General features: G+C 64.1%; 51 protein-coding genes (2 of these 51 only partly in view). 34 read left to right on the top strand and 17 right to left on the bottom strand.

What is annotated here, in order from left to right:
• Both ACFQX9_RS12375 and ACFQX9_RS12370 read right to left on the bottom strand, forming a co-directional pair.
• Positions 1 to 692: the beginning of a glycine betaine ABC transporter substrate-binding protein gene (locus ACFQX9_RS12375; protein ID WP_377788710.1), read on the bottom strand. It extends 868 nt beyond the left edge of the window; only the first 692 of its 1,560 coding nucleotides appear in the window; the start codon lies at positions 690 to 692; its stop codon lies off the left edge, out of view.
• Positions 689 to 1,471, bottom strand: coding sequence for an ATP-binding cassette domain-containing protein (locus tag ACFQX9_RS12370; protein WP_377788708.1), 783 nt, complete (start codon positions 1,469 to 1,471; stop codon positions 689 to 691). The genes ACFQX9_RS12375 and ACFQX9_RS12370 overlap by 4 nt, the downstream gene beginning before the upstream one ends.
• A 134-nt stretch (positions 1,472 to 1,605) precedes the next feature.
• Between ACFQX9_RS12370 and ACFQX9_RS12365 the strand changes: the two genes are divergently transcribed.
• Positions 1,606 to 2,424, top strand: coding sequence for an ABC transporter ATP-binding protein (locus tag ACFQX9_RS12365; RefSeq protein ID WP_085395022.1), 819 nt, complete (start codon positions 1,606 to 1,608; stop codon positions 2,422 to 2,424).
• On the top strand, positions 2,424 to 3,209 hold the full coding sequence (locus tag ACFQX9_RS12360; RefSeq protein WP_018454351.1) for an ABC transporter permease: 786 nt from the start codon (positions 2,424 to 2,426) through the stop codon (positions 3,207 to 3,209). Before ACFQX9_RS12365 ends, ACFQX9_RS12360 begins: the two co-directional genes overlap by 1 nt.
• Before the next feature lie 45 nt (positions 3,210 to 3,254).
• Here ACFQX9_RS12360 and ACFQX9_RS12355 read toward each other — a convergent pair whose 3' ends face one another.
• Positions 3,255 to 3,704, bottom strand: coding sequence for a cupin domain-containing protein (locus ACFQX9_RS12355; RefSeq protein ID WP_085350257.1), 450 nt, complete (start codon positions 3,702 to 3,704; stop codon positions 3,255 to 3,257).
• Between the two features lie 138 nt (positions 3,705 to 3,842).
• On the opposite strand from ACFQX9_RS12355, the gene ACFQX9_RS12350 reads away from it, so the two are divergent.
• From ACFQX9_RS12350 to ACFQX9_RS12310, 9 genes are all read left to right on the top strand, one after another.
• Positions 3,843 to 4,868, top strand: a complete 1,026-nt coding sequence (locus ACFQX9_RS12350; protein WP_204512029.1) for an ABC transporter substrate-binding protein — start codon at positions 3,843 to 3,845, stop codon at positions 4,866 to 4,868.
• 29 nt (positions 4,869 to 4,897) lie between these two features.
• A complete protein-coding gene (locus tag ACFQX9_RS12345) occupies positions 4,898 to 5,602 on the top strand; it encodes a hypothetical protein (protein ID WP_018454354.1) in 705 nt (234 codons plus the stop codon).
• Positions 5,603 to 5,697: 95 nt separating this feature from the next.
• Positions 5,698 to 7,020, top strand: a complete 1,323-nt coding sequence (locus tag ACFQX9_RS12340; protein ID WP_247475467.1) for an ABC transporter substrate-binding protein — start codon at positions 5,698 to 5,700, stop codon at positions 7,018 to 7,020.
• A 31-nt stretch (positions 7,021 to 7,051) separates the two neighbouring features.
• Entirely contained in the window at positions 7,052 to 7,822 is a 771-nt protein-coding gene (locus tag ACFQX9_RS12335) for an ABC transporter ATP-binding protein (RefSeq protein WP_377788704.1), read from the top strand.
• The gene (locus ACFQX9_RS12330; protein WP_085350252.1) at positions 7,822 to 8,526 is read left to right on the top strand and encodes an ABC transporter ATP-binding protein; all 705 of its coding nucleotides are present in this window, start codon (positions 7,822 to 7,824) and stop codon (positions 8,524 to 8,526) included. The genes ACFQX9_RS12335 and ACFQX9_RS12330 overlap by 1 nt, the downstream gene beginning before the upstream one ends.
• A gap of 13 nt (positions 8,527 to 8,539) precedes the next feature.
• Positions 8,540 to 9,421: a branched-chain amino acid ABC transporter permease gene (locus tag ACFQX9_RS12325; protein WP_018454358.1), complete on the top strand. Its 882-nt coding sequence runs from the start codon at positions 8,540 to 8,542 to the stop codon at positions 9,419 to 9,421.
• Positions 9,418 to 10,437 (top strand): branched-chain amino acid ABC transporter permease, encoded by a 1,020-nt coding sequence (locus ACFQX9_RS12320; RefSeq protein WP_085350250.1) that lies wholly within the window; start codon positions 9,418 to 9,420, stop codon positions 10,435 to 10,437. Before ACFQX9_RS12325 ends, ACFQX9_RS12320 begins: the two co-directional genes overlap by 4 nt.
• Positions 10,397 to 11,347 carry a polyphosphate kinase 2 family protein gene (locus tag ACFQX9_RS12315; protein ID WP_085385132.1) on the top strand — a complete coding sequence of 317 codons (951 nt, stop codon included), beginning with the start codon at positions 10,397 to 10,399 and terminating at the stop codon, positions 11,345 to 11,347. Before ACFQX9_RS12320 ends, ACFQX9_RS12315 begins: the two co-directional genes overlap by 41 nt.
• Positions 11,348 to 12,397: 1,050 nt before the next feature.
• Positions 12,398 to 14,719, top strand: coding sequence for a mechanosensitive ion channel domain-containing protein (locus ACFQX9_RS12310; RefSeq protein WP_247475465.1), 2,322 nt, complete (start codon positions 12,398 to 12,400; stop codon positions 14,717 to 14,719).
• Positions 14,720 to 15,053: 334 nt separating this feature from the next.
• Here the strand turns inward: ACFQX9_RS12310 and ACFQX9_RS12305 are convergent, their stop codons facing one another.
• Positions 15,054 to 15,773, bottom strand: coding sequence for a hypothetical protein (locus ACFQX9_RS12305; protein WP_018454362.1), 720 nt, complete (start codon positions 15,771 to 15,773; stop codon positions 15,054 to 15,056).
• Positions 15,774 to 15,879: 106 nt separating this feature from the next.
• A complete protein-coding gene (locus tag ACFQX9_RS12300; RefSeq protein ID WP_018454363.1) occupies positions 15,880 to 16,854 on the bottom strand; it encodes a zinc-dependent alcohol dehydrogenase family protein in 975 nt (324 codons plus the stop codon).
• Positions 16,855 to 16,980: 126 nt separating this feature from the next.
• On the opposite strand from ACFQX9_RS12300, the gene ACFQX9_RS12295 reads away from it, so the two are divergent.
• The 10 genes from ACFQX9_RS12295 (at position 16,981) to ACFQX9_RS12250 (ending at position 27,971) form a co-directional block, all read left to right on the top strand.
• Positions 16,981 to 17,454 carry a helix-turn-helix domain-containing protein gene (locus tag ACFQX9_RS12295; RefSeq protein WP_018454364.1) on the top strand — a complete coding sequence of 158 codons (474 nt, stop codon included), beginning with the start codon at positions 16,981 to 16,983 and terminating at the stop codon, positions 17,452 to 17,454.
• 385 nt (positions 17,455 to 17,839) lie between these two features.
• A complete protein-coding gene (locus ACFQX9_RS12290) occupies positions 17,840 to 18,835 on the top strand; it encodes a tripartite tricarboxylate transporter substrate-binding protein (RefSeq protein WP_085350245.1) in 996 nt (331 codons plus the stop codon).
• A gap of 312 nt (positions 18,836 to 19,147) precedes the next feature.
• On the top strand, positions 19,148 to 20,800 hold the full coding sequence (locus ACFQX9_RS12285) for an NAD-dependent malic enzyme (RefSeq protein ID WP_085350244.1): 1,653 nt from the start codon (positions 19,148 to 19,150) through the stop codon (positions 20,798 to 20,800).
• 263 nt (positions 20,801 to 21,063) lie between these two features.
• Entirely contained in the window at positions 21,064 to 21,456 is a 393-nt protein-coding gene (locus ACFQX9_RS12280) for a BlaI/MecI/CopY family transcriptional regulator (protein ID WP_018457458.1), read from the top strand.
• Positions 21,453 to 23,966 carry a M56 family metallopeptidase gene (locus ACFQX9_RS12275; RefSeq protein ID WP_085350243.1) on the top strand — a complete coding sequence of 838 codons (2,514 nt, stop codon included), beginning with the start codon at positions 21,453 to 21,455 and terminating at the stop codon, positions 23,964 to 23,966. Before ACFQX9_RS12280 ends, ACFQX9_RS12275 begins: the two co-directional genes overlap by 4 nt.
• Before the next feature lie 171 nt (positions 23,967 to 24,137).
• Positions 24,138 to 25,589 carry a DUF1800 family protein gene (locus tag ACFQX9_RS12270; protein ID WP_377788697.1) on the top strand — a complete coding sequence of 484 codons (1,452 nt, stop codon included), beginning with the start codon at positions 24,138 to 24,140 and terminating at the stop codon, positions 25,587 to 25,589.
• A 2-nt stretch (positions 25,590 to 25,591) separates the two neighbouring features.
• Positions 25,592 to 26,842 (top strand): DUF1501 domain-containing protein, encoded by a 1,251-nt coding sequence (locus tag ACFQX9_RS12265; protein ID WP_085360697.1) that lies wholly within the window; start codon positions 25,592 to 25,594, stop codon positions 26,840 to 26,842.
• Positions 26,843 to 26,872: 30 nt separating this feature from the next.
• Positions 26,873 to 27,094: a hypothetical protein gene (locus tag ACFQX9_RS12260; RefSeq protein ID WP_026233375.1), complete on the top strand. Its 222-nt coding sequence runs from the start codon at positions 26,873 to 26,875 to the stop codon at positions 27,092 to 27,094.
• A gap of 93 nt (positions 27,095 to 27,187) precedes the next feature.
• Entirely contained in the window at positions 27,188 to 27,703 is a 516-nt protein-coding gene (locus ACFQX9_RS12255) for a septal ring lytic transglycosylase RlpA family protein (RefSeq protein ID WP_085385139.1), read from the top strand.
• A 112-nt stretch (positions 27,704 to 27,815) separates the two neighbouring features.
• Positions 27,816 to 27,971, top strand: a complete 156-nt coding sequence (locus ACFQX9_RS12250) for a hypothetical protein (RefSeq protein WP_018457464.1) — start codon at positions 27,816 to 27,818, stop codon at positions 27,969 to 27,971.
• A gap of 19 nt (positions 27,972 to 27,990) precedes the next feature.
• On the opposite strand, the gene ACFQX9_RS12245 is transcribed toward ACFQX9_RS12250, so the two are convergent.
• The 3 genes from ACFQX9_RS12245 to ACFQX9_RS12235 all read right to left on the bottom strand — a co-directional run bounded on the left by ACFQX9_RS12245 (position 27,991) and on the right by ACFQX9_RS12235 (position 31,476).
• Positions 27,991 to 28,296, bottom strand: a complete 306-nt coding sequence (locus ACFQX9_RS12245; RefSeq protein ID WP_018457465.1) for a hypothetical protein — start codon at positions 28,294 to 28,296, stop codon at positions 27,991 to 27,993.
• A gap of 88 nt (positions 28,297 to 28,384) precedes the next feature.
• Positions 28,385 to 28,657: a hypothetical protein gene (locus ACFQX9_RS12240; protein ID WP_018457466.1), complete on the bottom strand. Its 273-nt coding sequence runs from the start codon at positions 28,655 to 28,657 to the stop codon at positions 28,385 to 28,387.
• A 128-nt stretch (positions 28,658 to 28,785) separates the two neighbouring features.
• Positions 28,786 to 31,476, bottom strand: coding sequence for an alpha/beta hydrolase fold domain-containing protein (locus ACFQX9_RS12235; RefSeq protein WP_026233376.1), 2,691 nt, complete (start codon positions 31,474 to 31,476; stop codon positions 28,786 to 28,788).
• Positions 31,477 to 31,667: 191 nt separating this feature from the next.
• Here ACFQX9_RS12235 and ACFQX9_RS12230 point away from each other — a divergent pair, with 191 nt between their 5' ends.
• Complete coding sequence (locus ACFQX9_RS12230; protein ID WP_018457468.1) at positions 31,668 to 31,913, top strand: hypothetical protein; 246 nt, start codon at positions 31,668 to 31,670, stop codon at positions 31,911 to 31,913.
• A gap of 81 nt (positions 31,914 to 31,994) precedes the next feature.
• The gene (locus ACFQX9_RS12225) at positions 31,995 to 33,455 is read left to right on the top strand and encodes a carboxylesterase/lipase family protein (protein WP_377788694.1); all 1,461 of its coding nucleotides are present in this window, start codon (positions 31,995 to 31,997) and stop codon (positions 33,453 to 33,455) included.
• Between the two features lie 16 nt (positions 33,456 to 33,471).
• Here the strand turns inward: ACFQX9_RS12225 and ACFQX9_RS12220 are convergent, their stop codons facing one another.
• On the bottom strand, positions 33,472 to 33,651 hold the full coding sequence (locus ACFQX9_RS12220; RefSeq protein WP_007601069.1) for a hypothetical protein: 180 nt from the start codon (positions 33,649 to 33,651) through the stop codon (positions 33,472 to 33,474).
• 158 nt (positions 33,652 to 33,809) lie between these two features.
• Between ACFQX9_RS12220 and ACFQX9_RS12215 the strand changes: the two genes are divergently transcribed.
• On the top strand, positions 33,810 to 34,607 hold the full coding sequence (locus ACFQX9_RS12215) for a DODA-type extradiol aromatic ring-opening family dioxygenase (protein WP_377788691.1): 798 nt from the start codon (positions 33,810 to 33,812) through the stop codon (positions 34,605 to 34,607).
• Positions 34,608 to 34,651: 44 nt separating this feature from the next.
• Here ACFQX9_RS12215 and ACFQX9_RS12210 read toward each other — a convergent pair whose 3' ends face one another.
• From ACFQX9_RS12210 to glgC, 3 genes are read right to left on the bottom strand one after another with little or no spacing between them, the layout of a single operon-like run.
• Positions 34,652 to 34,912 (bottom strand): SemiSWEET transporter, encoded by a 261-nt coding sequence (locus tag ACFQX9_RS12210; RefSeq protein ID WP_018457471.1) that lies wholly within the window; start codon positions 34,910 to 34,912, stop codon positions 34,652 to 34,654.
• Positions 34,913 to 34,949: 37 nt separating this feature from the next.
• Positions 34,950 to 36,404 (bottom strand): glycogen synthase GlgA, encoded by a 1,455-nt coding sequence (gene glgA, locus ACFQX9_RS12205; protein WP_377788689.1) that lies wholly within the window; start codon positions 36,402 to 36,404, stop codon positions 34,950 to 34,952.
• A complete protein-coding gene (gene glgC, locus ACFQX9_RS12200; RefSeq protein ID WP_007613273.1) occupies positions 36,401 to 37,663 on the bottom strand; it encodes a glucose-1-phosphate adenylyltransferase in 1,263 nt (420 codons plus the stop codon). Before glgC ends, glgA begins: the two co-directional genes overlap by 4 nt.
• 334 nt (positions 37,664 to 37,997) lie before the next feature.
• On the opposite strand from glgC, the gene ACFQX9_RS12195 reads away from it, so the two are divergent.
• Positions 37,998 to 38,429: a hypothetical protein gene (locus tag ACFQX9_RS12195; RefSeq protein WP_085350233.1), complete on the top strand. Its 432-nt coding sequence runs from the start codon at positions 37,998 to 38,000 to the stop codon at positions 38,427 to 38,429.
• 204 nt (positions 38,430 to 38,633) lie between these two features.
• Here ACFQX9_RS12195 and ACFQX9_RS12190 read toward each other — a convergent pair whose 3' ends face one another.
• A complete protein-coding gene (locus ACFQX9_RS12190; protein WP_018457475.1) occupies positions 38,634 to 38,813 on the bottom strand; it encodes a hypothetical protein in 180 nt (59 codons plus the stop codon).
• Positions 38,814 to 39,015: 202 nt separating this feature from the next.
• Here ACFQX9_RS12190 and ACFQX9_RS12185 point away from each other — a divergent pair, with 202 nt between their 5' ends.
• On the top strand, positions 39,016 to 42,087 hold the full coding sequence (locus ACFQX9_RS12185; RefSeq protein ID WP_377788686.1) for an ATP-binding protein: 3,072 nt from the start codon (positions 39,016 to 39,018) through the stop codon (positions 42,085 to 42,087).
• A gap of 5 nt (positions 42,088 to 42,092) precedes the next feature.
• On the opposite strand, the gene ACFQX9_RS12180 is transcribed toward ACFQX9_RS12185, so the two are convergent.
• A complete protein-coding gene (locus ACFQX9_RS12180) occupies positions 42,093 to 43,187 on the bottom strand; it encodes a catalase family protein (RefSeq protein ID WP_377788684.1) in 1,095 nt (364 codons plus the stop codon).
• Between the two features lie 381 nt (positions 43,188 to 43,568).
• Positions 43,569 to 44,549 (bottom strand): ABC transporter substrate-binding protein, encoded by a 981-nt coding sequence (locus ACFQX9_RS12175; protein WP_085350306.1) that lies wholly within the window; start codon positions 44,547 to 44,549, stop codon positions 43,569 to 43,571.
• Positions 44,550 to 45,024: 475 nt separating this feature from the next.
• On the opposite strand from ACFQX9_RS12175, the gene ACFQX9_RS12170 reads away from it, so the two are divergent.
• From ACFQX9_RS12170 to ACFQX9_RS12135, 8 genes are all read left to right on the top strand, one after another.
• Positions 45,025 to 46,128 carry an ABC transporter substrate-binding protein gene (locus ACFQX9_RS12170; RefSeq protein WP_377788682.1) on the top strand — a complete coding sequence of 368 codons (1,104 nt, stop codon included), beginning with the start codon at positions 45,025 to 45,027 and terminating at the stop codon, positions 46,126 to 46,128.
• Entirely contained in the window at positions 46,106 to 47,128 is a 1,023-nt protein-coding gene (locus ACFQX9_RS12165; RefSeq protein ID WP_085385146.1) for an ABC transporter permease, read from the top strand. Before ACFQX9_RS12170 ends, ACFQX9_RS12165 begins: the two co-directional genes overlap by 23 nt.
• Positions 47,122 to 47,922 carry an ABC transporter ATP-binding protein gene (locus tag ACFQX9_RS12160; RefSeq protein WP_018457482.1) on the top strand — a complete coding sequence of 267 codons (801 nt, stop codon included), beginning with the start codon at positions 47,122 to 47,124 and terminating at the stop codon, positions 47,920 to 47,922. The genes ACFQX9_RS12165 and ACFQX9_RS12160 overlap by 7 nt, the downstream gene beginning before the upstream one ends.
• Positions 47,916 to 49,088 carry an acyl-CoA dehydrogenase family protein gene (locus ACFQX9_RS12155; RefSeq protein WP_377788680.1) on the top strand — a complete coding sequence of 391 codons (1,173 nt, stop codon included), beginning with the start codon at positions 47,916 to 47,918 and terminating at the stop codon, positions 49,086 to 49,088. The genes ACFQX9_RS12160 and ACFQX9_RS12155 overlap by 7 nt, the downstream gene beginning before the upstream one ends.
• Before the next feature lie 29 nt (positions 49,089 to 49,117).
• Positions 49,118 to 50,218, top strand: coding sequence for an LLM class flavin-dependent oxidoreductase (locus ACFQX9_RS12150; protein ID WP_085360719.1), 1,101 nt, complete (start codon positions 49,118 to 49,120; stop codon positions 50,216 to 50,218).
• A gap of 405 nt (positions 50,219 to 50,623) precedes the next feature.
• A complete protein-coding gene (locus ACFQX9_RS12145; protein WP_377788677.1) occupies positions 50,624 to 51,469 on the top strand; it encodes a CmcJ/NvfI family oxidoreductase in 846 nt (281 codons plus the stop codon).
• Between the two features lie 102 nt (positions 51,470 to 51,571).
• Positions 51,572 to 51,883: a septal ring lytic transglycosylase RlpA family protein gene (locus tag ACFQX9_RS12140; protein WP_026233379.1), complete on the top strand. Its 312-nt coding sequence runs from the start codon at positions 51,572 to 51,574 to the stop codon at positions 51,881 to 51,883.
• A gap of 42 nt (positions 51,884 to 51,925) precedes the next feature.
• Positions 51,926 to 53,095 carry a Gfo/Idh/MocA family protein gene (locus tag ACFQX9_RS12135; RefSeq protein WP_377788675.1) on the top strand — a complete coding sequence of 390 codons (1,170 nt, stop codon included), beginning with the start codon at positions 51,926 to 51,928 and terminating at the stop codon, positions 53,093 to 53,095.
• A gap of 271 nt (positions 53,096 to 53,366) precedes the next feature.
• Here ACFQX9_RS12135 and ACFQX9_RS12130 read toward each other — a convergent pair whose 3' ends face one another.
• Positions 53,367 to 54,677 carry an ABC transporter substrate-binding protein gene (locus tag ACFQX9_RS12130; protein ID WP_018457488.1) on the bottom strand — a complete coding sequence of 437 codons (1,311 nt, stop codon included), beginning with the start codon at positions 54,675 to 54,677 and terminating at the stop codon, positions 53,367 to 53,369.
• 153 nt (positions 54,678 to 54,830) lie between these two features.
• Positions 54,831 to 56,563 carry the 3' portion of an excinuclease ABC subunit UvrA gene (gene uvrA, locus ACFQX9_RS12125; protein ID WP_377788673.1) on the bottom strand. It continues 781 nt past the right edge of the window, so the window shows 1,733 of its 2,514 coding nt (coding positions 782-2,514); the start codon falls outside the window, past its right edge; it ends in the stop codon at positions 54,831 to 54,833.

The raw sequence follows: 56,563 nt of genomic DNA, 5'->3' as shown, positions 1-56,563 counted from the left end.
GCCGCACGCACGCGGCTGCGCCAGCGCAGGCCGCTCTCGATCAGGCCGAGCAGTTGATCGACGGCGAGCGCCAGCAGGGCCGAGGCAAAGCAGCCGAACAGCACGAACACCCAGTTCTGGGTCTGGAGCCCGGCAAAGATGTAATTGCCGAGGCTGGTCTGCCCGATCGGGGTCGACAGCGTCGCGGTGCCGATCACCCACACCGCGGCGGTGCGGATCCCCGCCATCATGACCGGCAGCGCCAGCGGCAGTTCGACCATCACCAGCGACTGCCGCGCGGTCATTCCGACGCCTTTGGCAGCCTCTATCAGCGCGGGATCGATGCCGTTGAGGCCGGTGATGCCATTGCGCAGCACCGGCAGCATCGAATAGAGCGCCAGCGCCAGCATCGCCGGCAGGAAGCCGAAAGCGGAGAATGAGACGCCGAACCAGGCCAGCGCCACGGAGGCCGCGAGCAGCAGGAGCGGATAGAACAGCGCGAGCAGCGCCAGCCCGGGCACCGTCTGCACGATGCTGGCGAGCGCGAGCAGCACAGCGCGCGGCGTGGGACGGTTGCGCGTCAGAATCGCCAGCGGCAGGCTGACGATCAGGCCGAGCGCAAGCGCGGCGAGACTCACCCGCACGTGGTTGCCGAGATAGTCGGGCAAATGCGCCAGCGCTTCGCCCCAACGCGGATCGGTGAAAAGGCTCATGCCGCCCCGCCCTTTAGCAGCAGCGCGTTCAATCGCTCGACCTGGCGTCGCGGCGTCCGCAGCAGCTCCAGCACGTAGGCGTCGCTGCTTTTCGAGAGCTCCACTGGCGTGCCCTGCGCCAGCAGCTTCCCGCTGCGCATCACCGCGATGCGGTCGGCCAGCAAAATCGCTTCCGTCATGTCGTGGGTGATCATCACGGTGGTCAGGCCGAGCTTGCGGTGCAGCTCGCGAAAATCGTCGCTGAGCGCATCGCGGGTAAGGGGATCGAGCGCGCCGAATGGCTCATCCATCAGCACGATGCGGGGCCTTGCCGCAAGCGCCCGCGCCACGCCGACACGCTGGCGCTGGCCGCCCGAGAGCGCATCCGGCAACCGCCCGCGATGGGCGGCCCGGTCGAGCTGCACGAGCTCGAGCAACTCATCGACCCGTGTTGCGATATCCGCTGCCGAGACGCCGAGCAGCTTCGGCGTGATCCCGATATTGTCGGCGACGCTCAGATGCGGGAACAGTCCGCCGCTCTGGAAAACGTAGCCGATGCGGCGCCGCAGCGCGACCGGATCGACGGATTGCACGTCGTCGCCCTCAACCGTGATCGTGCCCCCATCCGCCTCGATCAGGCGGTTGGCGAGCCGCAGTAGCGTCGTCTTGCCCGAACCCGAGCCGCCGACGACGGCTACAAATTCGCCTTCGGCGATGTCGAGTGACACATCGTCCACGGCCTTGAGCGCGCCGAAGCTCTTGGTGACGTGGGCATAGCCAATCATCGGCCTGGACGGCATCGGGCGGGGCTCACTGCGCTGACCCGCCCCAAAGAGGGAGGGGATGACAAGGCCCATGCGTAGCACGCTTGGCGGCTTGATTGAACTTGGTCGCGCGAGCGGCTAAGGCATCGGGCCAAGTTCGGAGGAAGCATATGATAACGCCTACGGCAGTGGCGCTGGAAGATGCCAAGGTCGCGTTCCAGTTGGGCGATGGCCGGGTCTATACGGCGGTGGAGAAGGCGCATCTGACGGTGGCGCAGGGCGAGTTCGTCGCCATCGTCGGCCCGACCGGCTGCGGGAAATCGACGCTGCTCAACGTCGCGGCCGGGCTGCTGAAGCCGGCTGCCGGGAGCGTCAGGATATTCGACCAGCCACTTGCCGGGCTGAACCGGGACGCCGGCTACCTGTTCCAGGCCGATGCGCTGTTCCCCTGGAAGACCGCGCTCGACAACGTCGCGATCGGGCTCGAGGTCAGCGGCACGCCGCGCAGCGAGGCACTGCCGCGGGCGCAGACATGGCTGACCTCGGTCGGTTTGGGCGCCTTCGCCAACCGCTATCCGCACATGCTCTCGGGCGGCCAGCGCAAGCGCGTGGCGCTGGCGCAGGTGCTGATCCGCGATCCAAAGATCCTGCTGATGGACGAGCCGTTCGGGCCGCTGGATGCACAGACCCGGCAGGTGATGGGCAACCTGTTGCTCGACCTCTGGAACGCTGACCGCAAGGCCGTGCTGTTCGTCACCCATGATCTGGAAGAGGCGATCGCGCTCGCCGACCGCGTCGTGATCATGTCGGCGGGGCCGTCCTCCCGCATCATCGGCGACTGGCGCGTGAGCCTGCCGCGCCCGCGCGACATTTTCGAAGTGCGGCTGGACAAGGAATTCCATGCGCTTCATCGCGAGATCTGGAGCGTGCTCAAGGACGAGGTCATGAAGGGCTATGCGCAGTCCACGCAAGCGGCGGAGGCGGTCTGATGTCGCGCGTCACCCTGCTTACGCTGCAAGTGCTGGTCGCGGTGGTCTGCCTCGCGCTGTGGCAATTGCTGTCGACCGTGCCCGTGTTCGGCAAGATCCTGCTGCCGCCGTTCTTCTTCTCCAATCCGGTCGATGTCTTCGCCCAGATCGTCAAATGGTTCTCGTCCGGTGTGATCTGGAAGCATCTCGGCATCACGCTGACGGAATCGATCCTGGCCTTCGTGATCGGATCGGCCGGCGGTGTGCTGATCGGCTTCTGGTTCGCGCGCCAGCCGCTGGTCGCCGCGGTGTTCGATCCCTACGTCAAGATGGTCAACGCTCTGCCGCGTGTGGTGCTGGCGCCGATCTTCGCGCTGTGGCTTGGGCTGGGCATCTGGTCCAAGGTCGCGCTCGGCGTGACGCTGGTGTTCTTCATCGTGTTCTTCAACGTCTATCAGGGCGTCAAGGAGGTCAGCCGCACCGTGCTGGACAACGGCCGCATGCTCGGCATGAGCGAGCGGCAGCTGATGCAGCACGTCTATTGGCCTTCGGCGCTGTCGTGGATGTTCTCCTCGCTGCACACGTCGGTCGGTTTTGCCGTGGTCGGTGCCGTCGTCGGCGAGTATCTGGGATCGGCGGCGGGGCTCGGCTACCTCATTCAGCAGGCCGAGGGCATATTCGACGTCGCCGGCGTCTTCGCCGGCATGTTCGTGCTGTCGGCCTTCGTCATCCTGATCGATTTTGGCGTGACATTGGTGGAGCGGAGACTGCTGGTCTGGCGCCCGACCGTGGACGGGCGTGGCTAAGCCGCGAGGGGCCCGCGCACCGCGCGAGCCCCGGATCGCGAAAGCTCAATCCAGCAGCTTGGTGTCATCGGGGGCCTGCGGCGGCGTCTTGATCGCGATCGCCTTGACCTGTCCGCTGATCGGCTTGGTGCCGCCATGCGGCGTCCCCTTCGGGATGATGACGAGGTCGCCCGGCTTCACCGTGACTTCCTTGTCACCGAACCAGATCGTGCCGGTGCCCTCTAAAATGTACTGGATCTCGTTGGTGTTGGGATGCATGTGCTTGGGCACATTGCCGACCTGGATCGAGATGGTGGCGCCATCGGCGCTTGCGAACGTCTTGGAGCGGTAGCCGACGGCGTTGGCGTTCCCCAGCGCGTCGCCCTCCATCTCGCCGGTGTGGATGATCTGCGGAGTGATGTTCTCCGCGGCCAGCGCCGGCCGCAGCAGGTGGGTTGCGCCGCATCCGGCGGCAAAAGCGGTGGCGATCGACAGTCCGATTGCAAGGCGATTCATGGATGATCCTCCCCATCAAGAATTGTTCTTGTGGGCTTCATGCTATTGCGCCGAAAGGCCGATGGCCAGCGCCTTCGGTCCTGCTTCTCAAGCCAGCCCGGCTGCTTTATGGTGCCGCCAGCCGAACGGAGGAAACCAATGAAGAACACGATAGCCAGGCTCGCGGGCGCGCTGCTCGCGCTGACGCTCACCACCGGTCTTGCCGCGGCGCAAAGCAAGGTCACCATTGCGATCGGCGGCGGCTCTTGCCTGTGCTATTTGCCGACAGTGCTGGCAAAACAGCTCGGCGAATACGACAAGGCCGGCCTCAATGTCGAGCTCGTGGACCTCAAGGGCGGCTCGGACGCGCTCAAGGCCGTGCTCGGCGGCAGCGCCGACGTGGTCTCCGGCTATTTCGACCATTGCGTCAACCTCGCGGCCAAGAAGCAGGAGCTTCAGGCGTTCGTGGTCTATGACCGCTATCCCGGCCTCGTGCTGGTGGTTTCGCCGTCGCACACCAACGAGATCAAGTCGATCAAGGACCTCGCCGGCAAGAAGGTCGGCGTCAGCGCGCCCGGCTCCTCCACCGACTTCTTCCTCAAATATATGCTCAAGAAGAACGGCGTCGATCCCGCCAGCACCGCCGTGATCGGCGTCGGCCTCGGCGCCACTGCGGTCGCCGCCATGGAGCAGGGCCAGATCGACGCGGCCGTGATGCTCGATCCCTCCGTGACCGTGCTCCAGGGCAGCCACAAGGATCTGCGCATCCTCTCGGACACCCGCACGCAAAAGGATACACTTGAGACGTTCGGGGGCGAATATCCCGGCGGCGCGCTGTACTCGACCGCGGCCTGGGTTGCCGGCCACGAGAAGGAGACGCAGGCGCTGACCAACGCGATCCTGGGCACGCTCGCCTGGATCCACTCGCACTCGCCCGAGGAGATCATGGCGAAGATGCCAGAGGAGACGGTCGGCAAGAACAAGGACCTCTATCTCGCGGCACTGAAGAACACGATCCCAATGTTCTCCGAGACCGGCAAGATGGACCCGAAGGGCGCCGACGCCGTGCTCGCGGTGTTCAGCGTTGGATCGCCCGAGGTCGCCAACGCCAAGATCGACGTCAGCAAGACCTTCACCAACAAGTATGTCGAGCAGGCCAAGAAGACCACGGGAAGCGTCAAATAACTGACGCGAAGGCGTGGTCATCAGGCGTCATGACGTCACCAATCATTCATCGCGTCACGACGCTTGAACTTGCCGTGCGGCCGATCGTCTGGGCGTTCGCGGAGGAGCGGCGCGCCGAGATCGCCACGCATTTCGCCGAGAAGCAGCGCGAGCGGCCAAAGATCTGGAACGGTCGCGTCCTGCTCGGGCGTGATGCAACGTTCGCCGACGGGCATCTTTCTGCGACCTATTTCGAGACCGATTTCGCGAGCTTCCTCGCCTGGCGCGATTGGGGTTTTCCCGACAAGGCCGTGTTCAACGGTTTTGGCATGGGCGCGTTGCGCGCCTCCGACGGCGCCTTCGTCATGGGTGAGATGGCGCAGCACACCGCCAATGCGGGCCGGATTTATTTCCCGTCCGGTACGCCCGATCTCGAAGACGTCAGGGGCCACACGCTGGACATTCCCGGCAGCGTGATCCGCGAACTCGAGGAAGAGACCGGCCTGACCGCCGCCGACTATCGGGTCGAGCCGGACTGGCACTGCGTCGTCACCGGCCCGACGATTGCGATGTTGCAAATCGTCAACCTGGACATGCCGGGTGATGTGGCGCGTGCGCGGATCGAAGCCAATCTGGCGGACGAGGCCGAGCCAGAGCTCTCGGCCATTCATCTCGTGCGCGGGGTGAGCGATCTCACGCCGTCCATGCCGCGATTTGTCACGGCCTTCGTCGAGCAGCAGTTCGCGTTGCGCTGATGCGCGAGGCTTGACATCGCTGCGCTCAGCCCATGTGATGGGCGAAAATATAAAACCAAAAAGAATGCAATGCACAATCGTCCAGGGAGGTTTTGATGCGCGTGCGCATGGCTGCCCGTTTGGTACGTGGGCTGTTGGTCGCGATATCAGCGACGGGCTTGGCGGCGTCCGCCCAGGCTCAGGATCAAGGCAAAGAGAAGAAGATCAAGATCGGCGTCGTTTTCGATTTGACCGGGCCTCTCGCCGGCGGCGGCTCTGAGCTCGGCTATATCGGCGCAAAGATCATCCTCGACCATTTCGCCAGGACCGGCGTCGAGGGTTACAAGATCGAAGCGGTCTATGCCGACGCGCAAAGCAAGCCCGACATCGCGATCAACGAATCCGTCCGCCTGCTCGAGCAGGAAAAGGTCGACATGGTGCTCGGCTTCTTCTCCTCGGCGCAATGCGTGCCGGTGGCCGCCCGCGTCGAGCAGCTCAAGAAGTTCATGTGGATGACGACCTGCATCTCGTCGGCCGTGTTCAACGAGAAGGGTTACAAATATGTCTTCCGCCCGCAGGCGAGCGGCGACCAGTTCGGCATGATGACGATGGATTTCATCGCGCAGAACGCCAAGGCGAAGTTCGACAAGGAGCCGAAGGATCTGCGCGTCGCCATCATTCACGAAGACGGCGCCTATGGCGTCGACGTGTCCAGGGGCAACGAGGCCGGCGCGAAGAAGGCGGGATTCAACGTCGTGATGAAGGAAGGCTACTCGGCCACCGCGCCTGACCTCTCCGCGCTGGTGACCAAGCTGAAGCGCGCCAAGCCCGACGTCATTTTCCACACCGGCTACAACCCCGATATCACGCTGTTGCTGCGTCAGGCGCGCGAGCAGGGGCTGAAGTTCGGCGCGCTGATGGGGCACGGCGCGGGTTACGGCGTCTATGAGAAGCTGAAGGAAGGCATGGGGGTGGATGCCACCTACATCTTCAACACCGACCCGATTTCGATCTGGCTTGCCAACCAGAAGACCATGGATCCCAAGCTCCCGCCGGTGATCAAGATGGTCGGCGAGGAGTTCGACAAAATCCGGCCCGGGGTCGCCATCCGCTCGGCGCATGTCGGCATCGGTGCGTCCAACACGTATGTGTTCATGAACGACGTGCTGCCGCGCGCGATCAAGAAGTATGGCGGGGTCGATCCGGATGCGCTGCGCAAGGCTGCGCTCGACACCGATATTCCCGAAGGAGGCACCATGCTCGGATTCGGCGTCAAGTTTTACGGCGAGGGCACGCCGATGGCCGGGCAGAACGAGCGCTCATTCCCGGTCGTGATCCAGTATATCGACGACAAATCCTCCGTGGTGTGGCCCAAGAGTCAGGCGCAGCGCGAGGCCGTGCTGCCGCTGCCGAAGGGCACCACCTACAGCAACCAGTAGCGCCAGGGCGCGCAGAGAGGAGAGCGGGACGGTGCTGGAAGTCAGCGGGCTGGTGAAGCGGTTTGGTGGCTTCACCGCCGTCAACAATGTGTCGTTCAAAGTCGACCAGGGCGAGATCCTCGGCCTGATCGGCCCCAACGGTTCGGGCAAGAGCACGATCTTCAATATGCTCTCGGGCACGCTGGCGCCGACGTCCGGTTCGATCCTGTTCAACGGCTCCGAGATCGCGGGCCTTCCGCCGCACCGGATCATCAACAGCGGCATCGGTCGCACCTTCCAGATCCCGCGGCCATTCCGCCGCCTGACGATCTTCGAGAACGTCGCGCTCGCCGGATTCTACGGCCAGGGCCGCCACAGCCGTGCCAGGGCCGAGGAGGCGGCCGAAAGATCGTTGGCGATGGTCGGCTTGCCGACCGATCGGCATGCCAGCGTCGACGGCCTCGGCGCAGCCGGCCTGAAAAAGCTCGAACTGGCGAAAGCGCTCGCCACCGCGCCAAAACTTCTGCTGGCCGATGAGAGCCTCGGCGGCCTCGACGAGGCCGAGATGGGGCAGGCGGCTAACATGCTCCGCAACATCCGCGACGAGCTCGGCATTACCATCATCTGGGTCGAGCACATCATGGGCGTGCTGATGCGCGTCGTCGATCGCGTCATGGTGCTCGATCACGGCGAGAAGATCTCGGAAGGTTTGCCGAGTGCCGTTGCCGGCGATCCCCGTGTCATCGAGGTCTATCTCGGCACCGATGCCGAGACCACGCAGGCTGCGGCCGCCGCAGCGCGCCGCCGCGCGGGGGTGCAGTGATGTTGGAGCTCCGCGGCGTCAATGCCGGCTATGGTACCTTCCAGGCACTGTTCGACGTCAATCTCGACGTGAGGGCGGGTGAGGCCGTCGGCGTCATCGGGCCGAACGGCGCGGGCAAGACCACATTGATGCGCGTCATCTCCGGGCTGATCCGCCCCTCGCGTGGCTCGATCAGAATGGAAGCCGTCGACGTCGTGGCCACGCCGCCGCACAAGATCGTCAGCCTCGGGATCGCGCATGTGCCGGAGAACCGGCGGCTGTTTCCGCAGCTCTCGGTCGACGACAATCTCAAGATGGGTGCCTTCATGCAGGAGGCGCGCGGCCACTATGCCGAGCGGCTGGACGTGGTGTTCGAGCTGTTTCCGCGCCTGAAGGAGCGCCGCCACCAGATGGCGGGCACCATGTCCGGCGGCGAGCAGCAGATGTGCGCGATCGGCCGCGCGCTGATGTCGAATCCAAAGCTGCTGCTGCTCGACGAGCCGTCGGCGGGGCTCGCGCCGGTCGTGGTGCAGCAGGTGTTCGAGCTGGTGAAGCGGATCCGCGCCAGCGGGCTGACCGTGCTGATCGTCGAGCAGAATGTGCAGCAGGTGCTGAAAGTGGTCGATCGCGCCTATCTGATCGAGGCGGGTACGATCAGGTCCTCAGGCACCTCGGCCGAGATGCTGGCGAGCGACACGGTCAAGGAAGCGTATCTCGGGGTGTGAGGTTCATGCAGGCATGCAAGCATTTCTGGACATTTTCGACATCTACCTGCTGGAGGCCGTGATCAACGGCATCCTGCTCGGCGGCGTGCTGGCGTTGCTCGCGCTCGGGCTCAATTTGATCTTCGGCGTCATCGACGTGACCTGGATCTGCTACGCAGAGCTGGTGATGATCGGCATGTACGCCATGTACTTCCTGGTGCAGTATTACGGCATCAGCTATTTCGTCGCCGCGCCGCTCACCATCCTGCTGGTCGCGGTGCTCGGCGCGGCGCTACATTACCTCGTGATCGCGCCGCTCCTCACCGCGCCGCCGATCAACCAGTTGCTGGCGACCGGCGGGGTGCTGTTCGTGCTGCAGAGCTTTGCCACCGTCGCCTTCGGCATCGACTTCCGCAACCTCGGCATCCGCCTGCCGGTGCTCGCCTTCGGCGACATGAATTTCAGCTACGCACGACTTCTGTCCTTCCTGGCTGCGCTGGTCGGCATGGTCGCGGTCTATCTGTTCATGACACGGACCTTCACCGGCACCGCGATCCGCGCGATCTCGCAGGACCGGCAGATCATGGCGCTGATGGGCGTCGACACGAAGCGGATCTATCTCATTACCTCTGCGATCGGCGGGGGGCTGGCCGGGCTCGCAGCCTGCCTGCTGGTTCTGCAATATGACGTGCATCCCTTCGTCGGCCTGTCATTCGGGCCGATCACCTTCCTGATCTGCGTGCTCGGGGGCCTCGGCAATTTCATCGGCGGCTTCATCGCCGCCTTCGTGTTCGCCGAGATCATCTCGCTCGGCGGCCTGTTCTCCGATCTCGAATGGGGCTATGTGCTCGCCTTCGCGTTCTTCATCGTCATGATGTTCATCCGGCCCGCGGGCCTGCTCGCGAGGCGCCGATGATGGGGCGGAGACGGCTTGCAGCTTGGGGGATCGGATTGGCGGCGCTGGTCGCGCTGCCTTTCGTCTATCGCGATCCCTATCATCTGCACATCCTGGTGCTGATCCTGATCTGGTCGTTCGCCTATACGTCCTGGTCGATGATGGGGCGGTTCGGCCTCGTCTCGCTCGGCCATGGCGGGTTCATGGGGATCGGCGCCTATGTCACCGCACTACTCTGGAATCACCTGGGCTGGTCGCCCTGGATCGGCATCCCCATCGGCATGGTCGCGGCCGGCGCGCTGGCGCTGATCGTCGGCTATCCCTGTTTTCGCTTCCGCATCACCGGGCACTATTTCGTGCTGGTGACGCTCGCGCTCTCAGGCATCGTGCTCCAGGTCATCACGGCGACGCGCGACTACACCGGCGGCTCGCTCGGCTACACGCCCAACCGGGCCGCGGGCAACAAGCTCTGGTCGCTGCAATTCGACGACAAGATCACCTGGTACCTGATCGCGCTCGGGGTCTGGCTTTTCGGCATCGTGGTCTGGCACTGGGTCGACCGCAGCATGGCCCGCTATGCGCTGGAGGCGATCTCGGAGGACGAGGACGCCGCGGCCGCCGCCGGCGTCGACGTCACCGCGGAGAAGCTGAAGATCACGCTGCTCAGCGCGCTGATGACGGCATTGGCCGGCGCGCTCTACTGCCAGTACCAGATGTTCATCACGCCCGATACCGTCAGCGGCATCGCGGTGTCGCTCCAGATGGTGTTCGCGGCCATCGTCGGCGGCCTGTTCGTCTCGCTCGGCCCGACCTTCGGCGCTATCATCACGATTATGCTGGCCGAGACCCTGCGCATCGGCTTCGGCACCAAGGCGGTCGGCTGGGACAATCTCGTCTACGGAGTGCTGCTGGTGCTTTTCATCATATTCCTTCCGAAGGGTATCCTTGGTAGCTTGCTCGACCGATTGAAGCCGCAACGCAAGGTGTCCCGCGCTCATGAGCAAGAAGTCGTCCAAATCGCTCGCCCAGGAGCTTGACCGTTACATTACGCCATTCCGCTACGATGGTTCGGGCAAGTTTCATCTCAAGGATCACAAGACCAACGAGAAGGGCGACCTCGACAAGGAGAAGGCCCAGGAGATTCTCAATGCCAACATGAAGCGGCTGATCGCGTTTCAGGAGAAGCTCTACGCCCAGGACCGCTGGTCGGTACTGATCGTGTTCCAGGCGATGGACGCCGGCGGCAAGGATTCTGCGATCAAGGCGATCTTCGAGGGCATCAATCCGCAGGGCTGCGAAGTCAGTGCCTTCAAGGCGCCGAGCAGCAAGGAGCTCGATCACGATTTCCTCTGGCGCCACGTGGTCGCGCTGCCGGAGCGCGGGCATATCGGCATCTTCAACCGCTCCCATTACGAAGAATGCCTGGTGACGCGCGTGCATCCGGAGGTCCTCGCCAAGGAGAAGCTGCCGTCAATGCTCGTCACCAAGAACATCTGGAAGGAGCGGTTCGAAGACATCTGTGCGTGGGAGCGCTATCTCGCGCGCAACGGCACCGTGGTGCTGAAGTTCTTCCTCAACCTGTCCAAAGACGAGCAGCGCGAGCGCTTCCTCGACCGGCTGGAGGATCCGTCCAAGCAGTGGAAGTTCTCCATGGACGACATCAAGGAGCGCGCGCTGTGGCCGCGCTACCAGGCGGTCTATCAGGACATCGTCCGGCACACGGCAACGCCTCATGCGCCGTGGTATGTCGTGCCGGCCGACCACAAATGGTTCGCGCGCGTCGTGATCGGGTCGGCCATCGTCGCGGCGCTCGAAAAGCTCGATCTGCGCTTCCCTCGCGCCGACAAGGCCTCGGCGGGTGAATTCGACGAGGTGCGCAAGGCGCTGGAGAAGGAGGAGAAGGCGGGCAAGAAACAAAAAACGCGAAAACAACCCCATGCACAGTAGCCGGGGATAACGAAATCAATGACTTGAAGGTCAGCGCGAGCGCTTGCGGATTTAACGAAATCGTTTGACTCGTCGGGCAAAACAGGGGCATGATGTGATCATCCCCAAATTCCTCAGTACTCGCGTCCACCGGTAGCAGAAGCGTTCTACATTGGCGGGAAGGGCGGCCTCGCAATTCGCCCACTTCTCGCATTTCGCTGCAAGCGAATCCGTCGCAGTCAGATGGAACGCGCCCTCAAATGTGATTTGCGCGCCGTTGATCTTGCTTGACAGTTCTGCGTCACGGGAGGACCATCTCAATGGTCGCAAACAAGCGACGCGCAACGTCCACATCAAGAGCAAGGGGAGGTCTATGACACCACCTCCGCAGATCCAGCCGCGTTAAGTGCGATGGAGCTCGTTCGGACTATCGCATAGCGGCAGAAAACCGCGAACGGCACGCCGGGCCAAGGTTTAGAGGGCTGCATCAGTGTGGCATAGCCCCTACCTGCCCGGCGCTGTATTGTGCATCACATCGATTGCACACCGATCCACGTCGGAGGGCCGTGACGCGGCCGCCGTGCTTTTGACATCGTGCTTCTCTCTTCCTCCTCCTCACGGCCGTCATTCCGGGCCGACTCCCGGAATGACGGAGGGCTGTCGCATATCAGGGCTGTCGCATATGACGTCTCAGCGGCGCCTGAGCGAGCGCCTCGTCCTTCGAGACGCCGCGTTCTGCGGCTCCTCAGGATGAGGCTCAGCTGCATCCATCTGCGTTGAAATGTTGCCGCATATTCATCCCTCATCCTGAGGGCTCGCCGCAGGCGGGCGTCTCGAAGAATGGCCGCGGTTGAGCTTCCAGCCGCGTGCCTGCATTCCGATCGCTGCACGTCCTGCCTTGAGACCGCGGTTCCCGTTTCCTGCACCGCGGCAAATGCCAAGAGAATGTCGCCTCATTGGCCAACTTCCGACACAGCGCCCGGGCGAATAGCGTCGATCCGACATGATGCATGTGCTTCGGCGGTGACGGGCCCGACGTCGCCGTCGCATTCATTTTCCCAGGGGTCCCTCGTGTCGCATAAGCTTGCCTCCGCGCTTCTCGCCGCGCTCTTGATCGCGATCTCATCTCTCTCCTGCGCCCGCGCCGCGCCGCCGACGAGTAGCGCTGCCGCGTTGTCGCCCGATGAGGCCAAGCGCGCGCTGGAAACGCTGCAGGACGACAAGAAGCGCGCGCAGATGATCGACACGCTGCGCGCGATCGCCAATGCGTCCGGTGCACAGCAGCCCGCGCCCGAGCCAAAATCGCCGATCCCGCTCGCGGCCGACGGCCTCGGTGCGCAGCTCATGCTCACCGTGTCCGAGGAAATCGGCGAGATTTCGCGAGACGTCGCCGATATGGCCAGGACGCTCACGCACTTCCCGGCGTTCTATTACTGGATCGTGCGGACCGCGAACGATCCCGCGGCCTACAATCTCCTGATCGAGATCGCCTGGAAGCTTGCGCTGGTGTTCGGCTGCGCCTTCTGCGCCGAATGGGTGATCTTCCGTCTGATCCGCCGCCCCGTCGTGTTCCTGGAAGGGCGCATGCCGCAAACGGCGCGTCTGCCGGTGCAGGTGTTGCCCATTGCCGATCCGCCGTCATCCGTGGCCGATGTCACCCCGGCGCCCGAACTGCACATGCGCCGCCACAGCCTGGCGCGGGCCTGGCAAATCATGCTGCGGCTGCCGCTCGTGCTGGGACGCTTCCTGCTCGAGCTGCTACCCGTGTTGGTCTTTGTCGGCGTCGCCACGGCGCTGCTCGGCACCGAGATCGGCGGGCCCACCACCGTCCGTCTCGTGATCCTCGCCGTCGTCAACGCCTATGCGTTCTCGCGCGGGCTCATCTGTGTGGTCCGTGTGCTGGCGGGACCGTTCGGCTTGTTTCCGGTCAAGGCCGAAACCGCCGCCTATATCGAGATCTGGGCGCGCCGTATCGTCGGTGTCGGCGTCTCCGGCATCGCCTTTGCGAATGTGGCGCTGCTGCTCGGCCTGCATCGCGGCGGCTACGCCGCGCTCCTGCGCATGGTGATGCTGGTCGTGCATCTCTTCATCGTCGTCATCATCCTGCAATGCCGCCGCCAGGTCGCCGAAGCGATCCGCGCGCCGGCCGACCGGCAGGGGATCGCGGCGCGACTGCGCAACCGCATCGCGGGCGGCTGGCACTATCTCGCCATCGCGCTCGACCTTGCGCTGTGGGCCGTGTGGGCGCTGAACATTCGCAACGGCTATTCGTTGCTGCTGCAATATTTCGTCGGCACCATCGCGGTGGCGCTGATCACGCGTGTCGCCATCATGCTGACGCTGGGCCTGATCGACCGCGGCTTCCGCATCAAGCCCGAGATCCTCCAGCGCTTTCCGGGCCTCGAGATCCGCGCCAACCGCTACCTGCCGCTGCTGCGCAAGATCGTATCCGGCGTGATCGCCTTCATCGGCCTGGTGGCCGTGCTCGAAGTCTGGGGCGTCGACGCCATCGTATGGTTTTATGGGGGCCAGATCGGCAGCCGGCTGATCTCGGCGGTGGTGACGATCGGACTTGCCGTGTTCATCGCAGCTGCGATCTGGGAAGCCAGCAACGCGCTGCTGGACCGCCAGATCAATACGCTGTCGCGCGATGGGCACTATGCCCGGGCCGCGCGGCTGCGGACCTTTCAGCCGATGCTGCGCACGGCCTTGCTGTGCGTGATCGCCACTGTCGTCGGGCTCACGGCGCTCAGCGAGATCGGCGTCAACGTCGCGCCGCTGCTGGCGGGCGCCGGCATCGTCGGCATCGCCATCGGCTTCGGCTCGCAGAAGCTGGTGCAGGATCTCATCACCGGCCTGTTCCTGCTGCTGGAGAACACCGTCCAGGTCGGCGACAGCGTCAGCGTGTCCGGGCTATCGGGCGTGGTCGAGAACGTCTCGATCCGCACGATCAGGCTTCGTGCCGGCGACGGTGCCGTGCACATCGTGCCGTTCAGCGCGGTCACGACTATCACCAATGCCAGCCGCGGCGCCGGCAATGCGTCCGTCAGCGTCAACGTCGCCTACAAGGAGGATACCGACCGCGCCGGCCAGATCCTCAAGGACATCGTCGACGAGATGCGCCGCGAGGTGGAATTCCGCAGTCTGATCCGCGGCGATCTCGAGCTCTGGGGCATCGACAAGGTCGACGGCGCCATGGTGTCGATCGTCGGCCAGATCCGCTGCACCGAGGCCGGCCGCTGGCCGGTGCAGCGCGAATTCAACCGCCGCATGAAGCAGCGTTTCCAGCACAACGGCATCGAGGTCGCATCCGCCACCCAGACCATCCTGATGCACATCGCGCCGCCGGCTGATGGCGCCGCTCATCTGACGCCAAGGCGAGCGGTCGGCTAGAGAGTCTGTCCATAAACGTCGGCTTGCCAATCGAAAGCGGAAGTGTCCGACCTTACGTGTGATCGGCGGCTCGTGATCCAAACCGGAAGTCGGCATGCCAACGATAACTCAGAACAGAGGAGGTGGCGCCTTTTGGCCCCGCCTTGCCCTTAAGTTCGTTTGTGTCCACGCCATGAACGTACTCGCGCGTGTCCTTCAAACGTTTTTCTTGGATGTACGCGCTCCTCAAGTCGATTGTGTCTACCCCAATCGCCGATGACACCCACGGCGCGCGCCATGGGGCAGTCGGGGGGTACCCATTTGCTTGCGTGCTTCCTGCCGTCTGAATGCTTTTTTAAGTCAAAGCAATTGCAGAGATATCGATACCGACGAGGACAGATTCGGTATTTATACTTCCGTCCGGGTTTCTCCTGAACGCGCGCCGTTTGGTTGGCATCATAATCCCTTGAATGTTCTTGTACTCGGACATGTAGTGCGCGGCTGGAGCACCACCTGCCACGAGTGTGGTATAATCCAAACGAGCGATGAGCCCGTTTTCATCGACGTGGAATATCTGGTCCGGACAGTGAGTTCCAACCTTCTCGGGAAAAGTGATCTTGAGCCGCCGGCGTACCGTGCCTTGGTCGGTCGCCGGGTCTATCTCTTCCGCTTTGGCACTCTCAGTGACAAACATAAATGGAGTATTCAGATAATTCCAAAGTGCATACCCGGTAAAGTAAGCCAGATGCAGCCTATCCCACGTCGTCTGAAGAGTATGTCCTTCAAACGCATTTCTTGGATGTACGCGCTCCTCGATAAGCTTCCCGTCGATTGTCTCTAGCCGAACACGATCCGGTTCGTAGATGCTTTGCACGCCTTCTTCGGTAAAGTGCGTAAAGCAAGTTCGCTGTTCTTTCGTTTGCGCCTTCAATTGAACATTTTCGAAGACACCATCCCATCCCTTTCTAGTCCAGTGCGAACCATGCATCGAGAGGTTCACGTCGATCGCGTTGAATTTTCGCCATCGTTCAAGAGTTCCGTGAGACTCAAGCACCAGATCTAAAAGAGCAGTCATGTGTCCTCCGGTTCGCCCTATTGGAATTAGGGCCATCGCTTTCGATATCGCACTAGCTGCGGTTTCAGGCGCTTAGAATTCAGGGCGCCTGACCGTTGATCATCCATTAGTTGGGTTTCAGAAGGACTTTCCCGCCTTTTTGCGCATGCGCCATGGCCTGAGTTGCCTGCTCGAGCGAATAAACGCCGGCGACCGGAACGTGCAGTTTGCCTTCGGCGATCAGTCGCTCGGCTGTCCGCGTATGAGCCGCAAGCTTTTCGTGTGCATCTCGAAAGCGCGGAAATCCCAGCCAAAACCCTTCCAGGGTCATCTGCTTGAAAATGATGTTCAGAGGACTCATGGCCGCGGGCTTTCCGCTGACGCCGCCATAGACGACCATCTTGGTGTTCGACGCGAGGCAAGACGCTACCGAGTGCGAGGACTCGCCACCCACGCCGTCGATGCCCAGCTTGATTTTAGCCTTGCCGGTCGCCGCTGCGACCTGCTTCACAACGTCGGGTCCATCGACAAGGACGACGTCAGCTCCGGCTGACTTCAGCTCATCCACCAGCTCGGGTCTGCGCACGAGGCTTACCGAGCGCAGTCCGAACTCCTTTGCAAACGCAATGACGCTGCGTCCCACACCGGAATTGCCGGCGTTCTGGATGACCCAGTCGTCCTTGCCGAGTTCGACATACTCGGTTAGGAGCAATGCCGCTGTGAGCGGATTGATCCGAAGCATTGACATCTGTTGGGGATCGGCTTGCTCAGACAAGACGATGAGATCGGTGGCCGGCACCGTGATGGCCTGTCTCCACACGGGAAGCCCGATCGGAATGGCGACACGATCGCCAGTCCTTACATTTTTAACCGAGGCTCCTACGGCGACAACGCGGCCAATAGCTTCGTTCCCGAGCGGCGCGGGCGGCTGCGGCCTGATCGCATACATGCCACGGATCATCAGAAGTTCAGCAAGTCCGATCGCTGAGTATTCGACCGCGACCGTGGCTTCATTTGCTGCCGGCGGTGGGGGTGGATCGCTTTCGACAACTTCAACCACCTCGGTGGGTTTGCCAAACTTAGACATTTGCAGAAACTTCATTGTCCCCTCCGCGAGAGCTGTATGGCTCATTCCGCCAAGTAATCTTACGGTTCCCTGACCGCTCGACGCCAAACCATGCTAAGTTCATATAACGAACTGTCATTAACGTCAACCTGTGTATGAAAAATGAACTCAGAAAAAGCGCATTCGCCCGAGCTGGATCTTCGCTTGATGTTGGAGCTAAAAAACAACTGCTCCATCAAGCGAACGCTCGAGATTGTTGGTGAAACCTGGACCTTGTTGATCTTGCGCGAGGCCTCATGGGGGGTTCGCCGCTTCCAGGACTTTCAAACGTTTTTGGGCATACCAAGAGCGGTGCTGTCTGAGCGCCTGGAAAAACTTGTTGAGTACGGAATCTTTGAAAAAACTCCTTACAAGGAGCCGGGGGCGCGAAAGCGCTATCAATACGAACCCACCAAAGCCGGCATCAAGCTATTGCCTGTGCTGATGGCATTGAGCCAATGGGGAGATGAGCATCTCGGCAAAGGATCTGCCCGCATGATCGACAAAGCGACTCGGGAAGAAGTGTTTCTGAAGGTCGTCAGCAAAAACGGCGACCATGTCCCAGTGGAGCGGGTGCGACCAGTAGTGCGGAGGTAATCACACGTTTGTGGTCAATAATGTTGATCGGCTTGCTGAAAGTAAGAAAGAAGTTCTTGAGCGATTGAGCAGGCGGGGTCCCATCGTGCGATTTGCCGAGCCTGCGGATCATCGGTCGGACACGCGCCAATGAAGCACTAACGCCAGCTGAGCGGGCCCCACGCGATTTCCACACATGGCCCAACTCGGACCTAGGGTGAGGTGCGCCAACGCGGCCGGTATCGGAGGCAGAGTGGACCTCAGACGAAGTGCAGCGCGAGTTTATGAGTACATGTCCTAAGCTGTCCGACATCATTTTCAGCTTGCCTCGGCCCGCGCCGCAGCGTTCACTCCGGCTCCAGCCTGCTGACAACATGCGGGCGACAAAAAGCGTGGGGGGAGACTGATGCGGGGGCTGTGGGCCGGATTGCATAATCATGCGATCGTCATTGCTGGGCTGATCGCCTATGGGTTGATCGCGCCGCTAAGCGCCCAGCCGTTTCCGTCGCGGCCGATCACCCTCGTGGTGCCGTTCGCGGCGGGCGGTCCGACCGATACGCTGGCGCGCATCCTGTCCGAACGCATCGCCGCTGAATTGCACACGTCGATCGTGGTGGAGAACATCGCCGGCGCCTCCGGCAGCATCGCCGGCGCCCGCGTCGCGCGCGCAACGCCTGATGGCACCACGATCACGATCGGCCATTGGGGCACGCATGTGCTCAACGGCGCGATCTTCAAGCTGCCATACGACGTGATCGCCGATTTCGAGCCGGTCGCGACGATCGCGATGGGCACGCAGCTCATCGTCGGCCGGAAGACGCTCGAAGCCAACACTCTGAAAGAGATGATCGCGTGGCTGAAGGCCAACCCCGGCAAGGTGACTGCCGGCACGGCCGGCGCCGGCACGGGGGCCCACGTCGCCGGTGTCTTCTTCAAGGAGAGGACCGGCACCGACTTCCAGTTCGTGCCGTATCGCGGCGCGGGGCCCGCCATGATCGACCTCGTGGCCGGGCAGATCGACATCATGTTCGATCAGGCCTCGAACTCGCTGCCGCACTACAAGAACGGTGCGATCAAGGCGTTCGCGGTGACGTCGCCGACGCGGCTCGCCTCCGCGCCCGATATCCCGACGGTCGACGAGGCGGGGTTGCCCGGTCTCTACATCTCCTACTGGCACGGCATCTGGGCACCGAAGAACACGCCGAAGGAGATCGTCACAAAGCTCAACGCGGCCATCGTCACCGTGCTTGCCGATCCCACCGTCAAGCAGCGGTTTGGCGAATTGGGGCAGGAGATTCCTCCGCCCGATCAGCAGACGCCCGCAGCGCTCGGAGCCTTCCAGAAGGCCGAGACCGAGAAATGGTGGCCGATCGTGAAGGCCGCCGACATCAAGGCGGAATAATACCACTGCCTCATCCTGAGGAGCCCGCGGAGCGGGTGTCTCGAAGGATGCGCCGCAAGCGAGAGCAGGGCCTGCGTGGTTCGCCCGGCGATGCAAAGCATCGTCCGGAGACGCGCGTTCCGCGCTCCTCACCATGAGGAGAACGACAGCCTCGCGGCGTTAACCTTTTCGTGCGCACGACACCGGTCTGTCACCAAAACCTCGCTGCGGTGCGGGATCACAATGCTTGCCGCAGTTTTCTGCGTCCTTGATCTCAGGTGAGTGCTGGCCGACAATGCTCGCCCTTCAATAAGAAACTCCCTGGGGGAATTCGTGAATAGACCTGCTCGGGTCAGCGCCCATTCGACATCGTCCGATTCCGTGCACGGCATGGCGCTGCTGCGCGATCCCCTGCTCAACAAGGGCACCGCCTTCTCCGCGCAGGAGCGCGACGATCTCGGCCTGCGCGGCCTGCTGCCGCCTTGCGTGCTGACGATGGAGACCCAGGTCGAGCGCGTGCTGGTCAATCTGCGCACGCTGCCGACCGATCTCGAGAAATATGTCGCGCTGAATGCCTTGCACGACCGCAACGAGGCGCTGTTCTTCCGCGTCGTCGTCGACAATATCGACGAGATTCAACCGATCATCTACACGCCGACGGTCGGGCTCGCCTGCCAGAAATACGGCCTGATTTTCCAGCGGCCACGCGGCATGTTCATCTCCTCGCGCGATCGCGGCCAGATCGCCGAGATCCTGAAGAACTGGCCCTATCCGGCCAAGCTGATCGTCGTCACCGATGGCGAGCGCATCCTCGGCCTCGGCGATCTCGGCGCCAACGGAATGGGCATTCCGGTCGGAAAGCTCTCGCTCTATTCCGCGTGCGCCGGCGTGCATCCCGAAACGTGCCTGCCGATCGTGCTCGACGTCGGCACCAACAACGAAGAGCTCCTGAAGGACCCGTATTATCTCGGCCTGCGCGAGCGGCGGCTCACGGGCGAGGCCTATGACAGCTTCGTCGACGAGTTCATGGTCGCCGCGCGAAAGACCTTTCCGGGTGTGCTGATCCAGTTCGAGGATTTCGCCAACCACTCGGCGTTCAAGCTGCTGCACAAATACCGCGATGAGGCCTGCGTCTTCAACGACGACATCCAGGGCACGGCTGCGGTGGCGCTCGCCGGCCTGTTTTCGGCGCTGCGCGTCAACGGCGGCAAGCTGAAGGACCAGCGCATCCTGTTCCTCGGCGCCGGCGAGGCCGCGACCGGCATCGCCGATCTCGTGACGTCCGCGATGATGGCGGAAGGTGCCTCTGAAGCCGAGGCGCTTCGGCGCAACTGGCTGGTGGATTCCCGCGGCCTCGTCGTTGGCGCCCGCCAAGGCCTGTCCGGTCACAAGCTCCGTTATGCCCATGCCGGTCAGGCGCCGATCGCCGATTTCCTCACCGCGATCAGGACGCTGAAGCCGACCGCCATCATCGGTGTTGCCGCGGTCGGTGGCGCCTTCACGCCCGACGTGCTCAAGGCGATGGCCGAGTTCAACGAGCAGCCGATCGTGTTCGCGCTCTCCAATCCGACTTCGAAGGCCGAATGTTCGGCGGAGGACGCCTACCGCTACACCGGAGGCCGCGCGCTGTTTGCCTGCGGCAGTCCGTATGACCCCGTCAAGCTCAACGGCCGAACCTTCGTGCCGCGCCAGGGCAACAACTCCTACATCTTCCCGGGCGTCGGCCTCGGCGTCATCGCCAGCCGCTCGCGGCTGGTCACGGACGAGATGTTCATGGCGGCCGCCCATACGCTCGCCGATTGCGTCGGCAAGGACGATCTCGCGCAAGGCAGCCTCTACCCGGCGCTGCCACGCATCCGCGAAGTCTCGGTGCGTATCGCCGCCGCCGTCGCCGATGTCGCCTTTCAGCGCGGGCTCGCGGACGGACCCGCGCCGAACGACGTGAAGGGACTGGTTCAGTCCCAGATGTACGAGCCGCAGTACTGAGGTCTCCGCCTCGTCATGGCCGGGCATAGCCGTCCGAAGGACGGCGTCGCTTCCGCTCGCCTATGTCCCGGCCATCCACGCCTCGCCGGATGGTACGAAGAACGTGGATGCCCGGGACAAGCCCGGGCCCGACGACCGCTTGAAGCAAGCCACGTTAGGTCAGCACAGCGATACCATTTCAGGTAGAAACCCGGTTGCGCGGCGCGGCCGTATATGCGACGCTCTGTAGCGTTACAAGAAATTCGAAATCAAGGTAAGCCGCCATGGACGATCGTTTGCCCGAACTGGGCGACCTCGAGCACGAGGTCATGCAACTGGTTTGGGCCCATGGTCCTGTGACGGCCGAAATTGTGCGCGAGAAGCTGTCGCGTCGGCTGAAGGAATCGACAGTCCGCACGGTGCTGCGCCGGCTGGAAGAAAAGGGCTATGCTCGGCACACGGTGGACGGACGCACCTATGTCTACCACGCAGCCGAAGAGCGCGCGCGGGTTGCGGCCAAGGCGGTGCAGCGCATCGTCGACTGGTTCTGCAACGGCTCGATGGAGGAGGTCCTCGTCGGCATGGTCGACAATGCGATGCTCGATCAGCAGCAGTTGCGCACACTGGCCGACCAGGTGGCCAAGGCGAAGAAGGCGAGGGGAGTGAAGAAAGAATGATCGCAACTCTGGCGGAGGCGGCGCTGCGCTCCCTTGTGCTGGGAGGCGTCGTCTGGTTCGGCCTCAACCTGTTTCGCGTGCGCAATCCGCACGTCCACATGACGGCGTGGGTCGTCGTGCTGCTGGCGTCGCTGGCGATGCCGTTCGTGATGCATTGGCCGACGGTCACGATCACCCGGCTGCCATCGCCGGTATCGGTGCCGGCTGATGTCATGCCGGCTGATATCTCGACGTTCGAGATGCCGCAGCCCATGCAGCCGATGACGCCCGGCGCGGCGATTCCGCCGTCGAAGAGCGGCGTCTCAATCAATTGGTGGCTGATCGCTACCGTCATCCATGCCGGCGTCGCCAGCCTGTTGCTGCTGCGGCTGGCCATCGGCCTCTGTCTGACCTGGCGCCTCGCGCGCGCGGCAAGGCCGATCAACGGTCCGCGCATGGTCGACGCCGATGTGCGCGTCAGCCGCGACGTCGGCGGTCCCGTCACGTTTGGCTCGACCATTCTGGTGCCGCCGCAATTTTCCGGCTGGGATGCCAAGAAGCGCCTCGCGGTGCTCGCGCATGAGGGCGCGCATGTCGCCAACCGCGATTTCTATATACTCCTGCTCGCCTCCCTCAATCGCGCGGTGTTCTGGTTCAGCCCGTTCTCGTGGTGGCAGCTCGCGCGTCTGGCCGAACTTGCCGAGATCATCAGCGACGCCGAGGCCATCGAGGTGATCGACGACCGGCTGTCCTATGCGGAAATCCTGCTTGATTTTGCAAGCACGGTAAACCCGCGGCCGGTCGAGCTCGCGATGGCGCGGGCCTCGACCGTGCGCGCCCGCGTCGAGCGCATCATCGCGGCCGCCGCGATGCCCGTCGCGGTCGGCTGGCGCAAGCGGGCGTGGATCGCGGCTGCGATCGTCCCGGCCGTGATCGTGTCCGCCGGCATGATCGCCTATCGCACGCCGGAGCCTGCGCCGCTCGCCGCGGATAGTGGAGAGGTGCCGGCCCAGCATTACCGCCCCTTCGTCAATTTCTACGCCATGGGTCCGACCTCGGTGTTCGCGATCTTCCGCGACGGCGACGAGGTCTACGGCCAGCTCACCGGGCAGCGCAAATTGCGCCTGACGGTCGGCACTGACGGCATCGCATCCTACCCCTCGTCCGGTGAGATCACGTTCCCGCTCGATGCGGAGCGCCGCTCCGCCGAGCTGATGCTGCGCATGAATGGACGCGACATCCGCGCACTTCGCGTTGCCGAGATGCCGACGGCGGCCACCGATTCCGGATCACTCGATCAATATGTGGGCTGGTACAGGATCGCACCGAACCGCGTGCTCACGGTGGACCGCGACGGGGATCGGCTCCAGGTGCAGGAAACCGTACAGGGCCGGGCTGCGCTCCTCGCTGAGGGGGCCGACGCCTTCTCGATCCGTGGCGACAATCTGCTGGTTTTCCTGCGCGACGAGCAGGCCAGGGTCTCGCGCGTGCTGGTCCAGAACGCGGTGTTCGGCGCCCGCCTCGCACCGCGGATCGATGCGGCCGCGGCGCAGGCGATCGAGGCCGACTTCGCGCGTCGCGTTGCGGAAGTCCCCGATCGTTTCCGCGAGCAGGTCCCGGTCGCCGGCGGCAAGGAGATGATCCTGCGCGGGATCGAGGATCTGCGCAGCGGCACGCCGAACTACGACCGGATGAGCGCACCGCTCGCCGCCAAGGTCCACCGCCAGGTCGACGAGTTGCACGCGACCTTCGTCGCCCTCGGTCCGGTGGAGTCGCTGTTCTTCCGCGGCGTCGGACCGGGCGGCTACGACATCTATGGTGCGAAATTCGAGAACGGCACGGCGGAATTCCGCCTGCTGCTCGAGCCAGACGGCAAGGCCGGCGACGTCATCTTCCGGGCCGACGGCAATGACGAGCTCGGCGGCATCGTCACGTGCGCCGAGGAGGCGAATGTGCGCGGCCGCGCCGGCACTTCGCCGATCCGGATCATGGTCTACAACGAGATGGGCGAGGACATCCGCGTCTTCAATCTCGATGCCGACGGCAATCGCAAGGCCCAGAGCGTGGTCAGGCCCAACATGAGCTGGGCGGCCACGACCACGGTGAACAATCCCTGGGTGATCGCCGACAAGTCCGGACGGTGCCTCGAGGTGCTGATGCCGGGTCGGCAGACGCGCTTCCACAATGTCGAGGCTTCCAACATGGGCGCGAAGCCGGGGCGCGCCGCCCGTCGCGCCGTTCCGATCGCCAATGGCGAGGATATGCTGCGCCGCTATATCGCTGATGTCGGCAAGGGCCAGCCGGACTACGAGCACATGACGTCGGAAGTCGCCGACATCACGCGGCAGCAGCTTCCGTTCGACCAGGCGATCCTGGCGAAGCTCGGCGCGCTGCGTGCGGTCTCGTTCCGCGGCGTCACCGCGCTCGACAGCGACATCTACATCGCCCAGTTCGCCAACGGCTCGGCGGAATGGCGGATCGGCGTCAGGAACGGCACGATCACCAAGATCGCGCTCGGGCCGAATTTCTAGGAGCGTTGCGGCCGCCCATCCGTCACGCCGGATGGGCGGCTCGCGATATCGGACGGGACAGCGCAATCTCTGCTTGCGGGCCGGCACCGCAAATGCTACGATATGTAGCATTACGGTTCGTAGCCTTGCGCGGCGTGCCGCTGGCAGGCTCGAGAAAATCAGGCGTTCGCGATGACCAATTCCGCAAAGGCCGAAGCTGTGCTGGCGCTTCATCGCTTCGGGATGGGGCCGCGACCGGGATCGATCGCCGCCGTCGGCACCGACCCGCGCGGCGCACTGATCGCCGATCTCGACCGGCCGCTCACGCTGACCGCCGCCGCCGTCCTTCCCACCAGCGCAAAGGCCTATCGCACCGTTGCCGACGCCAATGCGCGGCGCGCGGCTAGGGCCAAGCAGGCGCAGCAGCAGGCCAAGAGGCAGCAGACGGCGTCCGCGCCGACAATGTCGGAAGACCAGACGCAAGGGCAGGGTGCGGACAAGGACGCCGCCGAGATGGCGGCCAAGCAGGCGGCCGAGGCCGTGCCCGATCCCGGGCGTCCGATCTATTTGCAGGAAGCCAAGCTGCGCACGGAAGCCGCGCTTGCCGCCGAGATCGGCTTCGCCGAGCGGCTGGTGTGGTTCTGGTCCAACCATTTCTGCATCTCGGCCAACAAGATCCAGAGCATGTCCGGCGCCTATGAGCGCGAAGCCGTTCGCGCCAATATGCTCGGCCGCTTCGTCGATCTCCTGTTGGCCGTCGAGGGCCATCCGGCGATGCTGTTCTATCTCGACAATCTCGGCTCGATGGGTGCGAACTCGATCGCCGGCATCAACCGCAGCCGCGGCCTCAACGAGAACATCGCGCGCGAGATCATGGAGCTGCATACGCTCGGCGTGCGCGCCGGCTACACCCAGGACGACGTCATCAGCTTCGCCAATGTGTTGACGGGATGGACGCTGGTGCCGCCCGGCGACAATCCCGAGCACGGTGGCGAGTTCACCTTCAATCCGCGGCTGCACGAGCCCGGCGGGCAAACCGTGCTCGGCAAGCGCTACGAGCAGGAGGATGCCGAGCAGGGCCGCGCGGTGCTGCGCGATCTCGCCGCGCATCCGGCGACCGCAACCCATATCGCGACCAAGCTCGCGCGCCATTTCGTCGCCGACGAGCCGCCGCCTGTGCTGATCGAGCAGATGGCGAAGACTTTTCGCGACACCGAGGGCGATCTTAAGCAGGTCGCGATCGCGATGGTGTCCTCGGACGAGGCCTGGCGCCGGCCGCCGTCGAAGCTCAAGCGCCCCAGCGAGTGGGGCGTTGGCATGGTGCGCGCGACCGGCGCCACGACGGTCGATCCAGTCCGCTTCACCGGCGGGCTGGAGCTGCTCGGCGAGGCGCTGTGGCGTCCATCCGCGCCCAAGGGCTATCCGGACGACGAGGCGAGCTGGATCGACGGCGTCGGCCGGCGGCTCGACATCGCCAACAATTTTGCCGAGCGCCTCGCCGGTACGGCTGATCCGCAGGCGATCATCGAGGACGTCTTCGCATCGGAGATATCACCCGAGGTGAAGCAGGCCGTCGGCCGCGCCGAGAGCCGGCAGCAGGCGCTCGCGCTGTTGTTCATGTCGGCGGAGTTCCAGAGGAGGTGACCATGGGCTTTGACCATCATCTGCCCACGCGGCGCGAGCTTCTGGTCGGCTCCGGCGCGCTGTTCGCGTGGAGCCAGATGCCGCGGATCGCGCGTGCCGAAGGGCGCGATCCGCGCCTGCTGGTCATTGTGCTGCGCGGCGCGCTCGACGGCCTTGGCGCGGTTGCGCCGGTCGGCGATCCCGACTGGATCTCCTTGCGCGGCGATCGTGCGCTGGTGCTGGACGGCAAGCCGCCCGCGCTGCCGCTCGATGCCTTCTTCGCGCTCAATCCGGCGATGCCGAATCTGCATCGGCTCTACAAGAGCGGCAAGGCCGCAATCGTCCATGCCGCCGCGACGCCCTATCGCGAGCGTTCGCATTTCGACGGCCAGGACGTGCTGGAAAGCGGGCTCGTCAAGCCGGGCATGACCAGCTCGGGATGGCTCAACCGCGCGCTGCTCGCGCTGGAATCCAGCGGGCGTGTCGACCCGCGCGGCAGCCGCGCGCTCGGCATCGGCTCCGTGACGCCGCTGGTGGTGCGCGGTTCGGCGCCCGTCATGACATGGGTACCGCAGAGATTGTTGCCGGCGAGCGAGGACACGCAGAACCGCCTGCTCGATCTCTACCAGCACACCGATCCGAAGCTTGCGACCGTGCTCCAGGCCCGCATGAGGCTCGCTTCGCTCGGCGGCGCACCAGGTGCGGGCGATCCGATGTCCGACGATCCGACCTTGCCGCCGCCCGGCATCGCGCGCGTGCGCGCCTATTTCGCCGAAGCCGCCGGCACGGCCGCGCGCTATCTCGCCAAGCCTGACGGCCCGCGTGTCGGCGCCATGGGCTTCGTCGGCTGGGATACGCACATCGCCGAGGGCGTGGCCTCGGGCCAGCTCTACAATCTGCTCGGTGCGCTCGACGGCGCCTTTGCCGCGATCGAGAGCAATATGGGCGAAGCGTGGCGCGAAACAGTCGTGGCCGTTGTCACCGAGTTCGGGCGAACCGCGCGCATCAACGGTACGCAGGGTACCGACCACGGCACGGGCACGGTCGCTTTCCTGATCGGCGGCGGGCTCAACGGTGGTCGCGTGATCGCGGACTGGCCCGGTCTGAAGCCGGCGCAACTCTTCGAGGATCGCGATCTCAAGCCGACCACGGATTTGCGCGCGGTGCTGAAAGGCCTGTTGAGGGATCATCTGCGCGTCGAGGAGAAGGTGCTCGCAGAAGCCGTCTTCCCGGGCAGCGCCGACGTCAAACCGATGGGAGGCCTCGTCGGCTGACGACGCGGCTCTCGCAACCGGATCGGGTTCATGATGTGCACGCTGACACAACGGGAGCTCGACTTTCTCGCCAGCTTGAAGACCGGCTGGCAGCGGCTCTATCGGCGCGAGCTCGCGCGGCTCTCGAGGAGCGGCGCCGAACCTGACGAGGTTCCGCCGGAGACGCGCCCGATCTGGCGCGTCGTATCGGGCTTATCCCACGAGCCTGTCTCGATTCAGGACAAGCCAGTGTGGTGGAATCGCCACAGCTAACCCGAAACGGCTGCGGCCTCAGGCGCGCTTTCGTTCCGACAAGGTTCTGCCCTCATTGCCCACCGAAACTCGGGGCCATTCGGAGGGCGCATCATGTCTTGCTTTGCACGTGCCGAAAATGCCCGGATTTCGCCGGCAAGCCTGTGCCGGATCCTGCTCGCCACCATCGGCGCGGCGTCGCTTGCGGCGTGTGCGCAATCACCGGTCGGCCGCCAGAAGGCCGATCTCGGCACCCACCGCCAGGCCGCTGTCGAACGACCGCACAGGGTGGCGGCGCTGCATCCGCGTCCGATCAGCCGGGCGCGCATCCCCGACGGTGATGCAAAGCAGAGCGTCTCCCACGGCGTCGCCAGTTTCTATTCGGACACGGAGACGGCGAGCGGCGAGAGGTTCGACAAGAACGAATTGACCGCGGCCCATCCCAGCCTGCCGTTCGGCACCAAGCTGCGCGTCACCGATGTCTCATCCGGCCGCTTCGTCACCGTCAGGATCAACGATCGCGGGCCGTATGTTCGCGGACGCGTGGTCGACGTCTCTCCCTCCGCGGCGGAGGCGCTCGGCATGGTCGACAAGGGTGTCACCAATGTCCGGCTCGACGTGGTGCAATAATTTGCGGCTGCATCGATCCGAAGCGCTGTGCTTAACCGGCTGTTAGCCGCCTCAAGCCCACCATGGATACCCAATCATTCGGGACTAGATCTAAGCTCTTGGGAGGCGGCGTTTGACCACGATCCAGTATCTCGAAGATCAGGCCGCACGCGCCGAGCGGCTGGCCAAACGGATCACGGATACATTGACGATCGAAAAGCTCCTGACCTTCGCGCACGAACGCCGCCGCGAGATCGAGGTCATCGCCGGCAAGTACCGGCGCGCCTGATTCTCATCCCCATGCGCGCTCAGCTGTGGCTTTCGACGAAGTCGCTGAGATAGTCCGGCAGCGTCATGCCATCAATGTCACAGCGCGCCCGGATCTCGCCGGCGACATCCGTCGAGATGTCCTTCATCCAGTGCTCCAGCGTGTTGAACGAGATGACCTTGATGGGGTCGTTGAAGCAGCCAGCGACGAGCTCGCCGATCGTGGCGTCGAGATCGCTTCGCTCGACACGAATTTCGGTCGCCTTGTCGAGGCGGTCGATCACCACGAACAGGGTCTGGTCTGCGCCATAGGGCACGACAGGGGCTGGCACGCCGGCTTCAAGCATGTGAGGCACTCACGCCTTCGCTTCCGATCACCATCAACGGGAAAAACCGGCAGAAGGTTCCCGCGCTCAGCCGGTGCTTCTGCGAGGATCAGAGAAATTCGCGCAGCCGCGCCAGCTCCGTGATGTGCTCGGGCGAGAGAATGTCCGTGACCAGCGGCGGTTGCGCGATGGTGCGGATCTCATAGAGATGCCTGGTCGCCGCCGGCTTCGCCATGAACGCCGAGATGCATTCGTCGAGCGTACCCTCGATCACCTGGTAGGACGCTCGGTCCGACCGTCGCTGGTTCGCAAGCGACGGCCATTTATGCAGCACCGCAAGGACACCAAAGTCGACCTTTGAATCCCCAACCACGTCCCCCATCGTCCCGCCTCACGCAAAAAGACCCCGGCACACGATCGTGCGTACCGGGGCCTACACCCATTACTGCATCTCAATGCCTCAGCACCAAACGCGATGACCGGGAAATAGTTCCCGGCAAATGTTTGCTTTCAGCTCGCGGCCGCCGCGATTTTATGGCCCGGGCTGGTGTGCCCGTGGCTGGTCTCATCGCCGCGACCAACTTCGGGCGGAAGCCCGGCAAAGCGCCGCAAGGCCTCGGCCATCTGCACCCGGCTCGGCGCGCCGGTGATGATCACGTCCACCATCGTGAAGGACGAATGGAAATGGCCACGCGCCTTGAGTTGCTCGACCGGGACGCCGGCGGCTGCCATCGCCTCGGCATAGGCGATGCCTTCGTCGCGCAGGGGATCGAATTCGCAGGTGACGACGAAGGCCGGCGGTAGCCTTTCGACCTTGCCGCGGAGCGGCGAGGCGCGTGGATCGGTGCGGTCGGTCGGCGAGCAGTAGAGGTCCCAGAACCAGTACATCAGCGAGCGCGTCAGGAAATAGCCGGTCGCATTGTCGTTGTAGGAGGGGCGGTCGAAGGTGCAGTCGGTGACCGGGCAGATCAGGAGTTGGCCCGCGATCTCAGGGCCGCCGCGATCGCGCGCAAGCTGGCAGGTGACGGCGGCGATGTTGCCGCCGGCGCTCCAGCCCGCGACCAGCACCGGGCCCGGCCTGCCGCCGAGCTCGGCGGCGTGCTCGGCGATCCAGCGCGTCGCCGCATAGCCGTCTTCGGCCGCGGCCGGGAAACGATGCTCGGGCGCATGACGATAGCCGACGCTGACCAGCATCATGCCGGTCCGCCGCACCATGTCGCGGCAGAACGGCTCGTCCGACTGCTCGTCGCCGAGCACCCAGCCGCCGCCGTGGAAATAGACCACCACCGGATGCGGCCCCGGCGTTGCCGGCCGGTATACCCGGTAAGGCAGCGGACCGTCGGCGCCTGTCAGGGTGCCGTCGACGATCTCGCCGATCGGCCGTCCCGCCGGGCGGCCCTTGTTGAACTCGTCGACGAAGGCGCGGGCGCCGAGGGCGCCCATCGACTCGATCGGCGGCAGGTTGAGTGACGCCAGCAGGTTCAGCACCAGCCGCACGTCCGGCTGCAGCCGCACCACCTCGCCGTCATTGCATTGCGCGGCGACGTCGGGGCCGGTCAGCTTGAAGCCGAGCATGCCGCGGCTGACCACCTCGTCGCAGATGCTGCGATAGGGACCGACGCCGCCGGTATAGGGCATCAGGCCCTGCACCTTGCCGGGCACGTTGGCGCCCGTGTACCAGGTGTTGGCGAGCCGGTGCAGCGTCACCATCGAGCAATCGGCCATGTGCCTGTTCCAGCCGGCTTGCGCCGTCTCGGTCGGCTCGATCGTGGTGAAGCCGCCGTCGCGCAATGCTTTGAGCCGGTCGACGACCCAGTCGACATGCTGCTCGATTGACACCGCCATGTTCGACAGCACCGACGGGCTGCCGGGACCGGTGATCATGAAGAAGTTCGGGAAGCCTGCGACGGTGAGGCCGAGATAGGTCTGCGGCCCCTGCGCCCAGACGTCGGTGAGCGACTTGCCGCCACGTCCGGTGATCGGATGCACGGCGCGGATCGCGCCGGTCATGGCGTCGAAGCCGGTCGCGAACACGATCACGTCCACGTCGACGCTGCGCTTGGCCGTCGTGATCCCACTTGCGGTGATCGCCTTGATCGGCTCCTGACGCAGATTGACCAGCGTGACGTTCGGCCGGTTGTAGGTCGCGTAATAGTTGGTATCGAGGCAGGGGCGTTTGGCGCCGAACGGATGATCGTCCGGCATCAGCGCCGCGGCGGTCTCGGGGTCTTTGACGGCGGCGCGGATCTTCTCGCGGATCAGGTCCTGGACGATCTTGTTGCCGTCGATGTCGACCGCCTGGTCGGCCCAGAGCTGGGTCAGGATGTGGACGAGGTCGCCGGCCGCCCAAGCGCGTTCGAACCGCTCACGACGCTCGGCATCGCTTAATTGCCAGCTAACGACCGTCTGCTGCGGATAGGGCACGCCGGCCATCGACTGGCGCGCCTGCTCGCGATAGGCCGCGCGATCGCCTTGCAGCAGGCTCATGCGATCGGACGGCGCGGGACCGTTGTGCGCCGGAAGCGCGAAATTCGGGGTGCGCTGGAACACGGTCAGGTGCGCAGCCTGCTCGGCGATCAGCGGGATCGACTGAATGGCCGACGATCCCGTGCCGATCACCGCGACGCGCTTGCCGCCGAGATGGACGCCGTCATGCGGCCAGCGTCCGGTGAAATAGACCTCGCCCTTGAAGTCCTTCACGCCGTCGATCTCCGGCGGCTTGGGCGCCGAGAGGCAGCCGGTGGCCATGATGTAATGGCGGCAGGAGACCGGCGGGCCATTATCGGTGGTGAGCTGCCAGCGCTCGATCGCCTCGTCCCATTTCGCTTCCGTGACCTTGGTCTTGAAGCGGATGTCACGCCTGAGATCGTAGCGGTCGGCGACGAAGCCGAGATAGCGCAGGATCTCGGGCTGGGTCGCATATTTCTCCGACCAGGTCCATGCGGTCTCGAGGTCGGGATCGAAGGTGTAGCTGTAATCAATGGTCTGGATGTCGCAGCGCGCCCCGGGATATCGGTTCCAGTACCAGGTGCCGCCGACGTCGCCGGCTTCTTCGAGGCCGACCGCCGTCAGGCCGGCCTTGCGTAGCCGATGCAGAAGATAGAGGCCGGCAAATCCGGCACCGACCACGGCAACATCGACCTGCTGGCTGGTTCCGCGCCCCGTGTCCGAGGCACGTGCAGCAACCATTGCATCAGGCATGGCATTTCCTCCCGTGTGTTTTGTTTTGCCCGCAGGCTATCGCTGCAGGTTCGGCTTGTCATCACGGCATGTGCAATCTTCGGTAGCCATTTGCGGCGTCATCATGGCCGCGTGAATGTTGCGGCGGCACACGCATCGCGATGCACAAGGGCCGTGATTTCCCGGGCTAATCAGGGTCGATCCACCTGTGTATGCTCTTGTTTTTGCCACGCGTGCAAACGGGCGTCATGACAGAGTTGAGTGAGCGGACCAAAGCGAACATGGACGTCGTCCTGGAGGAGACGTGCCGCCAACTGCCTCACGGCGGCGATCACGACAGCCGCAGGTTCATCGCCGAGCGGCTGATCGAGGCGGCGCGGTCCGGTCACTCCACGCTCGGCGAGCTCGGCATCATCGCACGGCACGCACTGGCGGAGCTTGCCGCCAAGCGGAGCTAGGCGCAGCCGCGGCGCTTGCTTCGCGGCGGGCCACGGACATAACCTGCCCAAAATCCTTCCGCGCGTCGAGATGCTCCGAAGATGCGGTCCGTGTTCGCGCTTTTTGCGACGTCACTCGTCCTCTGTTGCGCCGGCTCGGTCGTGGCCCAGCCAGTCGGCCAGTTTCCATTTGCGCTGACGCGCGAAGGACAGATGCTTGGCGCCGTCGAAGGCGAGGTGGCCTCGTTCAAGGGGCTGGCCTATGTGGCCGCGCCGCTCGGACCGCTGCGCTGGCGTCCGCCGCAGGCTGCACCCGAGAGTTCGGAGATGCGCACCGCCTATGCCTATGGCGCGCCGTGTCTTCAGCCCTCGCTGCCGGGATCGAGCGAGGATTGCCTCACGCTGAACGTGTTTCGTCCGTTCGGGGTCGACGGCCCGCTACCGGTGATGATGTTCATCCACGACGGCGCTTTCGTCAGCGGCACCGCGAATGATCCGCTGTTCGACGGTGCCAGGCTCGCGCAAGCCGGCCTCATCGTGGTGACCGTGAATTTTCGCCTCGGCGCGTTCGGCTGGCTCAGCGATCCCGCGCTGTCGGAAGGCGGCTCCGGCAATTTCGGCCTGATGGACCAGATCGCGGCGCTGCATTGGGTGCACGACAACATCGCGGCCTTCGGCGGTGATCCCACCAACGTCACCTTGTTCGGCAGTGGCGCAGGCGCAACGTCGATCGCGCTGCTGATGCTGTCGGAGCAATCGGGCGATCTCTTCCAGAAAGCCATTCTGCAATCGATCCCCGGCCGTGCGCGCCTGCGTTCGGCACAAGAGGCCGAAATTGTGGGGCGGCAATTCGTGGCGGTGCTGGGGCGACAGGCCGATTTACGTACAGCCGAACCGCAACGCCTGCTTGCCGTCGAAAAACATTTACTGGAAAAATCGCCGCGCAGCTTCGCGCCGACGATCGATGGGAGTCTGGTGGGCGAGGAGGTCGCCGCGGGTTTCGCAGCCGGACATGAGAGCCGCATCCCCTTGATCATCGGCTCGAACGACGATGAGACCGGTTTCGACGGCGAGCTGGATATCCGGGAAGAGCTGGCATCGTCAGGCACCACCAGCGATGAGCTGCGCAGGCTCTATCCCGATCTCGCCAGACCTTCGGACCGCGCGGCAAGGTTCTACACCGACAGGGTCTTCTCCGAGCCAGTGAGACTGCTGGCGCGCCTGCATGCCGCCAGCGGTGCGCCGACCTTTCGCTATCGCTTCGCCTATGTGCCGGAGGCACGGCGCGCAAACCCCGAGGGCGGTCACGGGCGGGAATTGCAGTTCATCTTCGGCGTCGAAGGCATGCCCGGTGCAGGCATCTTGTCAGGAGCCGATCGCGAGGTCGCAAATCGCATGCGCGCCTACTGGATCAATTTCGCCAGGAGCGGCGATCCCAACGGTGCGGACCTGCCGCATTGGGATTCGGCCGCAGGCAGCGATCGCCTGCTGCTGATCGCGAACGATGGCATCGCGAGCGGAGACGACCCCTGGTCGGAGCGTCTGGACCGGTTCGCGCATTAGAGGGGATGAGTTGGACTTAAGCCGCGAGCTCGACGCGCGGCGCCGGGCTTAGCCGGTCTTCCTCCAGATAATCCATCGCGCCGTCTTTCTCGACGGCGTAGAACTGCTGGCCTTCCTTCGACTTGTAGGCGGCGCGAACGACGCCGCGGCGGCCCTTGTCACTGTTGACGACGTCCCCCAACGCAAACTTCTTCATTTCACGTCCCTGGCTGCTGGCCGACTCCTTCGGCTACGCCCGGGATTCTGGGCAGCAAATCGTTAACGTCTTGCTAACCATACGGGTTTGCCTATGCTCGCGGCCGATCGCGCGGGCAGCTCGCACGCGCATGTTGCCAACGAAACGAGCCTTCGCCCATGGTGCGATTTCCCACCTTCTTCCTGTCGCATGGCGGCGGTCCGTGGCCGTTCATGGAAGACAGGCGGGTGCAATACGCGAAAACCGCCGAGGCGTTCGGCCGGCTGCCACAGCTCTTGCCGGAGAGGCCCAAGGCCGTGCTCGTCATATCAGGACATTGGGAGGCTGACGCCTTCACCGTGTCGACTTCCGCGCATCCGCCGATGGTGTACGATTATCACGGTTTCCCCGAGCACACCTATCACCTCAAATATCCCGCGCCGGGGCGGCCCAAGCTCGCCGCGGAGGTAAAGGCGCTGCTCACGCGCGCGGGTGTTGATTGCCGGGAGGATCCCAACCAGGGGTTCGATCACGGCACGTTCGTGCCGCTCGGGCTGATGTATCCGAACGCCGACATGCCGATCGTGCTGCTGTCGCTGAGATCGAGTTACGATCCGGCCGAGCACATCAGGATGGGGCAGGCGATTGCCTCCCTACGCGACGAAGGCATTCTGATCGTCGGCAGCGGACTCACCTATCACAACATGCGCGGGTTCGGCCGTGCCGAGTCGAAGCCGGTCTCGTATGATTTCGAGGCTTACCTGAACGAGGCGATCAGCCACAAGGACGCGGCGCGGCGCAACGCGATGCTGGTTGACTGGGAGAACGCGCCGAGTGCGCGCCTGGCCCATCCGCGCGAAGATCATCTGCTGCCGCTGATGGTGGCCGCCGGCGCCGCCGTCAGCGACACGGGCAAGCGCGTCTTCGTCGACGAGGTCGCGAATGTCGCGATGGCGTCGTATGTGTTTGGCGGGTGATCTTCTCCTCTTCCCGCAAGCGAGGAGAGGTGAAGAAGAGTGGCTCACCCGTATTTCAGCTTCATGAACAGGATGCCGCCGGCGAGCACCATGGTGATGGCGTTCGCGGCGACGAGGGGCGCATCGCCCGACAGCAGGCCATAGACGAGCCAGAGCGCCAGCCCAAGCACCATGACCAGGAACATGCCGAGCGAAATATCGCCGGTGGAGCGGGTCTTCCATACTTTGATGGCTTGCGGCGCGTAGGCCACGGTGGTGCAGGTCGCGGCGGCAAAGCCGATCAGCTTGATCAAGAACGGGTCCATGGCGGCTCTATAGCATTGATTCGAGGATGGTCGCGCCTCAGGCGCGCGCGGTCATGAGGCCGCGATAGAGCGCGGCATAGTCACCGGCGCGGTTGCGCCAGGACACGTCGGTCGCAAGGCCGCTCAGTTGCAGCCGGCGCCAGGTCAGCTTGTCGTGAAAGGCGATGTTGGCCTTGCGCAGCGTGCCGGCGAGGGCATCCGCGGTGACGGGTGCGAACTTGAAGCCGGTGGCATCGCGGCCTGATTTATCGGCATCGCCGATATCGACGATGGTATCCTCGAGGCCGCCGACCCGCGAGACGATGGGCACGGCGCCGTAGCGCAACGCGCAGAGCTGAGTCAGGCCGCATGGCTCGAACCGCGAGGGCACGATGAGCGCGTCCGAGCCGGCCTGGATCAGATGCGCCATGATCTCGTCGTAGCCGATCACGACCCCGATCCGGCCAGGGTTCGCGCGCGCTACGGCCTGATAGCGATCCTGGAGATCGCGATCGCCGCTGCCGAGCAAAGCGAGCTGCATGCCTTCGCGCAAAATGGTCGGAATGGCTTCGAGCAGGAGATCGAGCCCCTTCTGCCACGACAGGCGGCTGATGACGCCGAGCAATGGCGCTTCGTCCGAGGAATCCAGATTGAACTGTTGCTGAAGCACCGCCTTGTTCGCGGCCCGGAACGTGAGGTCCTCCGCGCCGAAGCGGTAGGCGATGTGCGGATCTTCTTGCGGATTCCAAACGGATACATCGATGCCGTTGAGGATTCCGCTCAGCACGTTCGCGCGGGCGCGAAGCAGGCCGCCGAACCCCATGCCGCCCTCGTCGGTCTGGATCTCCTGCGCATAGGTCGGCGAGACCGTGGTGATGCGATCGGCGAATTGCAGGCCGGCTTTCACGAAACTGATGCCGCCGAAATATTCGAGGTCGTTGACGCCGTAGGCGCGCCAGGGCAGGCCAATCGAACCAATCAGCTCGGGCACGAACTTGCCCTGATAGGCCATGTTGTGGATGGTCATCACGGTGGCCGGCCGCGGCCGATTGTCATAGTGCAGATAGGCCGGCGCGAGCCCGGCCTGCCAGTCATGGGCATGCACCACGTCGGGCACGAAGGCGGGAACGAGGCCGTGGCCGATATCGGCCGCGATGCGCGAGAGCGCGGCGAACCGCACGCCATTGTCCGGCCAGTCGACGCCTTCGGGCGTCACGTAGGGGTTGCCAGGCCGTGCGTAGAGATGCGGCACGTCGAGCACGAACAGATCGAGGCCGTCATGCGAGCCGGCGAGCAGACGTCCGGGTCCGCCGAAATAATCCGGCCAGCGCCGGATTTCGTCGGCTCCCCCCAGCACCCGCATCACGTCAGGATAGCCTGGCATCAAGGTGCGCATCTCGACGCCATGCGCCTTGAGCGCAATCGGCAGCGCGCCCGCGACATCGGCGAGACCGCCAGTCTTGACGATGGGATAGACTTCAGAGGCGACCGCGAGGACGCGAACAGGCGTCATGTATTGAGCCTGTCGAGCATCGGCTGGGTGATGAGCGAAATGCCCTGCTCGGTGGTGCGGAAGCGTCTTGCGTCCAGCTCGGGATCTTCGCCGACGACGAGCCCTTCCGGGATCTCGACGCCGCGATCGATCACGACGTTCTTCAGGCGCGCGCCGCGGCCGACATTGACATAGGGCATGATCACGGCGTTCTCGACATTGGCGTAGGAGTTGACGCGCACGCCGGTGAACAGCAGTGAGCGCCGCAGCGAGGCGCCGGAAATGATGCAGCCGCCCGAGACCAGCGAGCTCACGGCCTGGCCGCGCCGGCTCTCCTCGTCGTGGACGAATTTTGCCGGTGGTGTGATCTCGGAATAGGACCAGATCGGCCAGGCGCTGTCGAACAAATCGAGCTCGGGCACTACGTCGGTGAGGTCGATATTAGCGGCCCAATAGGCGTCGACCGTGCCGACGTCGCGCCAATAGGCGCGGGGGTCGCTGCCGGAGCGGACGCAGGAGGTCGAATACTGGTGCGCCATGGCGCGGCCGTTCTTGACGAGGTAGGGGATGATGTCCTTGCCGAAATCGTGGTTGGAATTCGGATCCTCGGCGTCGCGCTTGAGCTCCTCGAACAGGAATTTTGCGTCGAACACGTAGATGCCCATGCTGGCGAGCGAAACGTCCGGCTTGCCCGGCATCGGCGGCGGATCTTTCGGCTTTTCCAGGAACTCTTTGATCCAGCCGTTCTCGTCGATATGCATGATGCCGAAGCCGGAAGATTCCTGGCGCGGCATCTCCAGGCAGCCGACGGTGACGTCGGCGCCGCTGTCGACGTGCTGGCGCAGCATCACCTCGTAATCCATTTTATAGATATGGTCGCCGGCGAGAACGACGATGAAGCGGCAGGCGTGGGATTCGATGATGTCGATGTTCTGGTAGACTGCATCGGCCGTGCCGACATACCACATGTTTTCGGAGACGCGCTGGCTCGCCGGGAGGATGTCGAAGCTCTCGTTGCGCTCGGGGCGGAAGAAGTTCCAGCCCATCTGAAGGTGCCGGATCAGGCTGTGCGCCTTGTACTGGGTGGCGACGGCGATGCGGCGGATGCCCGAGTTCACCGCGTTCGACAGCGCGAAATCGATGATGCGGGATTTTCCGCCGAAATAGACCGCAGGCTTGGCGCGACGGTCGGTCAGCTCCAGCAGCCGGCTGCCGCGTCCGCCGGCCAGGACAAACGCCAGCGCCTGACGGGCAAGCGGCTCGGGTCTCGCGGCACTCATGTCATCCTCCCACAACTCTTGCGCTCGCGAGAAGCCTCCCGGCCGCGCTCATTTGGAACCGATAGTAACGGCACGAATAGTAAATCGGGAAGGTGGTTGTTGGTTGCGAATGCGCCGGAAGCTTAATGCTTTGCCGCGTGATCGGGCCCCAGGCACCGTCCTGCCGGTGTCACTCGCGGCGAGGTTGTGGAGCCCGTCAGGTACCGGTTGATCAGAATGGAGGCATGCGTCTTGTGCGGTGCACGCAAAACTCGAGGCTTTGACCTCGCGCCAGGATGCCCGATGATGGCGCTGCGATCCATGTCCAAGCCAAACGTCAGAAAGGAGTAAGACGATGAGGGTCTGGAAAACGGCAGTCGCCGGTTCGCTCGCCGCCGCGGTCATGGCGGGGGGGATTCAGCAGGTGGCGGCGGCTCCGCTGCCCACCAATGTCGCAACCATGAAGGCCGCCGTCGGCGACGATGTCACGCAGGTGCACTGGCGCGGCCGAGGTTTTGGATGGGGTCTCGGCGGCCTTGCCGCTGGCGCGATCATCGCAGGTGCCATCGCCAGCAGCGCGCCTTATGGCTATGGCTACTATGGCGGCGGGCCCTATTATGGCGGCTACGGATACCCGGGCTATGGCTACGGCTATGCGCCGGCCTATTACGGCTATGGTCCGGCCTATGCTTATCCGCGCTACTATCGGCCTTACCGCCCGTATTTCGGCCCTCGTTACGGCTACTACCGGCCGTATTACCGGCACTATCACCGCGCGTATTGGTGATCGATCAAACGGGCGGACCCGCTCGCCGCAGGGCGACGACGCTGAAGAGGTTTGAGGGCCGCTGAATGCAAGCGGCCCGATCGGCTTGCGCGCGCTGAACCCGGTGATGCGGCACGACGAGCCGGCCATGCCCGCCCACGACAATCCCGATGCAGATCGCGACGATGATCGCGATCTCGATGCACCATTCGAGCGGTCCCGAGCTCATGGCAGCGCGATGGCGTTGGCGAGATCGAACTCGGACAGGCCCGGGCCGCCGCACGCAAGGTAGATGGCGACGAGGAAGATGCGGCTGAGGACGGTGAGGCCCAATATGACCCTGATGTCGTAATGGCGAATGGCAAAAGCGAGAGGCGAGATCGCCAGATGTTTTAGAATGCTCATGGCCAACTCCTTGCCAAAATTCAGGCATCGACTGCCTGCCGACTGAAATGACAGCGTGATGAAAAGGCCGTCCGACGCCTTGCCGGCGTCTCTGAAATGGACAGGCCAATGCTAGTGCCGGCGCAGGGCGCAGGTCTTTATCGCGTCCTTACATTTGGCTGAGCTTTCCCTTAAGATGGGCGAGCATCCGGGGGTCTGAGCCGTGCGTAGAGACGCGCTTGCCTTTGGTGAATTCTGCCTCGACCGTGCCAACGCGCTGTTGTGGCGAGGCGGGGAGCGGATCGCGCTGGCGCCGAAGCCGTTCGAGGTTCTTTGCTATCTCGTCGGTCGGCCCGGTGAGCTCGTCACCAAGGAAGAGTTGCTCGACGCGGTCTGGTCCGATCTGCACGTCAGCGAGTCGAGCCTCGCCGTTGCCGTGAACGCGCTACGCTCGGTGCTCGGCGACGACAGGCAGTCCCCCAATTACATCGAGACGGTCACGCGGCGCGGCTATCGTTTCATTGCGCCGGTCGCGACCGCCGACTTGCCTGCGATCGAGCGGGCGCCCGAAGAAGAGACCGCTTCCGTCACGGAGCAGGTCGTCGATCGACGCCGGCACTGGAGAGTCGGGCGCACCGGGGCACTCGACACGCTGGACAAGGCATTGCAACTCGCTCGCACCGGACAGCGTCAGGTCGTCTTCATCACCGGCGAGGCCGGGATCGGCAAGACCACACTCTTGCAAATGACGCTCGACAGGATGAACCAGCAGGGACTGGGCGTGCTGCACTGTAGCTGCAACGAGTTGTTCGGCACCCATGAGGCCTTTCTTCCGCTGATCGGAGCGCTGAACGAGTGCTGCCGTCGCACCGATGGAGCATCGCTGCTGACGTCCATCCGCGAGCACGCGCCGACCTGGCTCGCGCAGATGCCCGGTTTCCTCGGCGAAGCAGAGCGGGCCACATTCCAGCATGAGGTCTTTGGCGCAACGCGGGAGCGCATGCTGCGCGAATTTTCCGATCTCATGGAACATCTCGCTGTCACGCGACCATGGGTGATCATCCTGGAAGATCTGCATTGGAGCGACTTTGCCACCGTGGATGTGCTCTCCCGGCTGGCGCGGCGGGATCGGAGGGCTTCTATCCTCGTGCTCGCCACCTACCGGCCGATGGAAGTCGCCGTCGGCGGACATCCTATCCGTGCCGTTCATCAGGACTTGCGGATTCACGGACACGCCACCGAGCTCGCGCTCGATCGACTGACCGGCACCGACGTCGAACGCTATCTGTCCCTGCGCTTCAGCTCGGCCGATTTCGCCAGAGAGCTGGTCGAGCGCATCTTCGCGCGAACCGGCGGGCATCCTCTGTTCGTGTCGTCTCTGCTCGATCATCTCGTGGCGCAAGGCGCGCTCGTCGAGCACGAATTGGGCTGGCGGCTGGTCAGCGAAGACGCAGCCTCGCATGACAGCATGCCGCGCGATCTGGAAGGAATGATCAAGCAGCAGATCGATCACCTCACCGTGGACGAGCGCTGCCTGCTCGAGGTCGCCAGTGCGGCGGGAGCGGAGTTTTCCGCGCTCAATATCGCCGGTGCGCTGGACCGTCCCGTGCTGGATGTCGAGCAGATGTGCGAGGACCTGGCACGGACCGATCGCATCATCGTCGGGGCCGGCATGACCGAGTGGCCGAACGGAAGCGTCTCCGGTCGGTATGCGTTCCAGCACGCGCTTTACCAGGAGATCCTCTACCAGCGGCTCGCACCAGCGCGCTGCGCGAAAACCCATGCGCTGCTTGGGGCGGGGCTCGAGCAGGGCTATGGGCCGCAGGCTGCGGAGATCGCCGCCGTTATCGCGCGCCATTTCGAACTGGGCCGTGATTTCCCGAAAGCGATGCATTATCTGGGCGCGGCGGCCGAGGGCTCGGCGCGAAGGTTCAGCACGCGCGAGGCCGCCAATTACCTGTCCCGCGCCTTGGAGCTGGTGCCGCATCTGCCGCCGGAATTTCGGGTGACGACACGTCTGAAGTTGCTGCTTCAGCGCGCCTGGGCCTGGCGGGCCAGTGGAGATTTCCTGAATTCCCTGCAGGATCTCAGCGCTATCGTGGCGCACGCGGCGGAGAACGGGCACGTGCGCGAAGAGGTTAACGCGCTGGTCGATCTCAGCAGATTCTGTCTTTACGTCGATCGGCGCCAGAGCCTGCCTGTTGCGGAACAGGCCCTTATCAAGAGCAGGGCGATCGACGACGCCGCATTCAGCGCTCTGGTCCAGGGCAACGTTGCCAATTTGAAGCTGATGCTCCGCGGCTGGGATCGTGAGAATGCGGACCTTGCCGAGCGTGCGTCAGCACTGATCACCGGAGAGCAGGATCTGAGCATGCGGCTGCGACGCTGCTCGATGGAGATGGTGCTGGAGTTTCTGCGCGCGAACTATCCGGCCTGCTGCGATGCGACGACCAGGGGAAAGGAGCTCGCCCGCCTGGTCGGTGACGTCTATCTGTTCGTGCTTTATGAATCGGTCGAGGCGTTTGCCCAGATTTATCTCGGCGAATGGGGCCAGGCGCAACGAAACCTCGTCTCCGCGTTGGCTATCTCGGAACGGAATGCAAATCCGCAGGCCGTCGCGCTGTGTCATCTCGCGATCGGATGGCTGTACTCCGAGGCGGAGGAATATGGCAGCGCGTCACGGCGTGCGGAGGATGCGCTCGGCCCGATGATCGAGGCCAATCCGTTCACGTTCTTCGTTGGCAGAAACCTGCTGGCGCGAGCTTATGTCAGGATGGGCGACCTGGCTCGGGCGCGGCAGCATCTCGATGCGATGGAGCGGCGAATGGAGGTCGACCGGGTGCCAATGGAGTCGCTGGTCATCCCCCATTATCTGCTGACTTGCTGCGACTATTGGATCGCGATCGGCGATCTGGACCGTGCCCAGGGCTCGGCCAGCCAGTTTCATGAGGTGACCAGCGCGGCACCTGACCGGCCGTTTCTCGCGCTGTGCTACGAGGCCATGGCGAGAATTGCGATGCTGAAGCACGATGCGCAACTCGCCGGCGGGCATTTGTCGGCGGCCATGTCGATCCTCCGCCATGCCAGGTTGCCGCATGCCACCTGGCGGGTTTACCGCACGACCGCGGTGCTCTATGAGAGCCTCGGACAAGCGCAAAGGGCTGCCAAGTGGCGGGACCGCTCCTGCCAGGTGATCGCATCGCTGGCAGAGACGCTTGATCCCAATGATCCGCTGCGCTCGGCATCCTTTTTCGACGCAGGCCGGGACACCGGGCCCGATATTGCGGGACGCTGATCGGCTCAATCCGGCAGGTCCGCGATCTCTCGCGGTTCGCCGGGCCGTTGCTTGACCTTGAATTGATTTTGCTGCTGCCGCAGCGTGCGGGAGCCACGGTAGGCATCCCTGCGCAATCGCATGATCGAGCCGAGCGGCTGATGCGCGGCGAGACATCGCCATGGATCGAACGAAAGCACCTCGTCGGAATAGACGCGACGCGCGGGGCTGTCGGCGGTCTGGCGCGGAAGCGTGATCTTGCCGAGTGCTTGCGGCGGCGCGACGTCTTCAGGCCAGTCGATCGAGGCATCTTCGATCGGTGTTCGCTCCAGGTCGGTGCAGAGCTGGGCGAATAATTCGTACTCGGCCGCATTCTCCTTGAAGAAGGCAACGACGCTGTTCAGCACGGCATCATCGGCATCGTGGCAGGGTCGGCCGGTGAGTTGGCGAACCGACGCCGACATCGGCACCAGGCGAAGCCTTGCGATATAATCGCCAAACCGCAATGCTCCCTCCGTGTGAAAGGTTTCTCCGAGGATGTTGCTGCCGGCATCACCGAGCGCTTTCAAGACGATCGGGATCGGAATGCCTGTTCTGTCCGATGCGGCGACCAGGACGCGCGCCAAAAAGCCTATGGGTCCGTACGCCAGATCAGGCAGGAACAGGGTGTGCTCGACCTTGTGCTGTGCGCGCATATAGGCCATCGCATCCGCGAAATAGCTGGGGTGATTGACGAGCAGGAGATCCTGGTTCGTCGAATCGTCGTCGCCGAGCGCCTTAGCCCCCGTCACGCCCAAAACCTTGACGGCAAACCCTCGCGGCGAACGGACACGATCGCTCCTGTTGAATGCGGTGGAGAGGCGGACGATGATCGGGAAGTGGCCAGCCTGCTTGAACAGGCCTTGGCGCAGATGATCCGGCAAATTGTCGTAGACGATCAGTTCGCCCCGGAGATAGCCGGCGCCCTTGGCGTGCTGCTGCCGGGTCCCATGCTTGTCTTTGCGAAAAGTGCGATCACTCGTTCGCGAAATCGAAGCAACGATCTCCTCGACCGCCGCCGCTTCCTCCGGCAGGATGTGTTCGACGGACGGATCGTAACGAAGATACTGATCGGCTGACATGGCGCTGATCTCCAGCCCGAAGGTCGCCTTCCCATTGCAAGCGTCGACGGCCGCAGGGCGGATCACTGTAAGCCCGTCCAGTCGGGATCGGCAACCCGAGAGCGAGTTGTGATTGCCTGGACAAGCCGCGGGATGAGGCATCCTGTTACCGACGCGATCACACGGTCGATGCTAGGCCAGCGGCGTCTCGTAAGTCCTTATGGGCTCCTTATGTTGTCCTGATTTTTTCCTTAAGGCCGGGCCGGCGAGCGGGGGTCCTGGCTGGCGTCTAAAGCGACAGCCACACGATCAGGCTCATGCAGGCCAAATGCGCGAGTAAGATCGCGGCGAGATGCAGCGGGCCAGCGTTGAGACGGAGCCCGCGCATCCCGCCGCCTCCGCCTAGTTCGATCCCGCGGCCGCAGCGGTGAAGCTGCGGTCGACGGCTTTGCTGACGTCGAGCTTCTTCGGCAGGATGCCGTAGCGCGTCGAGCGGTCGGAGGCTTCCTGCACCTCCTTCACGACGTTCTCATCGATCGGAATCGGGCTGGTGCGCTGTGCGGTATAGGCCGAGAGCAGCACGTCCTCCGGTAGCTTGGTCAACTCGGCCGTGCTCTTGGCATACTCGCCGAGATGATCCAGCGACCACAGCCGCGCCTTGTTCAGCCGCTGGACGAGGTCCTGCACCGCCGCACGCTTGCCAGCGATGGCGCTGTCCGAGGCGACGATAAAGGTGATGGTCGGCGTCAGGCCTTCGCCGTTGGCGATTACCCGGGCCTTGTCCTTGAGCGTCGCGAACGAGACGTAGGGCTCCCACACCGCCCAGGCATCGATCGAGCCCGCGACCAGCGCGATCTTGGCGTCGACCGGGCCGAGCGGCGCGAACGTCGCGTCCTCCAGCCTGATCTGCGCCTTCTCCAGCGTCGCGTCGATCAGGAACTGGCCCCAGCCGCCGCGCGTGCCGGCGAGGCGTTTTCCCTTGAGATCGGCCGCCGATTTGATCGGCGAATCCTGGCGCACGAGGATGGCTTGCGTCTTGGCATCCGACCTTGTGCCGCCGATCGCCTTGATCGGCGCGCCGGCCGCGTAGACGGAAAGGAATGAAAGGTCGCCGGTGCAGCCGACGTCGAGCGCGCCGGCGTTGAGCGCCTCCAGGATTGGAGCTGCCGCGGGGAATTCCGACCACTCGATCTTGTAAGGCAGATCCTTCGCGTAGCCCGAGATCTCGAGCAGCGAACGATTGCCGCCCTTCTGGTCGCCGACCCGCAGCACGACGGCATCGGCTGCGAACGACGCCGCGGCCGTCGACAGGGTGATGGCGGCGGCAAGCAGCGATGCAGCGAGCCGGCGCGCGATGGAATGATCGAGGGAGTTGATGCTCATGTGGCCTGTCTTGTTGCTTTGCCCACGACGCGTGAGCGAACGATGCAGCGAGACGATCAAGTCTATGGCCGCATGATGCGCGGTCAATGAAATGGCTAACCGTATTGCGCGCGCGATCGGCAAGGACGTTTCGGCGAGGCGCCGATTTCGAGAACGTGCGGTATGCGCCACTGATGCTGCGCAAAAATGAAGCAGGAGAGGGAGTAGCCCCGTGCTCCGTCAATCGATCCATCGGCGGAAATCCTTTCGTCGTCCTCGCACGCATCGGTGGAGAGAATGACTTCGCTTCGTGCCACATTCGAAATTCCATTTCATTGACGATACGGCGAACGCGCCGCATGATTTGCGCATCGCATCAAGGCACCGAGCAGGCGCCGGCGAAAAGATTTTCTCTCGACGAAGGTCCGCACGGAACAGGCGCAACGCAAGCTGTTGTGCCGATGGCGGAGCCGTGCCAGCGCAGGAGTGGAGACGGATGAACGACGACGACAAGCGCGACGGATCGAGGCTCGACCGGCGCCATTTGCTCCAGGCGGGATTAGCTGCGGCATTCGCTGCGCCGCTCGGTGCCTTCGGTGCGGCACAGGCCTTTGCGCCGCGGACAATCGCGCCCGGCGTCGATCTCTCGGAGTTTCCGCTGTGCCGGACTGCGTGGGATGTGCCCGCGCTCACCGGCGCGCCGCGCAAGCTCAAGCTATCCTGGAACGCGGGCGCGGTCTGTCTCGCCCCGGTGCCGGTCGCCATCGAGCACGGCTTCTTCCAGAAGCATAATCTCGACATCGAGCTCATCAATTATTCCGGTTCGACCGACCAGCTGCTCGAGGCCATCGCAACCGGCAAGAGCGATGCCGGTCTCGGCATGGCGCTGCGCTGGCTAAAGCCGCTGGAGCAGGGCTTTGACGTCAAGATTGCCGCCGGCACCCACGGTGGCTGCATGCGGGTCCTGACCCGCGCCGATTCCAGCGTGAGCAAGCTTGCCGATCTCAAGGGCAAGATCGTCGCGGTCGGTGATCTCGGCGGCCCAGACAAGAATTTCTTCTCCATTCAGCTCGCCAAGCTCGGTATCGATCCGAACAAGGATGTCGACTGGCGCGCCTATCCCGGCAACCTTCTCAACGTCGCCGTCGAGAAGGGCGAGGTGCAGGCATTCCTGTCGTCCGACCCGCTGGGTTATCTCTGGCTCAAGGACAGCCAGTACAAGGAGGTCGCCTCCAATCTCGATGGCGAGTATCGCGACAAGAGCTGCTGCATCCTCGGCCTGCGCGGCAGCCTGGTGCGCGAGGAGCCGCTGGTCGCGCGCGCCCTGACGCAGGCGCTGCTTGATGCCGCGATGTTCACCGCGCAAAATCCGTCTGTGACGGCGAAATCGTTCCAGCCTTACGCGCCGAAGACGGCGTCGCTCACGGATATCGAGGGCATGGTGCGCTACCACACTCATCACCATCACCCCGTCGGCGAAGTGCTAAAGCGCGAGCTCAAGGCCTATGCCGACGATCTCAAGAGCGTGCAGGTGTTCAAGCAGAGCACCGACACGGCCAGATTCGCGGAGCGCATCTATGTCGACGTATTCGCTGTCTGACGGCCTTGCCTCCGGCGCGCCGAGTCTCTCGCGCGCACCCTGGCTGACGAGCTGGGTCCGGGACTCCGGTGTCGGCATTCTCGCCAGCGCGGCGTGGATTGCCTTCGGCCTGTCCTGCCTGTGGTGGGAGGACGTCGGCGAGTGGTCGCGGACCCATTCGCTCGGCATTGCCGCGTTTGTCATCGCAGCGATCGCGTTGTTCGGGACGGTCGGTGCCGATTACCTCGGTTCGACGGGCCGGGCCTTGCGCCAGCGCGCGCCGTGGCTCGTCGTGCTCGGCGTTGTCCTGACCCTGTGGGAAGTCGCGACGGCAAAATTCGCCTGGCTACCGTTGCCGTTCTTTCCGCCGCCGCAATCGATCATCGAGGTCTACACCGACGATCTGCCAAAACTGCTCGACAGCGTGTTCGCCTCGGTCAAGCTCCAGCTCGGCGGCTATCTGATCGGCGCGACGGTCGGCTTCCTGACCGGCGTCTCGATCGGCTGGTCGCGCGCGGTCGGCTATTGGGTGCATCCGGTGCTGCGCTTCATCGGCCCGTTGCCGGCGACCGCCTGGCTGCCGATCGCCTTCTTCACCTTTCCGTCGAGCTGGAGCGCCTCGACCTTTCTGATCGCGCTGGCAACGGGCTTCCCGGTCACCGTGCTGACCTGGTCGGGTGTCGCGAGTGTGAGCAATGCCTATTACGACGTCGCGCGGACGCTCGGGGCAAAGCCGTCCTTCCTGGTGCTGAAGGTGGCGATCCCCGCGGCATTGCCGCACGTTTTCGTCGGCCTGTTCATGGGGCTCGGCTCGTCCTTTGCCGTGCTCGTCGTCGCCGAGATGATCGGCGTCAAGGCAGGGCTCGGCTGGTACCTGCAATGGGCGCAGGGCTGGGCCGCCTATGCCAACATGTATGCGGCGCTGATCGTGATGTCGTTGCTCTGCTCCGGCGCGATCACGCTGCTGTTTGCGATCCGCGATCGCCTGCTGGTTTGGCAAAAGGGGACCGTGAAATGGTAGCCGCAACCGCACTGGCTGACTTCGACGCTCACCCGGCGGCCGGTGCCGCGCTCGACATCGAGCAGGTCAGCCACGCCTTCGACATCGACGGCGCCGAGCTGCCGGTGCTCAGCGACGTCAGCATCTCCGTCGAGCCGGGCGAGTTCGTTGCGCTGCTCGGCCCCTCCGGCTGCGGCAAGTCCACGCTGCTGCGCCTCGTCGCAGGCCTCGACAAGCCCCGGTCCGGAACGCTGCGCGAGGACGAGGCGCGCATCACGCGACCGCACCCGTCGCGCGTCGTCGTGTTCCAGGATCCCACCTTGTTTCCCTGGCGCACGGTCTGGGACAACGTCGCGCTCGGGTTGGAGGCGCAGGGCATCTTGAAGAGCCAGCGTCACCGCGTCGATGCCGCGCTCGATCTCGTGGGGCTATCGTCCTTCCGCAATGCCTATCCGCACCAGCTCTCGGGCGGCATGGCGCAGCGCGTCGCGCTGGCCCGTGCGCTGGTCAATGATCCCAAAATCCTCATCCTCGACGAGCCGCTCGGTAAGCTCGACTCGCTGACCCGCATCACCATGCAGGCCGAGCTGGTCTCACTGTGGCAGCGCAAGGGTTTTACCACGCTGCTGGTGACGCATGACGCCGAGGAGGCGCTGGTGCTCGCCAACCGCGTCATCGTGTTCAGCGACCGCCCGGCGCGTGTGAAGGCAGACATCCGTGTCGACCGGTCCTATCCGCGCCATCGCGGCGATCCGTATCTGGTGGATTTGCGCCGCCAGATCCTTGGCCTGCTCGGATTGGACGCCACATGGTGACTTCGATCGCCAAGGGCCGCGCGGCGCATCACGAGCCCGACTACATCGCACGTGCCGAGGCGCTGGCCGAGGCTTTCGCCGCCCGCGCGGCCGAGCACGATCGCACCGGCAGCTTCCCGTTCGAGAACTTTCGCGAGCTTTCCGAAGCAGGCCTGCTGTCGCTGACGGTGCCTGCCGCCCATGGCGGGGCCGGAGCTGGCGCACGATACGCCGCCCGCGTCCTCGGCATCATCGGCAAGGCCGATCCGTCGACCGCGCTGGTGCTGTCGATGCACTACATCAACCATCTGGTGATGGCACGGAGCCCGACCTGGCCGGCGCGGCTGTCGCGCAAGCTTGCACGCGAGAGCGTCGAAGGCCTTGCGCTCGTCAATGCGCTCCGCGTCGAGCCCGAACTGGGCTCGCCTGCGCGCGGCGGCCTGCCCGCGACCATTGCACGTCGGACCGAGACCGGCTGGCGGCTCTCGGGGCACAAGATCTATTCGACGGGATCGCCGATCCTGAAATGGTATCTGGTCTGGGCGCGGACGGACGAAGCCGAGCCGCGCGTTGGACAGTTCCTGGTGCCGGCGGGCCTGCCAGGCACGCGCATCGTCGAGACATGGGATCATCACGGCCTGCGGGCCAGCGGCAGCCACGACGTCATCTTCGAGGACGTCGTGATACCCCTCGATGCCGAGATCGATGTGCGCGAGCCGGCGGACTGGCGCGCACCTGATGTGGCGCAGGCGACGGTCCACACGATCTTTGTCGCCGCGATCTATGACGGCGTTGCGCGGGCTGCACGCGACTGGCTGGTCGGGTTCCTGAAGCAGCGGGTCCCTGCCAGCTTGGGCGCGCCGCTTGCGACCTTGCCGCGGGCGCAGGAGATCCTTGGCGCGATCGAGGCGCGGCTCATCGTCAATGCACGGCTGATCGCATTCTTTGCCGGTGATTTCGATGACGGTGTCGCGCTTTCCGCGGCCGAGTCCAACGTCATCAAGCTGGCCGTCACCAATAACGCCGTCGCCGCGGTCGAGAATGCCTTGTCGCTGACCGGCAATCACGGCCTGTCCCGCGCCAATCCGCTGGAGCGGCACTATCGCGACGTCCTGTGCGGTCGCGTGCACACGCCGCAGGACGATTCCACGCGCACCGGCCTCGGCCGTGCCGCATTGGGCCTCTAGCCTGCCGCCAAAGATTCAGGGAGAACATCATGTCGGTCGAGTTCATCGGCTTTATCGCCAACAGCAATGCTTCCGAGACCATCGTACGCCAGGGCCCGGTGCTCGATGCCGCCTATATCGAGACGGTCGCGAAGGCGCATGAGCTCGCGGGTTTCGATCGTGCGCTGCTGGCGTTCCATTCGACCACGCCCGATGCGCTCCAGGTCGCACAGCATGTGCTGACCATCACCAAATCGTTGAAAGTGATGATCGCGCAGCGACCGGGCTTTACCGCGCCGACGCTGCTCGCGCGGCAGCTTGCGACGCTTGACCAACTCTATGGAGGCCGCGTCTCGCTCCACGTCATCACCGGCGGCAATGCAGCCGAGCTCAGGCAGGACGGCAATACGCTCGACGACAAGGACGAGCGTTACGCCCGCACCAGCGAGTTTCTCGACGTGGTGAAGCTGGAATGGACCAGCGAGAAGCCGTTCAACTACAGCGGAAAGTACTACAACGTCGAGAACGGTTTTTCGCAGGTGAAGCCGCTGCAGAAGGCCGGCATCTACACCTTCGTCGGTGGTGGCTCTGACGCTGCGATCGACGTCGCGGGCAAGCATGCCGACACCTTTGCGCTGTGGGGTGAATCCTATGCGCAGGTGCGCGACGTCACCTCGCGGGTTCACAATGCGGCCGTCAGGCAGGGCCGTCGGACGCCGCGCTTCAGCCTCTCGGTGCGGCCGATCATCGCTCCGACCGAGAAGCAGGCCTGGGAAAAGGCGGACGAGATTCTTGCGCGCGCCACCGCGCTCCAGGACAAGACCGGCTATCGCAAGCCCGCCGACGGCCATGCCACCGCTGGCGCGCGGCGTCTGCTCTCGCTCGCCGACCAGGGCAGCCGCATCGACAAGCGGCTGTGGACCGAGATCGCAAAGCTCACCGGCGCCAACAGCAACACCACCGCGCTGGTCGGCACGCCCGAGCAGGTCGCCGAGGTCTTCGGCGACTATTACGACCTCGGCGTCAGCCATTTCCTGATCCGCGGCTTCGATCCGCTTCCCGATGCCATCGAGTATGGCCGTGAGCTGATCCCGCTGACGCGCGAGCTGATCGCCAAGCGCCAGGCTGTTCGCGGCGAGGCGGCGGAATGATCCGTCTCATGCTGGCCGACGCGATAATGTTCGGCTGGTCGCGGACGAGCAGAGCGAAATCGACCTCTACCTTCACTGGGGTCTGATCAAGCAGAAGCTCGAGGCGGCCGAGATCGCTACTGCGCAGAGCCGGGACCCATGCCGCACAGATGCTCCCGGTGAGATAGGCCCCGGCTCAGCAGCGTACCACTGCGTGATGCGCTGCGTCCGGGGCACGAGATCTCAAAAGGCTCTCAAGCATCCGTGAAGCGGGCAGAGCGCATTCCAACCCGGCCGGATTTCGCGATGCGTTTGTTCTGCGTTTCATGCCAGCGACAGCACTCGCATTGCTATTTGCACCAACTCCCTTGCAGCACGCCCGGTGTCCTCAAAAATCATCCAGACGACCACATCGGGAGACCGGCCATGGGCCTGCAAGAAACAAAAATCGAATCGCTTCCCTTCGTCACCGCTGAACTCAATTACCTCGCGCCGGTTTCGGGCAAGCCGCGCACTTACGCCTTCGATCCACCGCCTGGCGAGCCCAAAAGCACGTCATTGCCGGAGCCGCATCAGGTACCGATCTTCGATGCCCGGCTGATCGCACAAAACATCTCGCTCGACCGCGAAGGCTTTGCGCTGGTGCGGCATCCACATCAGGTGAAGGACTTCTCTAATGAGGAGGAAATCAAGGCGGTCTACTATCCCGCCGTCGAGGCCTTCCTGCGCGCAACGCTGAAAGCCGACCGCGTCGTCATCTTCGACCATACCGTGCGCAGGCGCGTTGAGGGTGCCGCGGACATCCGCGACGGTGGCCCGCGTCAGCCGGCAACGCGCGTCCACGTCGACCAGACCGTCGTCTCAGGCGCCAACCGCGTGCGTGAACATCTGCCCGACGAGGCCGAAGAGTTGCTGAAGGGCCGCGTCCAGGTGATCAATCTGTGGCGGCCGATCCGCGGTCCCTTGCGAGATTCGCCGCTGGCGATGGCCGACGGCACGACGGTGGCGCCCGACGACCTCGTTGCCTCGGATCTGATCTATCCCAACCGTCGCGGCGAAACCTATTCGGTGAAATACAATCCGAACCATCGCTGGTTCTATTTCCCCGAGATGACACCGGACGAGGCGCTGTTGCTGAAGTGCTACGATTCCGCGACCGACGGCCGCACCCGCTTCGGGCCGCACGCCGCGTTCGTCGATCCGACCACGCCGGCCGATGCCGCGCCGCGCGAGAGCATCGAAGTTCGGACGCTCGTATTCCACAAACAGTAACAAACTGTGATGGCACTGCCTGGCGCGGCCCGGCAGTGGCTCAGGAACCCACGGGAACCGACAAACGTTTGCGCCCGGGGCAGGCCAACCCGGAGGGGTGCCGTGCGAGCGCAGACCACGTTATTTTCTTGCCTTGCTACGTTTTCGCTTTCTGCAGTTTCCTTTGCCCAGGCCGAAAGCGGGCTTGCCTCCTATTACAGTTACGGAAAAGCCGGGAAAGGTGAGCTGACCTGCGCGCACCGGACGCGTCCGTTCGGAAGCGTGCTGAGGGTGTCCTACGGCAGCCGCTCGATTCAGTGCCGCGTCAACGATCGCGGCCCCTTCATCCGCGGCCGCATCGTCGATCTCTCGGTGCCGGCTGCCAAGGCGCTGGGCATGATGAGCGCCGGCGTGGTGCGGGTCTCGGTGGAATAGACCTGCCAGCGCGCTATAGTGCCGCCCAAAGCGGGGGGCGCTATGGCCAGGATCAGGGTGGGACTTGTCGGCTGCGGCTTCGTGTCGGAGCTGCATATGTATGCGTTCCGGCGCGTCTACGGCGTGGATGTCGAGGTCGCGGCGGTCGCTGCGCGCGGCGACCATGTCGTCGAATTCGCCGGCCGCCACCAGATCCAACGGGTCTATCGCAGCTTCGCCGAGCTGATCGCAGACCGCGAGCTCGATGTCATCGACATCTGCACGCCGCCCAATCTTCATGCGGGGATGATCGTCGCCGCCATGCAGGCCGGCAAGCACGTCATCTGCGAAAAGCCGTTCGCCGGCTATTTCGGCCGCGACGGCGACCGGCAGCCGATCGGCAGGCATGTGCCGAAGGCGCTGATGTATGAGCGCGTGCTGGAAGAGATGGACGCCACGCGTGCCGCGATCGAGCGCACCGGAAAGCTCTTCATGTATGCCGAGGACTGGATCTACGCGCCGGCCGTGACCAAGACCGCGGAGATTCTGAGAGCGACCAAGGACAAAATCCTGTTCATGAAGGGCGAGGAGAGCCATTCCGGCTCGCACGCGGCCCATGCCGCGCAATGGGCGATGACCGGGGGCGGCTCGCTGATCCGGATGGGCTGCCATCCGCTCTCGGCGGTGCTGTATCTCAAGCAGGTCGAGGCCAAGGCGCGCGGTGAAACCATCCGCGTCGCCAGCGTCAGCGGCGATGTCGGCAATGTCACGGCCATCCTCAAGCCGGAGGAGCGCACCTACATCAAGGCCAATCCTGTCGACGTCGAGGATTGGGGCACGCTGACCGCGACGTTTTCGGACGGCACCAAGGCCACCGTGTTCTCCGGCGACATGATCATGGGCGGCGTGCGCAATCTGATCGAGACCTACACGTCAGGCGGCTCGCTGTTCGCCAACATCACGCCGAATAATCATCTGATGAGTTACCAGACCTCCGAGGAGAAACTCGCCTCCGTCTACATCACCGAGAAGGTCGACCGCAAAACCGGCTGGCAATATGTCTGCCTCGAAGAGGAATGGACGCGCGGCTATCTCCAGGAGATCCAGGACTTCATGGAATGCGCCGCGACGGGACGGCAGCCGCTGTCGGACCTCGCGCTGGCGTATGAGACGATCAAGGTGAACTACGCGGGATACTGGGCGGCGGAGGAGGGACGAAGGGTGGTGATGTAGGGCGTGATGAACTCACTGAGCTAGCCGCAGGCACGGTGCCAATCCTTCTCCCCTTGCGGGAGAAGGTGGCATAGGCGGCCTTCGGCCGCCGTTCTCAAGAACGCCGAAGCGTAGCTTCGGCTATAGCGCCGGATGAGGGGTTCTCTCCGCGGTTTAAAATGAGAGAGGTTTGCTCGCGGAGGCAACCCCTCACCCGTCTCGCCGTTTCGCGACGAGCCACCCTCTCCCGCAAGCAAGGGGAAAGGGTGCACCGTCGGCGCGGAGCGTAGCCTCACGTCCCGTAGGTCGAGCCCTTCGGCAGCGGAAACACCGGGTCCCGCGTCCGGATGTTCGTCGGCCACACCACCGAGATGTGTTCGCCGGCATTCTGCATCACCACCGGGGTCGAGCGCTCGTTCTGGCCGGACATCGGCGTGCCCGGCGGGAAGAATTTCACGCCATAGCCCTGGATCGTGCCGCCGGCTGGAATGTCGACGTCGAGCGCGGCCTTGCGAATGGCCTCGGGCTCGAAGCTGCCGTACTTCTCCTTGGCGACCGGCAGCACGTTGTTGAGCAAGATCCAGGTCTGGTTGAAACCCATCGAGCAATGCGGCGGCACGTCGGTGGCGCTGGTCTTGGCCTGGTAGCGCGAGACCATGGTCTTGGTCAGGTCGCCGATTCCAGGCGCGAGCTTGGAGGCATCGAGCAGTTGCGCCGGCACCGGATCGATGTTGCAGAAATTGTCGATGTCGGGGCCGAAGGTCGCGCGCAGCTTGTCGAGCTGGCTGTAGCCGGCGCCCGCGCCGAACAGCATCTTGAAGCGCAATCCGCTCTCGCGGGCCTGGCGCAGGAACAGGGTGATGTCGGGGTTGTAGCCGGCGTGCGAGATCACATCGACCTTGGCGCGCTTGAGCTTGGTCACGAGCACCGAGAGATCGGGCGCGGAAGCCGAATAGCCTTCGCGCATCACCACCTGGATGCCCGCCTGCTTGGCATAGGCCTCGTCGGCCGCCGCGACGCCGACGCCGTAAGGGCCGTCCTCGTGGATCAGCGCGACCTTGACGTCCTTCGGGTCCATGCCGAGCTTGCCTTGCGCGTGCTCGGCGACGAAGCCCGCGAAGGCCTGGCCGTACTGATCGGAATGGATCTGCGCGCGAAACACATATTGCAGGTTCTTGTCCTTGAACACGGCGGTCGAGACCGCGGTGGTGATCCAGAGGATCTTCTTCTGCTGCTCGACCTTCGCCGCCATCGGCACCGCATGCGCGCTGGAATAGACGCCGTTGATGATGTCGATCTTTTCCTGGCTGATCAGCCGCTCGGCCTCGTTGATGGCGACGTCGGCCTTGCTCTGAGAGTCCGCCGCGACCGGCACGATCTTGGTCTTGCCGCCGATGCCGCCCTTTTCGTTGACGAGGTCGATGGCGATCTGCGCGCCGACCGAGGAGGCGACCGAGCCGCCGGCGGCAAACGGACCGGTGAGGTCGTAGATCAAGCCGATGCGCAAATTCTCGGCTTGCGCCTGGGCCCGTGTCCAATCGAGGCTGAGTGCGGCGGCGGCAGCCGCCGAGCTCTTCAGCAGCTGCCTGCGTGAAGTGGGCATACTATCCTCCCTCAAAGATCGTCTTATGATTTAGTCTTGTTATTCTTTTTCGAAGTATGGGGAGCGGGGCGGCGGAAAGTCAACATGGCGAAAGTCGGGGTCCGGTCTCCGCGACGCAGAACGCAATTGCGAAATGGGTGATGAGCGCGCCCGTTACTGTTTCAAGCGACGGGCAAGATAGCCAGCGGTCTTCCCGCCGGCCGCGGCGACCTCTCGCGGCGTCCCCGACGACACGATACGGCCGCCTTCCTCGCCGGCGCCGGGACCGAGGTCGATGATCCAGTCGCTATGAGAGACGACATCCATGTCGTGCTCGACCACGACCACGCTGTTGCCGGCGTCCACGATGCGCTCGAGTTGGGCGATCAGCCGCTCGACATCCCTGGGATGAAGACCGGTGGTCGGCTCGTCCAGGACATAGAGCGTGTGACCGCGTTGCGGCCGCATGAGCTCGGTCGCAAGCTTGATGCGCTGGGCTTCCCCGCCCGACAATTCGGTGGCGGACTGACCGAGACGAATATAGCCGAGCCCGACCTCGCGGACGACCGATAGCGACCGGTTGAGGGTTGGATCTTCGTGGAAGAATTCGAAGGCTTCGTCGACGCGCATCGCCAGCACATCCGCGATGGATTTTCCGCGGATCTTCACCTCCAGCGTCTTGTCATTGTAGCGCGCGCCCTTGCAGGTCGGGCAGGGTGCGTAGACGCTGGGCAGGAACAGCAGCTCGACGCAGACAAATCCTTCGCCTTCGCAGGTGCTGCATCGGCCCTTCGCGACATTGAAGGAAAAGCGCCCGGCATCGTAGCGGCGGGACTTTGCCTGCGGCGTCACGGCGAACAGCTTCCGGACGTGGTCGAACAGGCCGGTATAGGTTGCAAGGTTGGATCGCGGCGTGCGGCCGATCGGCCTCTGATCCACCACGACGAGACGATCGACCTGGTCGAGGCCGGCGACGATCTCGCCGCCCAATGTCTCGACCGTGGGTGCCAGGCTATCGTCGTCCGCGTCCGCAGCCCGTGCATGGCCGAGATGCTCCGCCATGGCATCGACGAGGAATTGGCTGATCAGGCTCGATTTGCCGGAGCCCGACACGCCGGTCACGCTGGCGAGAACGCCGAGCGGGATATCGACGTCGAGGCCGCGGAGATTATTCCGGGTCACACCCCGGACTTTCAGATGCGCCTTCGGCTGGCGGCGGACCATCGGCAGCGGCTTTCGTGGATGCGCGAGATAATGGGCGGTTCGCGATTGCGCGACCTGCCCGAGTCCTGAGGGCGGTCCGCTATAGAGGATGTTCCCGCCGCCTTCGCCGGCATCAGGCCCGACATCCACCAGCCAGTCGGCATGCTTGATCACCTCGATCTCGTGCTCGACCACGAAGATCGAATTGCCCGCGTGTTTCAGCCGGTCCAGCGCCCGCAGCAGCGCCTCGGTGTCGGCAGGATGCAGACCCGCCGACGGTTCGTCGAGCACGTAGACGACGCCGAACAGGTTGGAGCGGACCTGTGTCGCAAGCCGCAGCCGCTGCAACTCGCCCGGCGACAGCGTTGGCGTGCTGCGCTCGCAGGCGAGATAGCCGAGGCCGAGGTCGAGCAGGACGGCCAGCCGCGCCGACAGATCCTCGCAGATGCGCCTGGCGACGATGGTTTTCTCCGATGCTCCGACGGTCGAAGTCTCCGCGAAAGGGTTCATCACCGCCTGCAGCTTCTTGAGCGGCAGATGAGACATCTCGGCGATATCAAGTCCGGCGAATTTGACCTTGAGTGCCTCGGGCTTCAATCGCGTGCCATGGCAGGTCGGGCAGTCCTGGGTGATCATGAATTGCGCGACGCGGCGCTTCATCATCGCACTCTCGGACTTGGCAAAGGTCTGCATCACGTAGCGCT

This window comes from Bradyrhizobium sp. GCM10028915, assembly GCF_042666195.1.
Taxonomy (GTDB): Bacteria; Pseudomonadota; Alphaproteobacteria; order Rhizobiales; family Xanthobacteraceae; genus Bradyrhizobium; species Bradyrhizobium canariense_D.
The sequence above is the reverse complement of the archived record's forward strand: the minus strand, read 5'-3'. Positions and strand labels throughout refer to the sequence as shown.

Excerpts from the sequence above, each read along its gene's own strand:
- ACFQX9_RS12370 (WP_377788708.1), bottom strand. The coding sequence starts at position 1,471 with ATGCCGTCCAGGCCGATGATTGGCTATGCCCACGTCACCAAGAGCTTC.
- ACFQX9_RS12365 (WP_085395022.1), top strand. The coding sequence starts at position 1,606 with ATGATAACGCCTACGGCAGTGGCGCTGGAAGATGCCAAGGTCGCGTTC.
- ACFQX9_RS12360 (WP_018454351.1), top strand. The coding sequence starts at position 2,424 with ATGTCGCGCGTCACCCTGCTTACGCTGCAAGTGCTGGTCGCGGTGGTC.
- ACFQX9_RS12355 (WP_085350257.1), bottom strand. The coding sequence starts at position 3,704 with ATGAATCGCCTTGCAATCGGACTGTCGATCGCCACCGCTTTTGCCGCC.
- ACFQX9_RS12350 (WP_204512029.1), top strand. The coding sequence starts at position 3,843 with ATGAAGAACACGATAGCCAGGCTCGCGGGCGCGCTGCTCGCGCTGACG.
- ACFQX9_RS12345 (WP_018454354.1), top strand. The coding sequence starts at position 4,898 with ATGACGTCACCAATCATTCATCGCGTCACGACGCTTGAACTTGCCGTG.
- ACFQX9_RS12340 (WP_247475467.1), top strand. The coding sequence starts at position 5,698 with ATGCGCGTGCGCATGGCTGCCCGTTTGGTACGTGGGCTGTTGGTCGCG.
- ACFQX9_RS12330 (WP_085350252.1), top strand. The coding sequence starts at position 7,822 with ATGTTGGAGCTCCGCGGCGTCAATGCCGGCTATGGTACCTTCCAGGCA.
- ACFQX9_RS12325 (WP_018454358.1), top strand. The coding sequence starts at position 8,540 with ATGCAAGCATTTCTGGACATTTTCGACATCTACCTGCTGGAGGCCGTG.
- ACFQX9_RS12320 (WP_085350250.1), top strand. The coding sequence starts at position 9,418 with ATGATGGGGCGGAGACGGCTTGCAGCTTGGGGGATCGGATTGGCGGCG.
- ACFQX9_RS12315 (WP_085385132.1), top strand. The coding sequence starts at position 10,397 with ATGAGCAAGAAGTCGTCCAAATCGCTCGCCCAGGAGCTTGACCGTTAC.
- ACFQX9_RS12305 (WP_018454362.1), bottom strand. The coding sequence starts at position 15,773 with ATGACTGCTCTTTTAGATCTGGTGCTTGAGTCTCACGGAACTCTTGAA.
- ACFQX9_RS12300 (WP_018454363.1), bottom strand. The coding sequence starts at position 16,854 with ATGAAGTTTCTGCAAATGTCTAAGTTTGGCAAACCCACCGAGGTGGTT.
- ACFQX9_RS12295 (WP_018454364.1), top strand. The coding sequence starts at position 16,981 with ATGAACTCAGAAAAAGCGCATTCGCCCGAGCTGGATCTTCGCTTGATG.
- ACFQX9_RS12290 (WP_085350245.1), top strand. The coding sequence starts at position 17,840 with ATGCGGGGGCTGTGGGCCGGATTGCATAATCATGCGATCGTCATTGCT.
- ACFQX9_RS12280 (WP_018457458.1), top strand. The coding sequence starts at position 21,064 with ATGGACGATCGTTTGCCCGAACTGGGCGACCTCGAGCACGAGGTCATG.
- ACFQX9_RS12275 (WP_085350243.1), top strand. The coding sequence starts at position 21,453 with ATGATCGCAACTCTGGCGGAGGCGGCGCTGCGCTCCCTTGTGCTGGGA.
- ACFQX9_RS12270 (WP_377788697.1), top strand. The coding sequence starts at position 24,138 with ATGACCAATTCCGCAAAGGCCGAAGCTGTGCTGGCGCTTCATCGCTTC.
- ACFQX9_RS12265 (WP_085360697.1), top strand. The coding sequence starts at position 25,592 with ATGGGCTTTGACCATCATCTGCCCACGCGGCGCGAGCTTCTGGTCGGC.
- ACFQX9_RS12260 (WP_026233375.1), top strand. The coding sequence starts at position 26,873 with ATGATGTGCACGCTGACACAACGGGAGCTCGACTTTCTCGCCAGCTTG.
- ACFQX9_RS12255 (WP_085385139.1), top strand. The coding sequence starts at position 27,188 with ATGTCTTGCTTTGCACGTGCCGAAAATGCCCGGATTTCGCCGGCAAGC.
- ACFQX9_RS12245 (WP_018457465.1), bottom strand. The coding sequence starts at position 28,296 with ATGCTTGAAGCCGGCGTGCCAGCCCCTGTCGTGCCCTATGGCGCAGAC.
- ACFQX9_RS12240 (WP_018457466.1), bottom strand. The coding sequence starts at position 28,657 with ATGGGGGACGTGGTTGGGGATTCAAAGGTCGACTTTGGTGTCCTTGCG.
- ACFQX9_RS12235 (WP_026233376.1), bottom strand. The coding sequence starts at position 31,476 with ATGCCTGATGCAATGGTTGCTGCACGTGCCTCGGACACGGGGCGCGGA.
- ACFQX9_RS12230 (WP_018457468.1), top strand. The coding sequence starts at position 31,668 with ATGCTCTTGTTTTTGCCACGCGTGCAAACGGGCGTCATGACAGAGTTG.
- ACFQX9_RS12225 (WP_377788694.1), top strand. The coding sequence starts at position 31,995 with ATGCGGTCCGTGTTCGCGCTTTTTGCGACGTCACTCGTCCTCTGTTGC.
- ACFQX9_RS12220 (WP_007601069.1), bottom strand. The coding sequence starts at position 33,651 with ATGAAGAAGTTTGCGTTGGGGGACGTCGTCAACAGTGACAAGGGCCGC.
- ACFQX9_RS12215 (WP_377788691.1), top strand. The coding sequence starts at position 33,810 with ATGGTGCGATTTCCCACCTTCTTCCTGTCGCATGGCGGCGGTCCGTGG.
- ACFQX9_RS12210 (WP_018457471.1), bottom strand. The coding sequence starts at position 34,912 with ATGGACCCGTTCTTGATCAAGCTGATCGGCTTTGCCGCCGCGACCTGC.
- glgA (WP_377788689.1), bottom strand. The coding sequence starts at position 36,404 with ATGACGCCTGTTCGCGTCCTCGCGGTCGCCTCTGAAGTCTATCCCATC.
- glgC (WP_007613273.1), bottom strand. The coding sequence starts at position 37,663 with ATGAGTGCCGCGAGACCCGAGCCGCTTGCCCGTCAGGCGCTGGCGTTT.
- ACFQX9_RS12195 (WP_085350233.1), top strand. The coding sequence starts at position 37,998 with ATGAGGGTCTGGAAAACGGCAGTCGCCGGTTCGCTCGCCGCCGCGGTC.
- ACFQX9_RS12190 (WP_018457475.1), bottom strand. The coding sequence starts at position 38,813 with ATGAGCATTCTAAAACATCTGGCGATCTCGCCTCTCGCTTTTGCCATT.
- ACFQX9_RS12180 (WP_377788684.1), bottom strand. The coding sequence starts at position 43,187 with ATGTCAGCCGATCAGTATCTTCGTTACGATCCGTCCGTCGAACACATC.
- ACFQX9_RS12175 (WP_085350306.1), bottom strand. The coding sequence starts at position 44,549 with ATGAGCATCAACTCCCTCGATCATTCCATCGCGCGCCGGCTCGCTGCA.
- ACFQX9_RS12170 (WP_377788682.1), top strand. The coding sequence starts at position 45,025 with ATGAACGACGACGACAAGCGCGACGGATCGAGGCTCGACCGGCGCCAT.
- ACFQX9_RS12165 (WP_085385146.1), top strand. The coding sequence starts at position 46,106 with ATGTCGACGTATTCGCTGTCTGACGGCCTTGCCTCCGGCGCGCCGAGT.
- ACFQX9_RS12160 (WP_018457482.1), top strand. The coding sequence starts at position 47,122 with ATGGTAGCCGCAACCGCACTGGCTGACTTCGACGCTCACCCGGCGGCC.
- ACFQX9_RS12155 (WP_377788680.1), top strand. The coding sequence starts at position 47,916 with ATGGTGACTTCGATCGCCAAGGGCCGCGCGGCGCATCACGAGCCCGAC.
- ACFQX9_RS12150 (WP_085360719.1), top strand. The coding sequence starts at position 49,118 with ATGTCGGTCGAGTTCATCGGCTTTATCGCCAACAGCAATGCTTCCGAG.
- ACFQX9_RS12145 (WP_377788677.1), top strand. The coding sequence starts at position 50,624 with ATGGGCCTGCAAGAAACAAAAATCGAATCGCTTCCCTTCGTCACCGCT.
- ACFQX9_RS12135 (WP_377788675.1), top strand. The coding sequence starts at position 51,926 with ATGGCCAGGATCAGGGTGGGACTTGTCGGCTGCGGCTTCGTGTCGGAG.
- ACFQX9_RS12130 (WP_018457488.1), bottom strand. The coding sequence starts at position 54,677 with ATGCCCACTTCACGCAGGCAGCTGCTGAAGAGCTCGGCGGCTGCCGCC.